Genomic DNA, 57,671 nt, shown 5'->3' with positions numbered 1-57,671 from the left:
CGTGAATTAGAGAAGCCAGGAAGAGATCCTCGACCAGAATTTAAAACGGTTCAATTTAAGGAAGGCGTCGAAGATATTTCCCATCTGCATGAAGGAATGATCCTAGAGGGCGTAGTCAGTAATGTGACTAATTTTGGTGCCTTTGTGGACATTGGTGTTCATCAAGATGGCCTGGTTCACATTTCTGCTATGACTAACCGCTTTATATCCGATCCGCATGCTGTAGTTAAAGCGGGTGATATAGTAACGGTAAAGGTTGTTGAGGTGGATAAAGAACGTAAGCGGATCGGTTTGAGCATGAAGCTCAATGAAGAGAAAAAGCCGCAGTCCTCTGGTAAAGAAGTTAAAATTAGTCCGATGAAGAAGCCTTCTGAACATAAAAAAGTCGAATTTCATAAAAAGAAAGTTGAAAAGAAAAAAGCAGAAGGGCCCCACAAGCAAGAACCAGTTCGCAAAACGGTGTTCAATACTGCCATGGCAGATGCTTTATCTAAACTCAAGAGAGGCGGAAATTAATAATGCGAGAGCCCAAAGGAGAATTAACTATCCAAACTTTGGCCATGCCATTAAATACCAATGCTAATGGGGATATTTTTGGCGGATGGATAGTTTCACAAATGGATTTGGCTGCAGGCGTTTTAGCAAAGCGAATTGCAAAGGGGCGAGTTGCAACTGTTGCTATCCACTCCATGACTTTTTTAAAACCTGTACATATCGGTGACGTGGTGAGTTGTCATGTTGAAATGCTTAAAATTGGTCATACTTCGATGACAATTGGTGTAGAAGTTTGGGCGTTGCCAGCCACACAAGCAGATAGGTATCAGGTAACAGAGGGCACTTTTATTTTTGTGGCCATTGATGAAGAGGGTAAATCACGACAGGTATTAGCATCAGCATGACTAAAACAGTTCTAAAATTGGAAGATGTTATCCATCAAATGGCTTTGTTAATTGATAAGAATGAAGAGCCTGATCTGCAATTGTATGCCTTTTTTTTTCAACACCCAGAGATTGGTTTTGCACTCATTGATTACCTGAACAAGCTGGATGAAGAAAAAATCAATGAAGGGGCTCCGCTCTATTCAGCAGGGATATTTGCTTTTGATATCTGTGTAGCCCAATTACAAGCGTCTACAGAAGCAAAAAACAAAGTGGCTGCTAAATCACTGACTCAGCTCATGAATTATTTAGCTGAAGTTATTGCTGCGCATCAACATTCCTTGAGTTTTTGGTTGCCTATATTAAACGCATTCTATGAAGTTCACGTGGAGCTTTCCCAAGAATTAAAGGATGCCTATTATGAATTAGCTACCGAAGATGATGAAGGATTAGATTCAGGCGAAGAAATCAATCACTTAGAGGCAATTAGAGACTTAATTCATGAATTATCTGATTTGTCATTGTTTGAGATTGCTGAGAATTTTTTTGCTCAAAGTTATGCAATGCCTCCAGAGTTCTTTGCTGACTTGATCGTCGACCTTTACAATATTGAAGAAGGTCAAGATATTGCCTTGCTAACTTTACTGCACCCTAAAGCAGAGGTTAGACATATGGCAATAGAAACAATCGACCATATCATTGATTCAATCCTACTATCCTCCATCTCCCTAACAAGATTGCAAACCATTAAGTATTGGTACCCTGCTTCGTATCATGATCGATTTGAACGCTGGATTAAGATTCAACGGAAAAAAGGAGTGATTTTTCAAGCGGAACCCGAGCGAATTAATTGCCGTATTAGAGCGACAGAGGTTGATGGAAGTGGCTCTCAAGGGGTCTTTATTCATGCAAAGAAAGGTCGTGCTAATCGTTTAGGGGGCCTGCTGTTAAATTTCGAGTCAGGTTTAAAAGACACTTGGGTTACTCCTGCGATACCGACCTCAGAAGTCAAGAGTTATTACAACAGAGCCTTTGAAGAAAGCGTCACCTTGCGAGAAGTCGACTTTGATTATTTTCAAATTATGGTTGAGCATTTTATCGCAATTTCCATTGAGAAAGGCGAAACTCCTAACTTGCAGTTTTTAGAGTTACAAGAATTATTAGGCCTTCGGTTAAGGGCTCAGAAATTAGATTTAGAACAGCTTTTTGATGAGTTAAGTATTCAAATTAGCCCATTTACCCAAGAAGTCATTGCTGATTCTCTCAAACGTTCCAAAGGATGGCTTAAAACAAAACAGTTTACAGAATCCTGGTACATCGAAAACCCTGTGATTGATAAAATCGTAAATCATAACAGCAGTTTTGTGGATGGTGTCAAGGTGTGTCGCATAGAAGAAGCGATGGAATCGGTATTTAAAGAAGAAATGGAGCTCAATCGAGAACGGTGGGAGTTTCATTTTTTATGGGTTGCTTTATGGGCTAAGTCTAAACATCGCCCTAATGAAAAAATCTGGAAAGACAGTTTTTTAATTGCGCACACAATCCATCAGGGCACACCTTTAAACGAGATTCCTGTCATGAAAGAAATTTGCTATCAGACCGTTATCAATAGTGTTGAGACGATGCAAGAAAGAAGAACTCATTTAAGTCAAGAATAAGAACATCATGCAATTTCCCAAGGTCTAATTTCCGTGTCATGACCATGGCATCTATTTAAAAACAGGCAAGCAACAGGACGTTTCTCATCATGAATTGCATTGAGTATATAAGACAGGACTTACGAAAAACCCCAATCTCGTTGTTAAAAGAACTTTTTAATTCGGTCATTTAGTCCATCTAAACTCCCTCATTAAAAAGTTCTTTTGCCTCGACCTTGGGGTTTTTCGTAAGTCCTGTAAGAGAAACAATCCATTCTAACTTATTGTTAAATAATGATAATTTGTGTTACATTAAAAAATCCATTAAACATGGACGGTGTATATAACTCTTTCTTAAATGTCATAATGGGGGATTAATGAAAAGAATATTGGGAGGTATTGGTCTTGCAGTAGCCAGCATTACACTATTTGCGCATGGGTCTATGGAGGTTCCTATTTCCCGAACCTATCAATGTTATAAGGAAGGCCCGGAAAGCCCTAAATCAGCAGCTTGTAAAGCAGCTGTCCAGGTAGGGGGAACCCAACCTCTGTACAACTGGCACGAAGTTAACCAGGCAGCAGCTAATGACCGACATCGTGAACTGATTGCAGACGGGCAATTATGCGCTGGGGGTAGAGATTTTTTTAAAGGTTTCAATCTAGCCCGCGCTGATTGGACAAGCACGGTGGTGCAGCCTGATTCTAATGGCCGTTTTCGGTTTGTTTATGTTGCTAGTGCTCCTCATAAAACCAAGTATTTTAAATTTTATGTTACTAAGGACGGATATGATTTCAATACCCCCTTAAAGTGGTCCGATTTGGAGACAAGCCCGTTTTGTACAATCACTAGCGTCACTTTAGCGAATGGTCGTTATCAAATGGACTGCCCATTGCCAGCGAATAGGACAGGCAAACGAATTTTTTACGTTATTTGGCAACGTGACGACAGTCCTGAGGCGTTCTATTCCTGTAGTGATGTATTTATAGATGGTACAGCACAAGCTCCAACTTGGTTTGAATTACAGAACTTTTACGGGACCGGCGATATTGCTACCAACACGAAGATCACTCTACGAGTTTTTAAGAATCAAGTAGAAGTTGAAAGCACCAGTGTCACCGTGAATGAAAGCAATCGTACAGCAGAACAATGGCCTCTGGCTTTGGGCACAGCGGTCAATAGCGGCTCCTCACTGGTTCGTATTGGTCAACTTGATCCGCAAAGTGGTCAGATCGTTTTGGCAGCCAATCAGGCCAATAAGGTATACCTCAGCGACAATGATACCAGCAGCTACCGTGTTCTCGTTGATTTTGTAGAGCCATCAGGTAATTCTGATCTGATTTACCCAGATGGTATTAGCACCTACAAAGCAGGAACCATAGTTCTGGGTCGTGTTGATCGCAAGTATTATCAGTGTAAGCCCTGGCCTTATTCTGGTTGGTGCTCACAAGCTCCAGCCTATTATGAACCTGGCGTAGGTTTGGCATGGCAAGAGGCTTGGGTTTTACTGGGTTAATGCGTAAATCAGGGAACCTTTGAGGTTCCCTAGCCCTCATTGGCAAAAGGGAGCCAGGGTTTCGCATCTAATCGACATATTTCGCTATAAAAATCAGTCAATTTATTCATTTAAGGGCATCCTCTGCTTAACTTCATTTTTATCAACCCCGATGATCCGACTTTTAAATCGAACAATTAGATTGAAATTTAGTCAATAAGTTTCTATTATTAGAAACGGAATCCTTAAAATATGTAGTCTGTTGGCTACTATTAGAGTTGTTTAAAAAATGCAAACTAAATTTGAGTCAATGCCGGCGGAACCTTCATTATCTTCAATGCAAATTACCAAGCTTGTGCTATCCAGTTATAAAGGGAAATTGCCCTTTAAGCTTCCTCCTTCCAAGAATCTAGAGACTGAAGAGGATAATCTTGCTTACTGGCTTAATTATAAGTCCTTCTTAAAATACAAAATAGAACAACTCGCGGGCCAATACAAAATGACTGGTGAAGATGGTTTCCCAGAAAACCTAAAATCCGAGGTTAAAAAATTTTTAGATGAATATATTGAGTTAAAAGAGAAAAAAAAGAAACTTCCAAAGTTGGTCCTCAACGATTTTGCAGTAACTAACTACATAGAGCTGAGAAGCAAAAAAGAAAAAATGAATTCTCATGCAGTAACTCCAGAATTGACAAGAGCGTTATTAGGGGGGCTCAACCGGATAAGGAAAGCAATTGGAATCCCTATTCCTCTAGAGGAAATCACAACAAAGGATTATGCTCCTCAAGGAACTATTTATAAGTTAGCAAAGAAAATAAGGGGCCTTAAGCCAGGGCAAAGAAAACAATTTGTTTACTATCATGGGAATATGAATCACGCAGTGGCATTCGATGTTGAAAATCGAGACGGCACCCTAAACATATTCTGTTTCGATTCATCCCAGGATGAAAAACAGCTTGAAGCAATCGATTTGCTCATCGACAATCTGGAAAAAAGCAAGGTAAAATTTGAAATAAAAGCCTGCCAAGCAAACATCCAGAAGGATGATAATAATTGCTCGGTTTTTAGTATTCTCGCCTTAAAAGAATTTGCTAAATATGACCATGTATTCGACTTTCTACCCGAAAAATATGAGGAGGATGAGAAGCTTAAAAAACAAACTAGAGCAAGCATAAGCTTAGGCTTGACTTCAAACAGAGACGTAACGCTTCGTAACATGGGAAAAGTTAGGTGGATTAAAGTCAAGGATATGTCCACACGAATTATTTCGATGGGGCAATCCTACGATGAAATGAAGAATAATTTAAGAGACTCAAAACAGTTCGATCTGGATGCCGAAAAATTTTGTGAAGTTCATAAAGATTACATGCAAATAGAAAAAGCATCTCAAAATGAAAAGAAACTTGTTAACAGAAAAAGAAGATTGATCGATGATCGCTCTAAAAAAGTATTAGCAGAGGATGAAAAAAGTCTCTTTGAAAAACATTTAGAAAGCATACCTGGACTCTCTTTTATCAAGGAAAACAAAGATATAAATCTGAATGAAATATTGCAAGATAAAAAGACGGTCAATGAAAAACTAGAACTACTTGAAGATCTTTTTTTGGCGATTATTGATATTTATAACATAAAAAGAGATGATGATTTTCAGGATAAATGTTTACCAAATCACGTTCTAAGGGCAATGCTAAACTTGAGAAATGAATTTTTGACTCTAGTTTGCAGTTCGGATGAAGACATTAAATCGAAATACCTATTTACTCCCATTAAAAGACCCATTTTGTCATTTCGACTTGATTCCAAGCTCAGTGAATCTCAATTTGAACGGGATAATATTCCAAGAGCGATGAGTGTTTTGTTGAGTAATCTATTAGATAGAAGCGAAAGAAGAAAATTCTTCAGAAAATTTCCCAGTGAAGATTTAAGATTAGGGCCTGTAATTTTTGGCAATCCAATTAAGGAATCAGAAGTTCGTGAGCAATTAGAAGAAATAGCTGATAAATTTGGGTATGATAAAAACGCAACAGACGATGCGTTTTCGCAAGCTGAGTTTATGCTAGAAAAGCTATCTGCATACCTATCCAGGGAAGAAACTTATAATCTGACAAGATATACAACGGGCACTCCAATATTGATTCGTAAAGAGTCAGAATTACAACTTAGCTCAAATTCGAGTAATCAAAATGTAATACAGAATCTTGCAAAAGATAAGAAGCTTCCCGCCTATGTCTATACGGATGAGGGAAATGTATACTATCTCGATAGATGGGATAATCGGGATTTAATATCAAAGATAACCATTAACCAATCCCAGCAAAAAAAAATTAGAGAGTTATTCGGTGATGAGATTTTTACTAACGACAATCGAGATAAGCCACGATACATAGGAAATAATGAAGCGATAAAGTTATTGAATCATAATTCTTTCAACGAAGCGGGCTCAAGAAAAGAAACCCTTAAAATGTTAGCGTTTATGTTAAATATTGAACTTGACTATCTGGGTGTTATGTATGAAAAAGATAAAAAACGAGCTATAACTTACTTTGACAATTATTATTTATACCTTTTTAGGGGTATGCCAAGTAAAACGTTTGAAGAGACAGTATTGAGTCAATTGAGCGACACAAAAAAGAAACTATTTTTCACACTGATTAAACATCGCGAAGATCTGATGAACAGTCTATCAAATTCTGAAACTATAGAGCCTAGTACAAGTAAACCCTCTTTCATAACGACATTTCTTTCTTTTTTTTCAATATCAAGTAAGGATTCCAATGAAGATGCTACGACAAACAATAGTCTCAAGGGCGGAGATGAAAATAGCGTTGTAACTTATTACGAAAAGGTACAATCCGAGGACGAGCGTAATGATAAATCATTTACGAATTTTTCGATGTTTACCTTAAATAGTCAATGGGTAGTGTATAAGAAATCTAATCTTAAAGGGGTTGATATAAACAGATCGGACTGGAAAATAAATTTATCCATTCACCAGGATGATATAGTCAAAGCATTGCCTATTATTGCAAAAATTGCTTTAGATAATAATCTAGGTTCATTTAAAGTAATGTGCAAAAAATACGCTGATGACTGTCAAAATAAAAAGACTATGAAAGGACGAGAAATTGTTATTTTTAACAGTGCAAATCCTGGTTTTGATGCACAAAAATTCATTCATATCTTATCTAAAATAGAAAAAGCTCTTAAAGAGGAAAAAGTAAGGAACTCCACTGATACCCCACCTCGTTCGAATAGAAAACTGGGTTATTATTCGAGCTACACGCATGATGCATGGACAAATGATGCCAGGGGTGGAATCAGCGCTGATATACCTTTTGAAGAAGCAGTAGAGGAAACAGGTCTTATAGAGAATGATCCTTTTATTGGGTATGGTTACGATGGCCTCAGCAAATCGATTAAAAGTATACAACCTGACCAGAATAATTTATCCAAATTATGAATTGCTGTAAACGAAAAGCAGCTATCCAGAGATGGGGATTGCTTATTCGCAAGATTGGTTAACGCCTGGGCTTTACTTTTCCAAACCACGATTATCAACCCAGTGCTTTCTTTGGATGAAATTGTTATGCAGTCAACCATTTGGAGAATCTGAAAAAGGGTTTGTAATTTAGAATCAGGCAGATTGCCTATGTTAGGTGGTTGGTTCAGACAGGGGACCATTTTGTAATTAGGTAAAATCAGAGTAAATTGCTTTATGGGATCTGCCCGGCCTCATTTTTTGTCCAGACCTATGTTTGAACAAAATAAAAACATACTATATAATTATAAATTAATGTGATTAGGTTTTTATATGGCAAGCAGTAAATCAGATAGGACAACCGATAAACCGTCCTTAGACGACTCACCCACATTTTCTGTACAAGAATTGGAAGTAGCTTTTGCAATAAAGAGAAAATCTCGGGAATTAAAAAAATCAGACTATCCATTTACTGGTTTTGTTTGTGATTATGAACGCCGCAACAAGCTTTATGATTTTATTTATAGTAGCTGCCGTTCATCAAAATTATTTGAAAACAATTTTAAGGTACAAATTGCTTATCTAGATACGGAAAAATCAGGTAGGCGCCATTGGTCTTTGATCGAACTACAATATTCAATTGTAAAAGACAATAATACTTTAAAAATTCTAGTGCTTGATAGCTTGGGCCCACAATTATCATACAATATGGCTCAAATACTAGTCAATGAGGCTGAACTGAATGATTCCCTTGATGAAATCGAAGGACTATCAATAAAAATCTACATTCCTGATGTTAAACTTCAACATTCTGGACTGGGATGTGCTACGTTTACTATGGATTGCGCCAGCATGTTATCTACACAAGATGAATATCAAAACATTTATGATTTTATGGATAAACAAGCTGATGGCAGTGACAGGGTAAAAATTGCAAAACTCGAAAATGATTTTCCGGTACATTGCGCCAGCTTGCCTCCACGTCTGCTGCGCGTTGCCCAGAGCCGAGCCGTCATCACAGATGATAAAATTTTAAACTCTACTTCATTGATTAATTCTAAAGAAGACACTTTCAAGGCATCTATTCTAAAAAATTGCAGCTTTTTTGATGGCCAACTCCCAATACCAGAAAACATAACACGCAATGAAAGAATCTTGAAAAAAGCAATGAAATGGAAAAATGCGATAGACATAGAAATGAAGACAAGCAGACCAGAAGAGTTTGAAAGCACTTGCGCAATAGACTCCCTGGAAGACTATGCATACAGTGATGGCCTATCCTCTGAAAGAAAACGAATGTAGTGTTCAAAGTATCGATCTAGCGCCAAACCCTTGAGGTTCCCTGTATTTATTAGTTCAACGTTTGTTCAAGCAATTTTTACCCCACTTCACGATGAAATTGAGTCATTACAGCAAGAAGCCCAAGAATGGAAAGAAAAGTACCACCATCTTCTGATGCTAACAACAACGATTTGGGAGCTCCTATGAATCAAATCAATCTTGAATTGCTAGATTCATGATTATGGAGTTACTGTGCAGATAGGAGACCATTTGCTAATCAAGTAAAATCAAAGTGATTTGCTTCATCATATCTGTCAAAAGAAATCTACAATAAACATTAAATAGTGCACTATAATTTAAAACATAGAATGCAGTAAATACATTCAGTAGGAGAACAATCCTATGACCTTGTCAGCTAAATCGTTTAAAGGGCCAATAAAACAATTGACTGGTCTTTCAGATCATCCAAAACACAAAGGCAACAATAAGAACGATAGTGTAAACATAGTTGCATTTGATAGAGAAAGTGAAGAATGGGGTATTTTTTCTAATTATGCTGAAACTCCTATCAAAATGAAGACCCCATATGGTGAAAGAACATTTCCTACTGTCGAACATTATTTTCAATATCAGAAAGATCCTGAAGACAAGGCCTACTTGGATAATATTCTGAGAGGAGATGCTCAGAACGCACGAAATGTTGGCCAAAATAAGAAATGGAAGAATTACTCAGACGCTGACAGAGCAATGGAGGAAGCAATTGATGCAAAGCTAAAAATACCAGGGGTAAGAGACGCCCTCCTTGCTACAGGTGATGCCTGCTTAATTGAGGATACGGGAAGCCGAAGTGATAAAAATCAAGACGGAAACTGGGGGTGGAAGAAAGGAGGACAAGTTGCTCCGCATAGCGGTGCTGGAAATAAACTAGGTATCCTGTTGATGGAAAAGCGTAACCTTTTAAATTCTTCGAGCAAGGTTGAAGATCCGAGAGATTTATCTGAACGAGCTAGAGGCATTATGACACATAATTATGCTCATACAGACCTTATAAGCCTCAGCAAAAGTTTGCCTGATAGCTCTCGCGCCTATTCTACTTACAATCATCGAAATAATAACTTAGCTCACTCAAATCAAGAATTAAGCCAGGTAATTTATCGAATGGCAAAAATGAACTTGTCTGGAGAATACTCAGGCATTCCTTTAGTCGAACGGGGTGCAATGAATGGGACACTTAAAATTGCATTTGACAGTCCCAAGGATGCCAATGAGTTCCAGGCCATACTTGCTAAAGAAGGATTTAAAACAACTTACTTCGGTGGAAATGATAAATACCCGATAGATTGTGGAAACGGAAAAAAGCTTGAGCATATTGTCCGATTTGAAAATGATGGTAAAGCGGAACAAATACCTCCTGCAGCTTTAGAATTTCTTAAAAGAAAATTTAATGGCGACGATGAAAAAATTTCTGACATCGTTCAGCAATTAGGTTTTGAGAGCGCCGAATTACGAAGTGAAATGCAGACAAAACCATAATTTTCAAACAATATTCGGCAAATTTAAGTTTCATTAAGCCTTTAAAACCACCTCCTCCATCCTAACCTCATATCTGAGCAAGACTGGTACTATTAACAATGAAGAGGTTGTTTTGATTATAATGACTATTTAGAGTGTAGTTTTTATAGTTAGGACTTCTAAATAACTCCCTTCAATTTCCCCTTCGCTCAAATGCGGTGCAACCGAACTAAAAGCTTCCTTAATAGTTTGTTAACCTTTGTTTGGTGCAATATGAAAACTATAAGGCTAAAATATATGCGGTGATATTATTATGTTGACAAAAATCAATTTACCTAAGGTTAATCCTACAAAAACTTCATCCAGCCTCGTTACCAGTAAAGTTAACTTGCCAAACCAAAAAAGCACTCATTTTACAAAAACATCATCCAACACTAAAACAACGAAGGTTAGCGTTGCACACCAAAAAAGTACTCCTCTTACAAAAATGAATTTATTTAAAGTGAATGTTACAAAACCTGATTCCAACTTCCAAACAAGTCAAGTGAACTTGTCAAACCAAAAAAGCACTCATTTTGCAAAAACATCATCCAACACTAAAACAACGAAGGTTAGCGTTGCACACCAAAAAAGTACTCCTCTTACAAAAAATACCTCTGGCTTAAAAACCAGTAAATCGAATTTTTCAACCAATAACAAGGGTTTTGGTATTAAAGAGAAGTTTTTCAAGATGACCGAACAACTGATGTTTGCCTCCAATCCCAAAATAGGCAAGCAGGTGTTGAAGTTAGAGACTCGCGGTATATTCATTAGGGTTGATGGCAGAGAACCTTTGATATTTCAACAAGATGGAGGTTTAAAGCCTAGAGCGAATAAAGAGCAGATACTTAATCTTACCTTTGATGACATCATAAATTATCAACGATTCAATCAAAATCCCTTTGGATGGGGGGCGTGCCGCTCATTTTTGGAGTTGGCTAAATTTATTGCAAACAACCAATCACACGCCGACTCCAGGTGGATTATTGCTTTTTATGGCTCAGGAACGTCTTTGCTTGATTTAAAGTTTCATACTGGGATTGAATCCGATGGGTATGATATGGAAGCGGAGCAACTTGTGTTTAATCATGTTCCATTTACTCATTTTTTAGTGGCTAGCTGTCCGAATTTTAGACCAAAATTCATGGATGATTTGTTAGTTCCCAATTTAATGCATGATTTTAACCCTTCATTACCAAAGACTGTAAGAAAGTCGGATTTGTGTTCTGATAAGCAATTGTTGTCTTGGTTATTAAAACACAATTGTGAAGAGGCATTTACTTCTGTTTGCGCTCATCTTTATCGAGATAAGTCAGAATTCACTCTAAAAATGATGTTAGAAGGGGGTACTTACCTTGTTGAGGCTGTTCAAAGTGCATTGCGTATTTCTGGGCAAACTATGAAAATCTAATCGTCGTGCCACTAATATGATGATTTTGTAGGTTCTGAAAATAAACGTCTAAACATCATTTTTTTCTTATCTAATTGAGTTGATAAATACACTAATTTGAGAATTGCCTATAATTAAAATGTAGAATATCTATTCTTTTGAGGTGCTTCATTAAAAGCATCATCACTGTATGAAGAATATTGGGAGGAACTTGTTGCCTGAGTAGGATTAGGGCGAACTTGTTTACTTAAATCAAAGCCTTCTTCAGTTAGCAAACGAAGCAAACTCTCATGACTATTCTCAGGAAGTGCATCTTTGAAAACGAATTGTGCCTCTTTAACGAATTGCTTGGCTTCTTTACGGTCACTAGGGGCTACTTGCCATTCATTATCTTTAAATCCAATTCGTATATGACGGTAGCTATTCATTTCTTTGTAAAAATAGGAAATAGTCAACAGCCCATCAATAGAGCTTTCTCTTAAGAGCCACTTTTGTCCGCTAGGTTTTTGCCTTGCTCCTCGAGCATCTAGTATGAGGTTTGCTTGTTTTTCATCAATGTTTTTTGAAAAAATAACGGAAGAGAATTCGCTTTTTGATTCCATGATAGGCTCCTGAGCAGTTTTCAGCAAATCATCATAACCTTCACAATTAATAGTTATTAAATCTTATCACCAAGTAAAAGCACTTATATTTCGTATCCATGAAACCAAATAATTAACTGTTTGTTTATAAAATCCGAACTTGACCTATAACTTTCCACATTTAACTTAAAAGCCATAAAAAAACCAAGATGATTGCATGTGAATTAATATGTTTTATTATAGGCCGCGCTCCAAGATTGTCAAATATTGACCTTATGTCGAGTTCCATCGATAGTTGCCCATCGATCATGCTCCTATTTTGGGTAACGTGAATTTTTTATAAAGCCAATTGCCTTGTAAGTGAATTTTACCAAAGCAACTAGGATACTCATTGTAATAATAGAACCAACAGTGCGCAATGTTTAATCAATTGGTTTGTTTTTAAATGAGGAGTAGAGTATGTGGGAATTTTTGAAGTCGATTAGTAAGGCAGAAAAAGGTAAGACGGGAGACAGTAAAAAGAACAAACAAATAATTTTAGTTAGAAATACCAACAACGGTGACTTAACCTCTAAAATTAGCCTAGACATCCTTGCAAAGGAATTCTTGCTGTTTCTTGATTTAAGGTCACTCTTGAATTTGCGACTCAGCTCGACAGAATTGTACAGGCTAGTCAACCAATTTCTCGGGAATAATCCCAAGGCAAAAGATTTAGGTGTTGTGGCTCTTCCTCAAGGAAGCCAATTGTTTGCCGTTGGCGATACAGTGGTGCATCGAAAGGGCGTTGAGAAAGTTACTTTTTTTAACGGAGACGATGCCTTTTATGGTCAAGAAGTAAAAGTATCCGATGCTGATATCAAGAAGTCATTTAACTCAAAAACCACCTTTTTTAGCAAAAAAGAAGATGCCCAAGGTTATATCAAAAAACAAACTAAAACCAATAATTATGATATGGTTATGCATAGACCGCATCTTGGATGTGTTACTTTAAAAGATGAAGTAACCCTTGCAAAACTGAAAAAAGAGCATGAAGTGTTCACTGAACAAATGTCAATTCAGGATGCTCAAGAGCAAAATGTAACAATTAATCCAAATTAATCCAAAATAAAAGTGTTACGCCGCCTTTTCCAGGTCGGCATAATCTATCATCAAACCTTCTTTATAACATGATGAGCGCCCCATTGAGGCGCTCGTTCACATTAGTTACAAACACCATTGATAACACAATTTTTGAGGTCAGTAGCAAACCTGAAATTATTACTCTGATCAAAAGTCACTTCCCAGTTAAATACTCCACCAATATTTCCATACGCACGTGGAGGAACATAGGTACTGCAACTTGTACTGCTAGCTGTTGCTGTTTTTAAGCACTGGATGGCGCGCTTGATGGTGCTTGTTGGGATAACAGGAGAACCATCACCGCTGCCATTGGCATTGGCCGCTAGATAACCGATGACTACTTGGGAGGGGTTTAAATAGCTGATATAAGGTTGGAAACCAGTATTGCCACCATTAGGAATTTGAGCAGGCCAGTTTTCCAGCAGATCTGTGGCCATAGCAACACTGAAATCTGGATTGCTCACCGGTGTTGGTCCGTAGCACACCCTATCAATACCGAACATGCAGCCGGTATTGTAAAGCTGGATACCCACCCAGGCTAACGAATTATGTGTCTGCATTATCAAAGAAGCATAGTTACCCCAAACTCCATCAAAACCAGAGGTGGCTGCCACATTCGCAGTCTGAGGTGCCATGGTAATCAACAAATTGGGGGTCTGATTATACATTGTATTAATAATACTGGCTAAGACGGCAATATCGCCTTGAGGATTGGTAAAAGTCCCACCACCATTTAAGCCATACTCGATGTCGATGTCGAAACCATCAAACTTGTATTCATCTATCAAGCTTCGCAGGGAACCCATGAAGGTTTGTTTAAAGGCATCAGGCGATGCCGCAGCAGCTAACGCCTGATGAAAATCAACAGTTGTATTTGGCAAACTGGTCAAAGCACCACCTAATGACAAGATGACTTTAATCCCTTTCTGATGCAACGACTGAATGTAAGGTTTAGTGACAGTATCAAACGCTGGAATAATTTGTCCGGGAGTGCTGGTGCTGAATACGCCGAAAGACACCATCATATGAGTATAACCCGCATCAGCCAGTGCTTGTGCTGTTGGAGGTGTTTTCCACCCGGGCAAATAGCCAATTATACGTCCACTACTGACCGGATTAGCAGTTAATGTCACTGTTTCAATCGCATTCGCTGTTGCAGTCAATGGTTGGGGCGAGAAACTTATTGTATATCCAGCCACCGATTGACCTGATACGGTGTAAATCACGCCATCAATCAGAGACACGGTTGCTGAACCGCTACCATTCACCAAATCGACAGTCTGTACAATAGGCGCAGTGCCATTATTCGGTGTGAAAGTAAGGCTTAGTGTTGTTAATGAAGCAGGAGCTCCTTGTACATTCACTGAGGTATAATCTTGAACAACCTGAACACATTGGTAAGTCAGATAGGTTGTTGGTGAATTCGTTTCACTGGCAATAACAGTTGCTGGCGTAAACTTAGGCTGGCAAGAGGTGTTATTGAAACTGATTTGAGCGGTTGAGAACTGATAGGATGCACCATCTTTCAGTTGGTTCACCGTGACTGAATTACCCCAATTCACGATTTGTGTTTGAGATGTCCCTGATTGTGTACGAGTCAGCAATACAGAAGGATTATCCATATAGCCGGTCAATTCAGCAGGAAGCGGCTGCAGATTGATAGTAATTTTTCCAGTCTGGGGAATCATTGCATAGCTGATGATGGCGTTGGCAGTCTGGTTGGCCATCACGTTAATGGTATGTGGGACTACTGTACCCTGGTAGATGTTGCCATCCGTAGCTGTGACTGTATCTGCAGCAAGTCCATAAGTGCCTGCGGCAAGTCCGTTGATTGATTTTGAACCATTCCAGGGTAATTGTACATCGCTGACTAGTTGTCCATTTAAGGTAACATGGACCAAGGCATAATTCTGAGTTACGTTGGTAGGCTTTGCAGTATTGTTCGTGAGTTGAATACTTCCGTTATTAACTGGCGTTCCTAAATAGACATTCAAAGTGTTTTCAATATGGCTGTCAGTAAAATCACCATATTTCAGGATAATTGAACTACCAGCTGGTAATTTACTGTTGGCACTGGGGAATGTTGGGAAATGCATAGTCAATGTAGCTAGATAGTTTCCAGCTGGTTGCGCCTGAGAACTGATGTTCAATGCGTTATCAGGATAAGACAATGGTCCAAAATCACCCCAAAAAGATGTATTGAGAGCTGTCGTAGTCTGAAAAGTGATGGTTGAATTTTGAAAATCAACGACTTGTCCACAGTTATTGGTTAATTTTAAATTGATGGATTTCCAATGTTGGTTGCCGGTGGAAGTAAACTGGGGGGTAATACATGCTACAGATTGAATGTTTGGTGAGGGTGGAGAGGCATAGATAGTCGCCGATGAAATGGTTGTTAGCGCTCCCAAACCCAATAATAAATATTTCATGCTCCTCTCCCAGTGATAATAAAAGGTTTAATCTAACATGAAATTTTCTTAATTAACAAATGGTTAAATTAAAAATCCCAATTGTCACAATTTTTTTGCGGTTGAGGAAGGCTCCATTTAGAGAGTGGTATGTTTTAAAATCTATAAATTTTTCTAAAGATGCAATACAAGCCCCCATGTATAATCAAGACAAAGATAAATTTTGGCGAAAAATAATAAACGAAGTTTCGAAAGGAGAATTTACTGAAGTGTTTAAAACAGAAAAGAACTCATAACCCCCGATAATCCTGAGCCGTATGCAATGATTTTTTTTGGTTTTAATGCAATACATTTTGTTTAAGTGAACTAGATATTCACAAGCGAGATTTAAAGGGCTTTAGCAAACGATCAATTGCTCCGTTTAATTCCAGTTGTTTCAGCGTTAGCCATCACTATAACGAATAAATTATTAGTGCATTCGAATGCTCAAGCCAATCACTAAGGTTTATAAAATAGTGGCACAATTTTGTTGACTTGCTCACCCTACAGAATAATTGACGTATCATTTAAACGTTGTATGCGTCTCGAAATCATGTAGTTGCCCATTGTTTACTTGAGCTACCAATTCTGATTTTTCTGGAGCAAATAATGAGAAATAATCTACTAGTTTTTGTTTATCCAGGGTGGTATCCGATCGAATTGCAGCATATGCCTGATACTCGTCTAACGCTAGTTTAGTTTTTTGTCCTCTTCCAGATGACTTATCAAATTTTCTATGCATGTCATTACAAACTGCGAGTAATTCATAAATAGTCTTTTTATCCTTTAATTGGCTTTCATCAATACGTTCTAAGTATTTTTTACCATAGTGAGCCAAATGACTTAGGCCAGAATTTTCCTCAATCTTTTTATAACCTCCATGGATCAGTGTGGCAAATCCTCGAGTCATTGGTTTAAGAAAGCAGTTTAGAGGAGTTGTAACAATTTCAATCACCCCTCTGATTACATTTAGAAGTCCATCGCTTAGGCTTTTTAAATTACCAGTGAATATACCAACTAGTGTTTTTCCCAAACCGATGAATAAGTTCGCAATACCAACTAAAGGTTGTTTGAAATCTTGTTTAATCTGGTGGTTACTTTTATAAGGCTTAATATAATCAACAAAAATTTTACCAATCTTTTTTGCGGTATGTTTTAAGGGAACATAACTTAATTCACCAAATTCAATTAAGTCATACTCACGATGAGGGAAGAGTCGTCCTTTTGAGTCAGATAATTCTGTTAAAGGATTTCTACTGAAATGATTAAAATAATCTCTAATCGCCGGAGATAAATCATCATCAAAGTCTATACTAGAGGCATTTTTAATTCGACGTACTACTTGCATGGCATTCATAAATGATCTTATTTGCCAAAAGCTATAATTTCCTACTTCTTTGACCTTTTTAGGAGCATAATCATATAAAAACCAGTTTTGATATTCATTAAGTAGTTTATCTGTTACTTCACTATTCTTGAAGGACGCCTTTATTGCAGGAGCCATTATAGACAAGAATCGAGCACTTGCCTCTAGACCAGCATTCAACCCTTTAAAATAAGATAAACCTAAAGCTGCATCTCCTTCCAACAACACATGTGCTTGACCATGTGTAGTAACCACTTGCTTAGCATGAGTAGCTGGAGCTTCATTAACACTGATACGAATGGATTCCTGATCAATTAATTGGTACTCACTCGATGTATCCAAGATTTTATTTCTAATGTAACTTGTAAGAAATGATTTAAGTTGCTTGGGTATTTCAGGTATATCAGATTGGGTTTGTTCTGGTTTTGATTCAGAAAAAGGTTTTATAGGATTTTTTGAGGTTGCTTTTTGCAACTTGAGAAAATCTTCTTTTGAAATCATCATTTGCATGGTGACTGGTGTTTTTCCATCTTCAAAATGACCTACATATTCATTGGCTATTAATCCTTTTCGGGCCATTTGTTGCAAAAATGGAAGTGTTTTTATATGGGAAGATTTTGCTTCACCTTTTATTTCATAGCGAAGCTGCAACACATAATCAAAATCATACTTGACTTGGTTATGTTCAGAAAAAAGGGCATTACTTACAACACTATGAGTACCGTCTGCACCTATAATTAATCGTACATTAGGAAATTCTTCAGTTAATTTTTGTTGAATGTTATTGTCCGTAACTTCTTGTTCTGTGTGAACTTCAATCCCAGAATCTTTAGCGAGTTTAGTAAAAATTTGTTGTAAGGCATTTGTACGGATATGAGGGTCACTTTTTAATTGCTCTAACAGTTCGACCAAAGTTGGGTCCTGTTCACTGTTTGTCGCTTTCATTATGGCCTCTAGCTGAGCAGCTTGCATGACCAAAGTATGACTTCTTTGATATTCAGAATATTTTTCAAGGATTACAATTTTCAGGTTAGGGTTAAGCCGTTTCATTCCCCACGCATTGATTAGACCGATTGGTCCCGCCCCAACTACTAAAATATCTGTATCTATTGCCATTTAAAACCCCAATAAATAGGTAAAAGATGATCAATATTATCATAAATAGAGCAAAAATGAAAGTTTCCTATCTCTTTTGTGAGTTTCAGCCCGAAATTCTATATAAATTCGACTTTTATAGCATTTGACTAAAACCTGCTCAATAAGGCCATTGGGCTGATAAGATTATTGCTAATATTTGTTGAGTAGTCAGGTAACTATACACTCACCAATTATGCAGAGCATGTATCGAGTGTAAGTCATACTTAATGAGTTTTTTGTATGTCCTGGTCTATAAAATTAAATCATTTAGTCTATTATATGTGTTAATAGATAATTTCAGCCATTTTACACCGAGTGCTGCCGCCACCTACCTTTTCTATCGTAGGAATATGTATTGGTAAGAGTTTAGAATATCTTTGGATAATCTCTAATTGCTCGGCCCGAAAGTGTTGATGAGCTCTCGATGACAGAATTAATTGGCTTTCTCCCCTTTCATCAATTAACTCCAAAACATTCCCGCACATTTGTTCAACTTGTTGCAAGGTAATATCGATGATTTCTTTGTCTGAGCGGTGGAAACTTTGTACTAGAGCTTCTCTTTGAATGTTGTCTATGATGGAGTCTAAGCAGATGATGACATAATGCTTAGTGATACTCATCATGACGTTCGTGTGATAAATCGGTTGATTGTTTTTATCGATGCTATCAAATAAAAAAGGTTCGTAGTCAATAATGTTTGCAACTTGCATCACTAATTCTGAATGAGTTCTAGGGGACAGGGCTGCGTATAAACAGCGATTTTCTCTATCCAGTACTAGACTTCCTGTGCCTTCCAACACTTGCGAGTTATTTTCTCTTAGATCAACTATTTCATCAACTTGAAAATTAGCTTTCGTTAGCACATCCAACAGCCCTTCGAGATTTACTTCCTTTTGTCTGTTTGGCGTGAGCATGGGGTAAATAATAAGAACGTTTTTTCCATTAGAGTTGATGTGAGTTGAAAACCAGTTGTTGGGAAAAACAGCATCTGGAAGAGAGTGGTCCTGATGCAATAAGAGTACTTCAATACCTGATGCTTTTAATTGCAAGACCATGCTATTAAATTCTTGCATAGCACTTTGCTTAATTTGATCGCTCATTAACAAAGACTGAAAGGAGTTGCTTTTAGCGGTTTCGTGATTGTATTGAAATCCTTCAGGTGGAACCATCAATACGGTAGAGCGTTTGTTTGACATGAGCGACATAACCCTCTTTGTTTGCGATGAAAGAGGATATAGTAATCCTAATTTTTATTGATTTGCAAATGCAGGACAGTTGTTTATAGGCTCTCTTAAGGTCGCAGCTCAGTTTGCTTTGTGTTGCAAAATGGGTGCAAAATGGGGACGGACCCCACTGGGGTCCGTCCCCCCTAATCCAGAAGGGTCATTCGTGAAAGCGGATAGTTCCTTATCCGCTTGCTGACACGCGCGGCTCGGTTCACTCCCCGATGTGACTAGGATTCGATTCAGACAGCAAAGAAAGAGCCGAGCCGCGCGCGTCAGCAAGCGGAGCGATGCTGGCCGTATAGAAGAACCTAATGACATCGCTTAAGGCAACGCCATTCGGCGAGGCACCCTACCTTTGGTATAAATACCCATTTTAAAAATGAGTCGATTCTTCGGCCATAAGGGAGCGGATAGGATATAAATGAGATTTTGAGGGTTGTTAAGAGATAAAAAGAGAACATTTAGGCAATAAAAAAGCCCTGTTTCTTAAGAGATAGTATTATCATTAAAAGAGTTAACAGGGCTTGATATATTATTTAGACTACTTCAACTTCTTCAGCTTGTGGGCCTTTTTGTCCGCTGCAAGCTTTAAACATTACAGTGGCACCTTCAGCTAGGGTTTTGAAACCATTGCCTTGGATAGCACTGTAGTGCACAAAATAATCTTTTCCGCCACTTTCAAGAAAACCGAAACCTTTGGACTCATTAAACCACTTTACTGTACCGCGAATTTTATCTGACATGTTAATTTCCTAAATTGTTACTCTGCCATTGTAGCATTATTTTAATAATTGTGCTGTTTTTTTAATGAATTTTTTTCATTTATTAAGAATTTATTAACAACTATACGCTACTTTGCTCTAAAAGTTCCCTTGCGTGGGACAATGTTTGCTCTGTAATCGTTAGTCCGCCTAGCATGCGAGCGATTTCATTCACTTTCTCATTTGGACTGAGAGCTGCTATTGTTGTGTAAGTTTGGCTTTGATCGCTTTTCTTCTCAACTTTAAAATGATGGTGCGCCGATGCAGCCACTTGAGCTTGATGGGTAACACAAAATAGTTGCAATCGATCACCTAGCTTACGTAACATTTGCCCTACTAATGCTGCTGTAGACCCGCCTATTCCAACATCCACTTCATCAAACAGCAGGGTAGGGGTTGAGCCTTTTTGAGCAGTGATCATCTGAATGGCTAAACTAATTCTTGAAAGCTCTCCACCTGATGCTATTTTACTGAGTGAGTCAGGCACCATTCCAGGATTGGTACATACTTTATATTCTACTTTGTCATAACCATGAACGTGCATTTTATCCAAAGGAGACAAATCAACCTGAATCCAACCTTTTGGCATCCCTAATTGTTGTATCGATTGAGTAATGTCTTGAGCTAATTTTTTTGCATGCAACTGCCTAGACTCTCTTAACTCTTGGGCAGCTTCATCATATTCTTTATTCAATTTAGCCATTTGTAATTGTAAATGAGCTAATTTACTCTCTAAATGTTGTAAGGTCTCTAACTCTTCTTGCAAAGACTGCTGATGATTTACAAGTTGACTACTGTCTAGGTGATATTTTCTAGCCAAATGATGTATGGCGCTCATTCTTTCTTCTACTTGATGTAAACGCTCTGGATCAAGCTGGATTCGATCTGCAAATTGTCTAAGTTCATCAATGGATTCTTCACATTGAATCAGAGCGGAGTTAATTAACTCATGACAGTTTTTAATCGACGGGTGATCTTGCGGTAGCTGTTGCAGGAGTTGAGTAATTTGGTTCAATCCAGAACAAATATTGCCCTGATCATCCCCATTTAGAAGGTTTGAAATGCGTTCGCCATATTCCAAATATTCTTTTGCATGATGCAGTAACTGGTGTTCTTGATGCAATTGCTCTGCTTCACCCTCTTGAAGATCAAGAGTACTTAATTCGTCAATTTGAAATTGCAGTAACTTGATTCGATCAGCTTGTTGCTCTTGGTTTTCTAACGTGTTTATCTCATTTTGAATTTGCTGGCATTGTTTATAGAGTGTTTTAACCTTATCTAAAAGTTGATCATGATTAGCAAATCGATCAAGTTGTTCTCTGTGAGTGGCATGCAACAGTAATGTTTGGTGTTGGTGTTGACCATGAATATGGACCAACTTTTCACTTAATTCTTTAATTTTTTGCAAAGGGAAAGGTTGGCCATTAATATAGGATTTTGATCGCCCTTCGGGATAAATAATACGCCTTAAATAAATTTCGCCCTCTTCACAAGGGATATCATGTTCAGCAAGCCAGAGAGCTGGTTCAGAGGAGTTCTCAAAATAAAATCCTGCGGTAATATCACACTTTTCAGCACCAGGACGAATGACCGAGCTGTCTGCTCTTCCACCTAAGGCAAGCATCAAGGCATCGATCATAATTGATTTCCCTGCCCCGGTTTCGCCGGTAAAGGCAGTCATCCCTTGTTTAAAATCAAGTTCTAGTTGTTTCACAATGGCGAAGTGTTCGATGCGCAATGTCGTGAGCATGATTTATCCCTGATGTTTTGTTTCCCAGCCAAGTTTACTCCGTAGAGTTTCATAATAATGGTAATCAAGGGGATGCAGCAATCTTAATTGGCTTCCATTCTTATGAATGGAAACCTTTTGTCCTGGCTTGACCATTTTGGACTCATGACCGTCACAGCTTACTCTTAAATCGGTATCATTAAACTCACTAATGTGTAACTCAATTTTCGATTCACCATCAATGACTAATGGGCGTGAACTAAGGCTATGAGAAAACATGGGGACTAAAACAATGGCATTTAGGTGTGGGTGCATGATTGGACCACCAGCAGACAGTGCATAAGCAGTGGATCCTGTTGGAGTTGAAAGTATCATACCATCTGAACGATAATGACTGACTAATTGGTGATTAATATAGACATCGAACTCAACAAGGTGAGTATCGCTTCCTTTGCCTAAGACCACGTCGTTCAGTGCGTCACTTTCAAAATACGTGTGATCACCATCAGAAATACGAGCATGTAACAAGAAGCGTTTCTCTTCTTCATATTCTCCATGCAAAACAGGGCCTAAATGAGTTTCAATATCCTGAGGTAAGATGTCTGTTAAAAACCCAAGACGCCCTCTGTTGATTCCTATAACAGGGACATTGACTTGTATGGCCATGCGTGAGGCTGAAAGTAAACTTCCATCACCGCCAATCACGATGATCAAATCACTTTTATCCCCCATCTTTTCTCTAGGTATGACTGGTATATCGATATCAAACCAGGCTGATGTTTCCTGATCTTGAACAATTTCAATGTTTAGTGTCTTCAAATAATCAAGCAATCGGTGCAAGCTTTCACTTACACCTAAGTTTGCTCGGTGTTGACGAGCATATAAAATGGCTCGTTTAAATTGTTGTTTTTTCATTTTTTCTTATTCTTCACTGGAGGCAGCTCGTGACGCTTTCTTTCTCTCATGCTCCTTTAATGCTTTTTTGCGTAAACGAATAGAAAGAGGTGTCACCTCAACTAATTCATCATCATCTATAAATTCTAACGCTTGTTCAAGTGAAAATTTAACTGGAGGAGTCAAAATAATATTTTCATCTGAACCGGATGCCCGAATATTCGTTAATTGCTTTTCTTTGGTGACATTCACGACCAAGTCATTGTCTCTGGCGTGAATACCTACAAGCATGCCTTCATAACAAACGGATTGGTGTTCTACAAATAATCTGCCACGTTCCTGGAGATTAAAGAGAGCAAAGGCTCTTGCTACACCGGCGCAATTGGCGATTAACACGCCATTGATTCGTTTTCCAAGACGGCCTTTGAAGAAGGGGCCATAATGTTCAAACACGTGATACATCAATCCTGTTCCAGAGGTGCAAGATAAAAACTCGGTGTGGAAGCCAATTAATCCCCGTGTTGGAATGATGTAGTCTAAACGCACTCGACCTTTTCCATCGGGCACCATGTTTTGGAGTTCCCCACGGCGTTCACCTAGTTTTTCCATGATAGTACCTTGATTGGATTCTTCAACATCGACAGTCAGACGTTCATAAGGTTCTTGTTGTTCACCATCTACTTCACGAATAATCACTTCAGGTTTGCTGATTGCGAGTTCGTATCCCTCGCGGCGCATGGTCTCGATGAGAATCGACAAATGCAATTCACCACGTCCAGATACTTTGAATTTATCGGGGTCATCGCAATCTTCTACTTTTAAGGCGACATTATGAAGTAGTTCTGTATTTAGGCGTTCACGAATTTTTCGTGAAGTGACAAATTTGCCTTCTTGGCCAGCTAATGGTGAGTCATTGACTTGGAATGTCATGCTGATGGTTGGCTCATCAACCATCAGAGCAGGTAGAGCTTCAACCTGATTCGGATCACAAATTGTGTCTGAGATATTCAAGTTTTCTATCCCTGTAATTGCAACAATATCCCCTGCTCCTGCTTCTTCTACCTCAACGCGTTCCAGTCCCTTAAATCCCAGCAATTGCAATAATCGACCACTACGCATGTTGCCATCTTTATCAATTATTTTAACCGGAGATTTGGCTTTTATTTGCCCTCTGGTAATACGACCGATGCCAATGGTTCCAACATAAGACGAATAATCCAGCGAACTGATTTGCATTTGGAAAGGTCCATTGGAGTCAACATCGGGGGGTGAAACCTTTTCCACTATCGTCTGCAACAATGGAACCATGTCTGTTGAGTCGTCTTCTAAATTGAGTTTGGCATAACCATTTAAAGCTGAAGCGTAGACTACTGGGAAATCCAGTTGAGTGTCATTTGCCCCTAAATTATCAAATAAATCAAATACTTGCTCCATAACCCAGTCAGGTCTTGCTCCTGGTCGGTCAATTTTATTGATGACGACAATCGGGTTTAAACCTCGTGCAAAGGCTTTTTGGGTGACAAAACGGGTCTGTGGCATAGGGCCATCAACGGCATCCACCAACAACAGGACGCTGTCGACCATGGATAGAATTCGTTCAACCTCCCCGCCGAAATCAGCATGTCCGGGGGTATCAACGATATTAATTTGGTAACCGTTCCAATACACGCAGGTGTTTTTTGCCAGAATGGTTATTCCACGCTCCTTTTCAAGGGCATTGGAGTCCATAACTCGTTCTACTTTAGGTGCTCTTTCATTAAGAGTACCTGTTTGTTGTAAGAGCTTATCTACTAGTGTTGTTTTGCCATGGTCAACGTGAGCAATGATGGCAATATTGCGAATTTTATCAATCATAAAAAACCTTTCATTGGGGATTTGGAGAATATAGCGGATGTTTGTTCAAAGATTTTAAATTATACACGAAATGCTCGATAAAGCCCAGTGCGCGATAAGTGTTATTAAGATCTTGAAGTAGCATTTGCCTTTCACTAGAATGGAGCTGATTTTATTAAAAGGATTTAATATGCTTCGATTTAAATGGATTCAGATAATCTGTTTGTGGCTGTTTATGCTACCTTCCTTCGCTTCAATACCCTTTTCAAATGAAAGTTGTGATTCTACTCCAGAAAAACCGTGTATCGTTCTTGACAGCAAAACCAAATTTTCACCCATTCTATGGTTTAGAGACGCTGAATTCATAGCTCATTCTTATCCAGGAAATATAGAAGGTATTCATCGTTTAAATGTTTCGGGGAGTGAAGAACCTAGTGAAAAAGGTTGGGCCTTTATCGCCAATTACATCAAGGAGCACGTGACAAATCCGGAAAGAAAGGTCATTGTTTTAGATCTGCGCCAAGAGAGTCATGGTTATTTGAATGGAAGAGCGATAACCTTAGTGAGCTCATACAATTGGATCAATTTAGAGAAGAACAATGAGCAAAGCTTAAAAGATCAATCAAATTGGTTAAATGGTTTAAAAGAAAAGAAAAAGGTGAATGGTATTTTGACGGTAAGCCAATACAGAGCAAAGGATTTCTCGCACGGGCGCTCTATGGCTGTTGGTGTTGTTCATGATGAGAATTACTACGTCAAGCGAATGGGGTTTGACTATCGTCGGCTCTACATAACCGATCATCGAGCTCCTTTAGATTCAGAGGTAGATGCCTTTATTTCCATCGTCAAAAGTAACCCAGAAGACACTTGGTATCATGTTCATTGCCGTGGAGGCAAGGGAAGAACAACCACCATTTTTGCTCTTTTTGATATGCTAAAAAATGCAGATAAAGTGAGTTTTGAAGACATAATAGCCAGACAAGCTTCTATATCTCCATTTTATAATCTCATGGTCATTGATAGAACCGTTCCAGAGCTTTCTCAGTACTATGCGGAGAGAGTTGAATTTTTAACCCATTTTTATGACTATGCTCGCGAGTCTCTACAAGGGTATAAAGGAACATGGTCAGAGTGGAAATCAATCCACAACTTAACGGCTAATAGTGAGGTTAATTAATCCAAATGGTTAAAATGACTGCTTGGATTTACAGATGAGTGATGATGTTGCTCATTATCAAGAATTCTAGAGGCGGCTTGATGGTAAAGTTGTTTGACTTCTTTTTTGAAATTGATTGATCTGCCAAATAAATTATAAATCGAATGTTGATTTTTAAGGAGTAGCTTATAGTCTTCGCCTTTTTTGAAGGCTATACGATGTCTATACAACTCATCTAGGCTGTCTATTTCCGCCAATTTTTGTTGTAAATTCTTCAAAATAGAGTGTTTAGAGGGATTTCGTTTTTCTTGTTTTATTAACTTGACTGAAAGCAGAGCGTTGTCAGATGGGCTTGAAACAGTTGAATCATCTACAAGAGATGTCATAGCTCCTCGAGATCGATGAGTACTCTCAGGAATTTGCTCCTTCGACGTGTTTGAAATCAATGGTTTGTGAGGGATTTGAGATGGAGCGTGGTTGAATTGTACAAAATGGATTGCGTACATGACGTAGAGATGAAAATTGTTAGGGATTTTTTGATAGAAATCACTTTCTTTGCCAGACCATGGTGTATGATCAGAGAGTTTTTTTAATAAATCCCAAAGTGCATTAATATCAAGATATTGATATAAAAATTCGATTAATCGGGCCGTTTCTAGCTTTCTGCCTTCAATGTGTTGCAATTGGATTGACAGTTGAAAAATAGCTTTCGCCCGTTCTTCATTTAAGCCCTCAATTGAAGGGTAACTGTTGTATTCTATAGCTTTTAAATGTTGTAGTTCTAAGGATCTTAACTCAGGTATTTCATAGCGGTATTTAAAGTAGTCATTGTCGCCCCTTTTAAATAAAAGGGACACATTGAAATCTGACAAGTACATATCACTCTTTTCTTCATCAAGCTTAGACGCATGAATTGCACAAATAAAAATGATGTCCAGTAAGTGTTTAAATTTTTCCTTACCTTTAAATAATTCATGGGCAGGATGGCTTAGGATAAATAGTTCTTGATTTAACTCAAATTTTGAAGCATCAGCACTAAGTCGGCGGTCCAGTTGTTCCGCACATAATAATGCAAAAGTACATTCTTGAGTTGGATTGCAGAGAATCAAAATAGCTTGAATAAATGCAAATAGATTAGAACTATCCATCAAATCAAGTTCTACGAGCGATGTTCTAGAATCAGGTGTTGTCGAGTTGGGCTGATTAACGGGGTATTTGTCCAACAACTTCTTTGAGGGGGAGGTATAAGCAGCAACCACATTGTGTATCAGTGTTTCCCATAAGGAATTTGGTGGGCGTATCTTATCAAAGACTTTTCTGGTCAAAGAATCCCATTGCCTAGCCATCCGCATATCCCATATAACGTTGAATATCAACTGTAACAGGACTTACGAAAAACCCCAATCGCTTTGTTAAAAGAAATTTTTAATTCGGTCATTTAGCCCAAACTCCCTCATTAAAAAGTTCTTTTGTCTCGACCTTGGGGTTTCTAGTAAGCATTTCAAGCATCAAGTGCTCCACATAAAATAGATAACTTCAAACAATCAACCCTTCATCCGCCCTTCGGAACCTTTCTCCACATTCCTGGGGCGAAGGGGAAATTGAAGGGAGTTATTTAGAAGTCCTGTGTAATAGAATTTTATGGATTAATCAAACTATTGGTATTTAATTTGCTAGACTAATAGTAAGAAGTAAAAAAGGGGATAGATTATGGAGCAATTAATTTTACATCCCACTGACATTAGCCAATGGCATGCTTTGGTTAATGAAGCGCAAGCCTCAACAAGGCTTGTTCTTAATGAAAATACTGAAAGCTACTTAGTATTTTTACTCATGCGCTTTTCTCAAGGTACAAAATTAATTGAATCGGTTGTGGCTTTGGACTTTCTCGAGTCCATGCACAAACCACGTCAATTACAGGTTGAATTATTACGTGATGTCGGTGACAAAAGTTTGTTGTTTTGTGGGCTATTTCCCGGAATGGCTAGAAGACGCCATGTGAGCTTAAGTTATTTTTCTGACATGGGTCAAGCTGCTTATTTGACAGTTGGGGAGATGCATGACAGAAAAATGGCAGATCTCTATTTTCAATTAAGTGCACAATTTGTTACTTTACAACAAATTTTGCAAGCCATGAGAGGGGAATATCATTTGTTTAGCGAAGTCAAAACAGGGGTTCTATCAAACCCAGATTTGACGATGCAATAATTTATCCCTTTTTATTGTGAAATAACATTGCAACATCAATCGAATCATAGGTGTACTTTTGATTGCAAAAATCGCAGTTGATCTCAAGGGCCCCCTTCTCTTGGAGAATCTCTTGGGCTTCTTGCTCACCAAGAACAGTGATAACTTGCTTAATCTTTTCAGGATTGCATCGGCATTGGAAACGAATAGGTCGACTGTTGAACATCCTGATTTCCGTTTCATTATAAAGTCTATACAGTAATGTATTGTTATCAATAGTGAGTAGTTCGTTTTCAGTGACCGTTTGGCCAAGTTGAACCGCATATTCCCAAAATTGTTCGCGATGCTGAGTATCTTGGCCAGGCATTAGTTGCAATATCATTCCTGCTGCAGAGGCTTCATTCACTGCCAGCCAAACACGAGTAGCAATTTGTTCTGACTGAGCAAAATAGGTCATTAGATTTTCGCTCATGGACGTAGACTGTATAGGAATCAAACTTTGATAAGCTTGGGTCTGATTATCTTGAGAAATGGTGATGACCATTTTCCCCTGTAGAAAAGCAGTTGCATAATCAATAATTTCAAGGTTTTCTTTAAATTTTGCAAAACCTCGTATATTGAGTTCATGGTCACATTGAACCAGTAATAATGAAAGCCGTTCATCCCCTTGAAACTGCAAGCTTAAGCTTCCCTGAAATTTAATGCTACTGGCCATCAACAAACAGGAAACAAGAGCTTCGCCCAATAAGTTTTTTACAATTGGCGGGTACTCTCGTTGGTTAATGATGGTTTGATAAGCGTTTTCAATATGAACAACTTCTCCGCGAATACTTGCTTGCTCAAATATAAAACGTTGTAGGGTATCTGCTTCTTTCATGGACTACTCAGACTACAAAAGTGACTATTCTATCACAAGTTAAGCAGATGAAAATTTTTTCTAAAATTTTCTGGCAAAATCGTCACTGTGAACTATCCTTTAAAAACCCCTCACAAAAAACCTAGGAGTCTTTATGAATAATAAAAGTCTATTGTCACCTCTTTTTAAGAAAATTGACAAATTATTGTTCGGAATTGAAGAAATCAATGAAATTGAAAAAGATCCTTCAGAATTTATTGATTGCGATAATGAAGAAGAATTTGATGTGCAACGTTCTGTAAATTAAATCTTGCCTATTCAAATCTTGCTAAGCGATAATGCTCATTTCTTGAGCGAGAATTAAGTATGTTAAATACCCAACAAAAGGCTGCAGTAAACTATATTGACGGCCCTTTGTTGGTTCTTGCTGGTGCTGGAAGCGGAAAAACTCGAGTCATCACCCAAAAAATTGCATATCTGATTGAAACCTGTGCTTATCAAGCCAGCTCCATTTGTGCAGTTACGTTTACCAACAAAGCTGCCAATGAAATGAAAGCACGAATTTCAGCCGTTGTACCAGCTCAGAAACGTCGAGGGCTAAAAGTAGCGACTTTTCATACTTTGGGTCTTAGCATCATAAAACGACATGTCGATTTATGTGGTTTGAAACCAGGATTCTCAATTTTTGACAGCGAAGATTGCTTGCAGCTGCTGCGAGGATTTTTACCTGTCAATAAAGCCACTGACAAAGAATTTGTTTACAAAGTACAACAGCAAATCTCTCGTTGGAAAAATGATTTGCTATCCCCTGAATCAGTCCTAAATCATTTGGATGGTCCACCAATTTGTGAAGAGGCTGTTGTGCTTTACCCTCGTTACCAACAAGCATTAAAGGCCTACAATGCAGTGGATTTTGATGATTTAATTCGTTTGCCAGTCGATTTGCTGAACTCCAATTTAGACGTTTTGAATTTCTGGCAAAATAAAATACGACATTTATTGGTTGATGAGTACCAGGATTCAAACACCAGTCAGTATGAACTTCTTAAACAGTTAGCTGGAATAAGAGCTCAATTTACCGTTGTTGGTGATGATGATCAGTCCATCTATGCATGGAGAGGAGCCAAACCGGAAAACTTAGCGCAGTTGCAAAAAGATTATCCACGGTTGAAAGTGATCAAATTGGAGCAAAACTATCGTTCCACCAGCCGCATCTTGCAGTCAGCAAACCATTTGATTGCTAACAATCAACATTTATTTGAGAAACGCCTATGGAGTGAGTTGGGCTATGGGGAAATGTTGAGGGTTATTCGCTGCAAAGATGAACAGGATGAAGCGGAGCAGGTTATTGCTGATCTGATCAGTCATAAGTTAAGAGCTAGAACCAACTACAATGACTATGCCATTTTGTACAGGGGCAACCATCAGTCCAGAGTTTTTGAAAAAGTATTAAGACATTATGGAATTCCCTACCAAATTAGCGGAGGGCAGTCCTGGTTTAGTAAATTAGAAGTGCGTGATGTATTTGCTTATTTAAAATTGCTTTGTAATGAAGCCGACGATGCCGCTTTTTTAAGAGCCATAACAACCCCTAAAAGGGGCATAGGTGATTCCACACTAGATTCATTGGGTCAGTATGTGCAGGATAAAGGAATAAGTCTTTATCATGGAGCAGATCATCTTGCGCTTTCAGAGCACGTGTCTGAAAATCCACGAATGGCATTGCAGAAATTTAAATCATGGTTAGAAGGCATTAAAAGCCGACTTCACACGGGAAACTTGCAGGAGCACTTAAGACAAATGGTTGATGAGTCAGGCTATGAAGGCCATATTTATGAGCAAACTGATTCACCTGCTAAAGCACAAAAGCGTATGGAAAATGTATGGGAGTTGTTGGATTGGGTGGTTCGTTTACATGAAAAAGAGCCAGAACAAACCTTAGCAGACGTTGTCAATAAATTGATTCTTATCGATATTCTGGAGCAGTCAGAGGATGCAACAATGGACTCCGTTCAGTTGATGACTTTGCATGCTTCAAAGGGCTTGGAATTTCCATACGTATATTTGGTGGGAATGGAAGAGGAGTTATTACCGCATCGAGTAAGCATTGATGAGGAACAAATCGAAGAAGAAAGGCGTTTAGCTTATGTAGGGATTACTCGGGCACAAAAAGGACTATGCTTTACTCTGGCCAAGCAACGAAGAAAAGGGGGTGAGATCCAAGATTGCATCCCGAGTCGTTTTCTCGATGAGTTGCCACAAGACAGTCTGGAGTGGTTTGGAAAAGGCACAGAGCGAAATGAAGAGCAATCTAAACAACTCGCAAAATCTCACTTGGCAGGATTAAAAAGCTTATTAAGTTGATTCATCCTGTTGTCAGCAGACCGAACGATTTGAATTTCCCTTATTTGTTGGCTAAAATTTAAACATAGTTCGCTTGGGCCCTTGAAAAGACATGAACAAAGGCTGAACTTATTTTTTCGCAATGGAATGATTGAATGCTCAGGATGGCAAATTGAGAGAATGATGCCTAAATGAGAACGATTGAGCTGTTGATTACCCGTGAAATAAAACACAATGGGCTTGCAGTATGTTTAAAACCTACTAATACGTTTGTTTTAACGCCTACGTTAACGCATGAAATTAGGACTCTACAAAACCGTATTGCTGAGCAATACCTTACCAATCCTTGGGATGGGGTTTTATACGTTGTGTGGTATTTGAGTGCCAATAATCAAAGAGCTTGGAGGGGGCTGGACTTTGAATTTATTGTAAAATGCTTGATAAAAAATCAGGAAAAGCACATTGAGCACTATTTGCAGGAGTTGTTCGATCTGCTCTATCTTAATTACATATCTCTGGGGTTGCCACTCCTTAATTGCTCAATTGTAAACCATAAACTCATGGGTATTTCACAAGAATTCTTTTTACTGAACCAAATCAATTTTTTTAAGCGACACAATCCCAACTCCACCAATTCAATCATTGAGCCTCTTGATTTTGATAAAACCTTTAAAAAGTATGCGTTCCCTCGATTTATTTATGAGCATTCTCGTGTGTATGGTTTCAATTCCTGCAATTTAAATGCGATGCGAGATACCTTGAAGCACATTCACCTCAACCCATTGGATGAGTCGCAATTAAAATCGATTAAAGAGATTTTTGATGGAATCAGAGATGAAACACAACATGGAATCTATGAGCTGGCGGTCAAAAAACTGAAGGTCATCAAGCGAATGGCGGATATTCAAGTTAAAAATCAAGTCATTTATACACCAAATCAGGAATCCTCAGCGGCTTAGAGGGGGTTCGATGGAGTAATTATGAAACGTATATTCATTAGGGCAGTCAAACCCAGCAAAATGAGTGAAGAACAAAAGACCGAGTACGTTGAATTTCACCAACACTATTTGTTACTGGATGAAAAGGCAATACTAGACTACGTCTCTCCAAGAGATGTTGTGTTGATGTATTATGACAAAGTATCCAAAAAACTTGTTGCAACGGTTGGTGTGCAAGTGATTCATTTCAAAAAAGAATCATTAATTTATTTTGGAAACGTCGTCGTTGACCCTGACTATAAACACGCGGGCTGCATATCACACGCTTCAGCTAAATACGTGTTGAGATTGTTTTTATTTCATCCCATGAAGCAAAAATATTGTTGCGGATTAGCATCAAGTTCTGGTGCACTGGAGTATTCGCTAAAGCACAGACCAGCTTGGCCAAACCCAGATGAGACAACGCCCCCAGAAATTACGCAATTGATCCTACGAACCTTAGATAAGCTAAATATGGATAGGTATCGTATTGAACATGGAAATGTGATTGTTAATAACCTATCGGACAAAATCAACGGGAAATTTCATTTGAGGGAACAACCCAAGAGCGCGGCCGATTCATTTTTTCATGCCATAAACCCTGGGGCAGAAAAAGGAGAGCAAATCTTTTTTTTAAATCCTTTTACCTTACGAAATGCGGTTGATTTAGCGGTTCATGGTTTGCATAGCCAATTAATAAAAAGCCCAAAGCTTTATCATAAAATTATTAAATATAAAACGGAGAAACCATTTTTTACCATTCTTCTATTAGCACTTGCAGTATTTAGGATTAAGTTCTAAGGTAAAAATAGGTGGCTGGCCTCTCTTATTTTAAATCACCTTTTAGGGACATTCTTGAGCCTTTTTAATCAGAACAATTATCGTTGTTTAAAATTAACGATTCAGTCGAAAGCCTCTGTGAGCGGATTTGACTTTGGTGTTTAGCATAGCCCAAACGACCTATAAATACAGTTCGCTCTGATAAGCCAACTGTTGAAAACAATCGGATTAACTTTTCTATTTTTTTTATAATTCGCTTGTTTTTAGTTATTTCCACATGATTCCTAATGTAGTAGGAAATTAGTATAGGGGTATAGCTTGGCTGCATGACTAAATTTAATTTAGTTAAATAAAGCCATATTCTTTGTATTTGCATTCCTGTTAAAATGAGTTCGTCATAGTTCATGAAATCAATAGGTTTTTTTGCATTGACAACTATAAATCCAGATGAATTTTGACCTGGAACATAGTCAAGCTCAATACTTGCTATGTAAGCACCTCCAAGAAAGTTATTAATAAAATATAAAGCATGCCAATTGTTTAAAAAGAGCTTCATGATTTGCGTGGTAAACCAACTTAATCCTACGGTTTTAATGGGGATGCCTGCAGAGGGATTATCATCGTATTTGATGACTTCAGAGTGAGTTCGGTGTGTTTGTTCTATAAGCAATCGGATTTGAGTGGCCAACATATTGATTTTGATCATTTGTCTCATTTGCGATTTCTCGGTAATAAATGAAATCTCATAATCATCAAACTGATTGGTTTTGATTTTATTGAGAGTAGCTTCTGACAGGCTCTTTCTTAAATATGAAAATCGATTTACTGATCTATGAATCAAGAAATCTTCCAAATTATCAGTATCTTCGGGTTCACCTTCGATCAGTTTGATATTTACTTTCAAGGGAACTACATGTTTTTCAGATTCCCAGACCGCGGAATATCTGAATTTTTTTGCAGCTAATAGGATCGATTCGATGAGACACCCAGCAGAAATAACGGTAGGTCTGCCATCAAAATCATAAAAATCATTTTCCAAGCTGTTTTTAATAATGACATTAAACTCTGTATCGGTTACTAATTCAAACCGCCAAGGTTGAGAGTTGTCACCACTTGGAGCCCATTTGGCTAAAGAGATAATTTTTTTTATCAGGGTACTGTTTTGAACATCATTTTGATGGGTGTTTTTAGTAGTTTGATTAAGAATGCGTTTGACGACCATTTTTTTAAGTTGTTGTATAGGACCCTGGATGCCAAAATACAAGCGTCCAATTTTGTGTTTGCCACGATAGGCGTCAAATTGATGGTAGTATGGCGCCGGAAGAACTTTCCCTCTATTAAGCAACACTTTTAAGGCTTCGACTACAGCTATCCCACTGGAAAGCATGCAAGCCATGATTGTAGAAGGGCCTTTTTGGTTGGCTAGGTCCACTTTAGATTTATCAACCAGGTATTTCAAATGATAGGCGTTCGGCGTAAGTCCAATAATAAAATTTACTATTTTGTCTATTCTAGGATTCTCTTTCCATTGGAAGTACTCTCTAAAGCTCATGCCATCTGGTGAAAAAATAATACAGCTGGCTCCCATTCCAATTGGCGCCGCTGTAATGGCTGTAATTTTCATTTTTTCCGCGGTGTTAAAAATCAATTCTCTTGTTTCTACAGCAAAAAAATCCATGCCATCGAGATATAGATCAGCTTCCTTCAGAAAATTATCGATGTTTGCTGCATTAATTTCGTCAAAGATCTCAATATTAACATTCGGATTTATCTCCTTTGCAAGCTTAAACAAAACGTCACTTTTACTCTTTCCAATAGAAGATATTGTTGCTCCTACTTGGCGGTTAAAGTTTACCAATTCGAATTGATCTGGATCAGAGATTTTAAAGTTTTGTATTCCTAACCTACAGCAGGTTAGCAGGTGAAATCCGCCGACACCACCTAATCCTGCTATTGCAACTGTTTTATCTCTAAGAGCTAATTGCTCTAGATCGTTTACCCATCCTAGATTTCGGGAAAAAGCTTCATTAAAATCGAAATATTCCATGAAGTTGTTATTCCTTATATACCGCTCCAATATGTTCTGAGCCTATAGGTTGAATGGAATTAATGAGCACTAGTACAATTATAGGCTATTGTATCATTTTTGTGACATTCATTTAGGCGATCCAGCCTGTTTAAAATGATAAAAAAATTTGGTCATTTCTTTAAGTATGATCCAATTCAATGTGCCCATTGAGTTAACACAAATCTTAATTACACAGTCTGAGGCCCAGAAAAAACACGCTCAGGCAATTCTTCAATGAATGTTTGCGTTTCTGTATTTTCATTCCCTAGGGAGAACATTCGATGCGCATTATAAACCTTATCATTTCTAGCTTCCTTAAACGTTTGTGACAGAGGTTTTGCACGACTGGGATTGAGGACGTCCTCTTTTAATTGATTCAGATGAGCTGACTTGGATGCAGCGGCTTCTTTGCCAATGAGTACTCCATCCAAGTGTTTTCTTTGGTATTTTTCGATGAGTGAGACCGTGTGTTCTACTTGCCACTCTTGAGATGGACGTTTTGATGTTGCTTTCAGCTCGACGTGATGCTCTATTGGATTGCCTCTTTGTTTATTCCAAGCATCCGTGTACGTTATTGCTTTGCTGCTAAAGCAGCAATCCCACAGAGCGGCTAATGCATACACTGGAGCGGCTATTGTTTTGATTGCCCACGTCGGAATATCCATGTTGTGGTTATGGCCAGACTCAGGGTCCAAGCGCTCTTTAAGAAGCTTATTAAAATCATCTTGGTGGTGCTGATGATCGTGTCCATGCTCATGTTGATGATCACTATGCTCCTCTTCATCGTGATTGTGATCATGGCCAAAAAAGTAGTGAGCGTCCTCAAAGCCTTCACTGATAATAGCAACTAAGGCTGCTAAAATTTGTGGCACCCCTGGCATGCGGTCAGCAGTGACAGCAATACTTAATAAGTGACCCAAAAAGAGTACGATACGTAATGGCGTTACCGTGAGCTTTAAAATAATTCTGAATGGGTTGAAAATTTGCGCCCAGTTTTCATCTTCACGCAGTTTACTGAACCAATTTCCAAGACGAGTCAATAAACCAGGTTGTTTTTGCTTTTCTGCGTGGTCACTGTTTGTTGCATCATCAACCATTTGTAACGACTCAGCTGAATTTTGAACATTAAAAAATATTGCTGAAACCCCTGTAATAATAGGATTTATAACACCCATGATGAAACTGGGCATATTTTTCATCCAATCAAACAAAGGGCGGGCATTCGTTGCTATCGTCCACCATGTTCCTGCTGTACAAATCGTTAATGCTAAAGCCAAGCTCACTAAAAGAACGGCCGTAGCACCCAGGAACAGATTACGCAGGGTAATGCCTTTTTTGAAATCATCGCGGAGCTTTTTGTACCACTTCATGACCGTATCGTTATTGATCATGTCAGTAATGGTATTGTAAGTGAGCATTCCATAAGCAGCACCAGCGACTACCGCCATGGGTAAAATAATAACAGGCCAAAAGGCGAAGGGAATTGCAGCAAAAAAAGGAATAACGGTAAATGCTTCTACAATCAGGTAAGTGGTACCCAATCCCATGAAAAGCCCTGCGGTAACACTAAAACCTCGAACTAAATTGAATTGCAAACGGCGTTTTTCAAGGCGTTCATTCCATTCTGCTTGTTCATGGGCAGCCAACCATCTTTGCAGTTCTTCAGCGTACGCAGTTTGTTTTTTTGTTGAGTTTTGTTTATCTAAAAACAGCTGCTGAGCAAACCATTTCTCCATGTCAGAAAGCGTTTTTTCAACTTGCTTTTTCTTTTTCTTACTCGACGCATCCAGTTCTTTGTGACCAAACTGAGCGAGCAATTTAAGTTGTGCTTGATAATCTTTAAAGAATTGCGGGCAGTTTTCTTCTTTAGTGTCTGGGAAATGACCTAGTAAATAGTCTTTGGCCAAATGATTTTCTAGATAATTAAACTTAAAAAGTTTATTAAGAGCTCCTTTGATGTTTTGTAAATAGATTTCTCCTTCATAACCTACAGAAAGTGCAAATGCACCAAAAGCAAGTGGTAGCAAGGGCATTAATGCATACATTCCACTAAAGCTTAAAAAACCAAGAATGAGGCTAGCGCCTACTGTTAAAAGGATCACAGAGATGTAATAAGGAAGCTTTTTGGGCTTAAAGGGTATATTTTTTACGTTCATTGTAGTATATTTGCTCATCAAAGGTATGCATCACTTTATACTAAATGAAAATGATTATCAATAGCATTTGCGTGAAAGTGGTTTAATACCGAAGTCCAGAAAAAGTTTGTTTGCAGGATAGCATACATAGGGTACTATCATCGTAATTTTAATTACTTAGGAGAGTATATGCGATTTAATCAATGGATGACCTGCATTAGTTCAGGTTTAATGCTAGCAAGTAATTCAATTTTTGCTGCCCCCCAAGCTATTCATGAACAATTGCAAGTACCGCAGTGCTTGGCTGCTAAAATCACTCTCCCTCATACCGTGTTGGCAGAAGATAAGCAATTTAAAGTGATTGATGTTTTATCGTCAGATGTTCAGGAATTGCATCTATTGGCAGATCAAGTTGATTGTGGTCACTTTATTAATATTTCTCAAAAAATTCATGCCAGTGAATTCACTAAGAAACAAGAAGAAGCAACACAGTTATTAAAAATCAAACAAATAAAATCGATATTACCTGCAAAGGCTTCTGCAGATGCTTATGAAATCAAACATCAAGATGAAGTCAATGCTGCTTTAAAAGAAGTTGTTGCAGACAATATTTGGCAAAACCTAACTCATCTAACCTCTTATCAAAATCGTTCTTCAACAAAAGAGACTGGAGTTGAAGCAGCCAACTGGCTTAAAGCAAAATTTGAATCCATGGCTACTGAATACGGTAGAACAGATACCAATGCCTTTTTTGTTAAAACAGGTTGGTATAAGCAACCTTCGTTAGTCACCGTCATTGGTAAAGACATTAAAGCGCCTGCGATTGTGATTGGTGCTCACATGGACACCCTGGACGGCCGTATGCCAGGTGCTGGTGATGATGGTAGTGGTACAGTGACCATCATGGAAGCTGCAAGAGTTTTATTGTCATCTAAAACCACTCTAAAACGTCCAGTGTATATCATTTGGTACGCCGCTGAGGAACGAGGTTTGGTGGGTTCACAATACGTAGTCACGCACTTTGTTGAGCAATCAATCCCGGTTAAGGCTGTGATTCAATTTGATATGACAGGTTATCGTGTTGATCCAAAAGATCCAACCATGTGGGTATTTAAAGATTACACCGACAAAAATTTAAGCAACTATGTTGCTAAACTGATTGATACTTATGTTCATGTTCCTGTGGATTATTCACGGTGTGGCTATGGTTGTAGTGATCATGCTTCTTGGACTGAAGAGGGTTTCGCCTCTGCATTCCCCTGTGAGAGCAACTTTGAAGACCACAACCCATACATCCATACTTCATCAGACACCATGTCTTTATTAAGTCTTGAGCACATGACTAATTTTACAAAATTAGCGATTGCTTTTGTTATTGAACTGGCTTCTGAATAAGTCTGATTTCTTATTCCTGTTGATTAACCCGGATGGCTACGAGGTAGGCATCCGGGTTTTTATCTGGGGTTTAGATTCTGAGCCCCATACAAACAATAGAATCTAGGCCAGGCTCGGTTTAAAAACGCCCAGGATAGTCAAATGCCACAGTCAGTTGGCATCACGACCAAGTCACGAATGCAAATACGTTGTGGAAGATTCCAACAAAACAGAATGATATCTGCAAGTTCTTCTGCCTGAATAAAGGTTGGATTACCAAGGCGCTCACAATATTCCTCAAAACTTATTCCCATGTTTTCATGGATATTTGTTTTTATTAAACCTGGAGCAATATTCATAATACGAACATTGTTTTTGGCCTCTGCCATTTGCAAGGATTCAGCCATTGAGCGAACTGCATGTTTTGCAGCATGGTACATAACCGCTTGAGGATAAGGCTTTCTGTCTCCGATGGAGCTAATATTAATGATAGTTCCTGATTTTCTAGCGGCCATCGCAGGCAAAACACACTTAATCCCATTAACAACCCCTTTAATCAAAACATCCATCTCGTAATGTGTTTTCTCAATGTCAATATCGCGAAACTCCCCAACAGTTAAGGATCCGGCATTATTAATGATGCATTCAGCTTCCCCGAAGCGCTCTTCTGCTTCTTTGATTGCAGACTGTAAAGCTGAAAAATCGGTCACATCCAGTTTCTTATAGATGTTTTTTTCATGATTTAATTCTGGAAAAGACTCCATATTCCGCGAAATGAGTAAACAGGGATAGTCTTGTTGTGAAAATTTAAAAGCCAACGCACGGCCAATGCCGTGACTTGCACCTGTAATAATAATGAGCGGCTTATTAGGCATTTTGAATATCCTTCGGAGGTAATTCTAGTAATATAATTTGAGGTGTTCTATGTGTGCAAGAGAAAATCGGTAAGATTAAACTTCCCCAAAATAATTCCATTCATGGGCCCTTTGCATCGTCATTCGATGTCACCGAAGATTGGATGGGCAGCCTACAATTGCACATTGTTTAACCTTGTAGTATAATTAGGCCTCATTTGCAACCTCAAGATGATGTCACCATGCACTCCTTTTGGACAACCAACATTCTTGGCTCGTTTTATACTCAGGCTCGATTCCCGAGTCATAAGATCATACCTAATACATACCTTCTCTAGACGTTGGCTTGAACCCAACACCCTATTGTTTTTTTTACTATTAATACAAAACGCTTTTTTATCCGACTGACGGCTTTTGGTCATGTCTTTTCGTAAGCCTGCCACAAAGTCTGCCCCTAAGATCATTGGCGTTTTGGAATAACCAGAAGGTATAACGAAATGGCTACAAATGAAGAAATCCAATCGATAAAAAATAACTTAATGCAGCGTATTGAAACGTGTCGGACTCAAGGAACGCACAGCCTTCACTTATCATTCCTCTACCTCCATCTACTAAGCATGGATGATTTGCTGGTAGCACTGCAGAGCATTCCATGTAACGTCAACTCCTTGTTTTTGTGCGGGAATGACCTTTATAAGTTCGGTGCAAAAAACATTCAAACCATACTGCAGAGCATACCAGAGAATGTAAAAAAGATTTATTTAGGCTACAACCAACTGAATATTCTCGGAGTTGAAGGCATAAAAACAGTACAGCAGAGCCTTCATCCGAGTGTTGCACTTGATTTGATGACTGGCAATGACCTTCATCAACTCCGTGATTTTAAGCAACTCGACGTTAACGTTCTAATGGGCCCCATACGAGGTGCTCGAATCAGGGATTCACAGTTGGCTGCCAAAGATCTAATATTCGAACTGAAGCATATTCCACTGGATATCACCACCCTGGATTTGAGCAACAGAAATCTTCATGAGTTCGACCTCGTTGACTTAGCAAAGGCCCTGGCAACAATGCCAAGCCATGTCACTTACGTTGATCTAAGCAACAATGGTCTTTTTATCAACAAAACTCCCAAAGAAATTGCTGACTTTAAGCAAAATTTAGACAAAAAAAGTCATCGCTTTCATTTAGCGGGTAATGATGAGTCTAACCAGAACTCTAAAAATCAATTTGGATTTTTCAACCATCAATCGAAATCAACAATTGAGGAGGTAAAAGAACTCCAATTATCTGAATCAACGTCAGTCAATCCGAAGTCACCTGACTCTCCGTCTCGAAACTAACGTTATGCGGCCGCGCGGAAAACTCGGTGTCGAGTCCGCACGGTCTTTACTTCATGCCCGAATTAAGCTGGCTTCGCTCGCCAATTGTTGTAGTTACTGAATGGTTCTGGATGTATGTCCTGAGAACGTAGTCCTACTGTGCAAGACAGTATTCAAAATAATTAAGCTGTTCTATTTTATGGACTTGCGGCATAAACTCGCTCAGAATTTCTCCATTCTAGATCTGAAAAATGGTTCGAAACAAAACCGGACGGATGAGAGGCCAATCAATCCCGATAAAAAAAACTCAAAACCCCGTCTTAAAAAAATCGCGATTAAACGGCCCCAATGCCTCAAGCGTATTGACAACAACTTTACCAAAAGGTTTCAAATTCTCATCACGATCCATCTGTACCCCGTCCTGATTAGTACAAATCAAAACCTTATTCACATAGCTGGTGCAATCGTTATCCCCAACCTTCATTTTTCTCAATACCTGGCCTACAGTTGGCTTGTGCGTTTCCAATAATTTCCTATGCAAAGCTAACATTTCTAGTAACTTAAAACCGCTTACTTGCCTCAATTCGGTTTGTACAGGTGGCTCATTGGGATCGGTAGCCCCCGGTGTGTACTCAACAATAAAATCCTTTTCTTTGATCTTAAATTGTAGATAAACGTGCTTACCAGCGAATCCATGAAGTATTGGTTGACCGATAAAACTCGCCAAAAATGCGTTGATTCGATAGTAGGTATCGTGTTCTAAAAAATCCTCAAACGCTTCATCGCTAGCAAATAGTTCCCTTACTTCTTTTTTAACGTCATCCAAATAAGTTGAAAAAGGCTTTGGCGAGGAACCAAAAATGGAATACTCCAAATTTGTATAGGTCAGAGCTTCTTGAATACCATCAATACCAAAGGCAAGTTTTCTTGAATATCCGTCTTTTAATAGTTTATTAGGTAATCGGTATCCCATAATACTGCCCAACGATGTTCCGATGAAAAACCCGGACCATAATCCAGACAGAGGATGACCACGATATATGCCATAGATTAATCCTACCAGTGAGCCAATAATGATCCCAAAGACCCCTGTAATAATTCCAGTAATTACACCAATGAATCGAATTAAAGCGGTGGAACAAGCAGCCAGTATGGTATGTGTATTGGCTTTCTCTTTAAGCTGTTGCAATTGTTGATTAATTATCGACAATAATTCTAAAGTACTTTCAGAAGACACTTGTGGTTGATTTATCAACTGATGTAATGCATTTAAATGTTCTAAGAGCGGTAATAGCGCATTCAGAATGTCTTCAGTATTTTCTAAACCTTCATTGCGGATGGATTTCAAAAGAATGAACAAATAGTACTTTACTTCATTGGGAGGTAAAGATTTGTAGTGTTGTATTGCTTTTTTTTCAAGGGTTAATACAGAAGCAGATGGCACTTAATGCACTAAGTAAACAAACGATAGCTGTATTTTACTTTTTTTCACCATCTGACTCAAGAAGAGTCAACGGGCTTGAGTCACTTCCTGAGTCCTGTAAATGTGCTTATCATGCGCTGTTGGATTTAAGCGATTGCTTTAGCTTGAGATATGCCATTCGTGACATTCCCTCTACCGCGAAGGGCCATCAGTATTCAAATTCCTTTCGCGGGAGAGGGGGCTGAGAGAGGTAAATTTAGAAATCTGTGTTTTATATACACAAAAAACATTAGGGACATTGCCTAGTAATTCTTCCCTTTTTGACTCTCGACGTACTGGTTTTTTATGCCTATAGTATTGGGGACAATATCACTGGATAAAAAGGACAGCATTCTATATGGCTCACTTTAAAATTGGCGATGAGATATGGATTATTAGCTTTGAAACCGAAGATGATTTCTATCTTTTATCCCGACAAGTAATAACGGAGTTGTTGGACGATGGGGTTGAATGTGAAGACGAATTCAATGCTTTTCACGTTTCCTATGAAGACATTTATAGTTCAAAATCAGCTGCTCTGGATGCAATGATTGAGCGTCTACAGCGGTTGCGTGATGTGCAAAAAAACTAATATGTTGCTGTTCGTTAATGTTTGATCGGTAAGTGTGTGCTGGGCAAAAAAAACGAATCGATGATGAAGTGAATAAAATAACACTAGTTATGCTTTGTTTAATTCAAATTGATTGTCGCGTGATTTGATTGTATAATTGGCCATCAGGTGTGGTTCGTTTAGGTAATACATATGCCGATCATTCTTAAAGTATCAGAAGATAACGCGATTCAATTTTCCCCAAGCCAAGCAACATACTATGAGTTAAATCCACGATTCAATAATGCATTTCCTGTCCCTAAGACGGCTTATACCACTTCCGAAACAGATCCTAATGAAGAAGTGCTTTTAAAATCTAAAGGCATTCACCATTGCCATACAGTCATTGTAAGAGACAAAAAATACAACAATTATTTTATCCTTCATGTCTCTCCTCAAGCTCTGCGTAGACCGTATGATTCTGTCACAAAAATTGCTGGTACTGCGACAAGCCTTTTTGGATATGGTATGTTTTCTATGGATTTTGATACATCAATGACCAACTCAAAAAAGCCGGCCTATATCGATTTAGATCCCTATTATTATGACAATGCTGCGATAGGAACTCATATAGACTCCGAATTGGAAGTGATTGTCGTTGTCAATGATGAGCATTGGAGTAAGGAGTTAGCTGAAATGGAAATTTTAGCGACGTTTAAGGCGCGAGTACCTGGAAACGTAGTAAAATCTAATATTATTGTAAATAAAGCACTAGAGCATGCTTACTATTATAGCGTTCAATTTGATCCAAAATCAGAAAATGTAACGATTCATTCTAATAATGGGATATACAGTGAATCTTATGACCATGCTTTTGAAAACAATGTAAACCGATATGCTCATGATGTGCTGCCACTAGAAAAGCAAATGGCGCTGAGGAATGCATTAAGCGATTTAATAAGTCAAGCTCAGGTTGAACTGGAAACTATTTTTGCAAGGTTAAAACCTTATGATGCACTTGAACAGTTGGTTTTAAATCCAAGCAAAGAGCTCCAACTGACGCCCAGCAAAAAAGTTAAACTAGAAACACTGATTAATGCGATTGAAGCCCTAATCATGGAAAGTAAAAATCCTGTCTTAAATCTTGGTAGTCCCAATTTATATAAATGTTACAAAAAATTGGGCTTACTGTATTTATTGACTGAGAGTTATGAGAAAAGTGCATTTTATTTGAGTAAAGCAGCTGATTATGCCGTAAATATGAAAAAAGCTGAATTTCATGATGATCTGAAATTTTATTCAATTCTTGCTGGTGCGGTCTATGAGCGTGATGGATGTCCTGAAAAAGCGTATTACTATTATAACGAAGCGAGTGCATTTTATTCCGGTGTATTGGATGAATTTGATGAGAATTTAAGTCGAGCCCGCATTGCGTCACAAATTCCAGGCAAAGAAATTGAGGCACTAAATGCTTTATTTAAGGCCAAATCAGTGCTTCCCTCTCTAATGAAACGAGCCGAAGAGCTACCTTCTCCACAAAAAGATGAAATACTTCAAGCATTGGATTTAAGACATACTGCATGCGGCCATTTGCTGGATTCTCTAAAAGAATGTCTCATTGAACATCGTCATGAGAGTGCTGAATTTCAGCAGGAATATGACAAACTTTTTGGCTTAGCCGCTTCTTTAACCCGATAAATTGATCAGGTCTTAGATTCTTTCGGATTAGGCGGACAACAATACTCGGCCGTTACTTTGTTCTCATTGTCGATGGCCTGCAAAATCACCGGAAATTGCCATAAAGTGTGTAAATGCTTAAGCACTTCCTGGGTTGAATTCCCAAGGGGAATTCTGTTTTGTTGGCAATATCTTAAGGTTAACGATCGGTCGCCTTGCATATCCACCGAGTACACTTGAATATCTGGCTCTAAATAACCCAAATTATATTGCCTTGATAAGGCCTCACGAATTTTTTGATAACCAGGCTCGTCATGAATTGCATTCACCATTAACTCAGGGTTTCTGTCATCATCAACAATATGGAATAACTTGAGATCGCGAATGAGTTTAGGAGACAGGTACTGGGCAATAAAACTCTCGTCTTTGTAATTTCTCATGGCAGTATCAAGGGTTGTGAGCCAATCGGTGTTCACCAAATAAGGGAACCAGCGTTTGTCTTCCTCTGTAGGACTCTCACAAATCCGCTTGATGTCTTGCATCATATGATAGCCCAAGGTATATGGGTTAATGCCATTAAAGTAAGGGCTGTTATAGGGCGGTTGCATGATCACATTCGTGTGACTTTGCAGAATTTCCAGCATAAATTCGTCAGTGACTAAACCTTCATCGTACATCGTGTGTAGAAGAGTATAGTGCCAGAAACAAGCCCATCCTTCATTCATCACTTTAGTTTGGCCTTGGGGATAAAAGTATTGGGCAACCTTTCTAACAATCCGTACAATCTCCCTTTGCCAAGGTTCTAATAATGGGGCGTTTTTCTCAATGAAATAGAGAATATTTTCCTGGGGCTCTTCTGGAAATCGTTTTTTCTGTCCAAGTGGATCGGCATGCTTGCTATGAGGAATGGTTCGCCATAATTCGTTGATTTGAGATTGCAAATAGATTTCGCGATTTTGCTGCCTTATTTTTTCTTCTTGAATGGATAATGGAGTTGGATGCTTATAGCGATCTACGCCATAATTCATGAGAGAATGGCAGGCATCAAGTATTGATTCGACGGCTTCAATGCCATGACGCTCCTCGCAATCACTGATGTATTTTTTCGCAAAGACTAAATAATCAATAATGGCATCGGCAGATGTCCACATTTTGAATAGATAATTGTTTTTAAAAAATGAATTATGTCCATAACAGGCATGAGCAATAACCAGGGCTTGCATGGCCATGGTATTTTCTTCCATCAGATAAGAGATACAGGGGTTAGAGTTGATGACTAGCTCATAGGCTAAGCCCATTTGTCCACGTTTATAGCTTTTTTCAACACTGACAAAATGCTTACCAAAGGACCAATGATGATAGCCAATCGGCATGCCAACGGATGAATACGCATCCATCATTTGTTCAGCAGTAATGACTTCGATTTGGTTTGGGTAAGTATCTAATTTGTAATCCTTGGCAATGCGACCTATCTCACGATCGTAGTCTTGAATTAATTCGAAGGTCCATTCGACGCCAGTGGATAACGGCTTTTTTTTCATGTCGTTTTCCTTTTAAATAATTCGCGAAATACAGGGTAAATATCAGCGACATTATCAATATTTTCCATCGCAAAATTCGGGTATCTTTCTTTAATCTGTTGATAGACTTCCCATAAACTTTGATGGTGGCGTGGCATGATTTCGATGTATGCAAAATATTGCAGCAAAGGCATAATTTTTTCCTGAAGCAACTCTTGGCAATAGGGCGAGTCAGCATTCCAGTTATCACCATCTGAGGCTTGAGCAACATAGATATTCCATGCTTGGCAAGGATAACGGGCTTCTATAATGGTGTTTAATAATTCCAAAGCACTAGAAACAACGGTGCCTCCTGTTTCTCTGGAATAGAAGAACTCTTCTTCATTCACTTCTTTTGCAGAAGTATGATGACGAATAAACACTAATTCAATTTTTTCGTAATTTTTTGTGAGAAACATGTAGAGTAAAATAAAAAATCGTTTGGCAATGTCTTTCTTTGCCTCATCCATAGATCCTGAAACGTCCATGATGCAAAACATAACTGCTTGTGTTGATGGAGATGGTATCCGGACTCGGTGATTGTATCTGAGGTCAATAGTATCTATAAAAGGAACTGTTTTTATTTTTCGCTTAAAAAATTCAATGTCCCTTTCCAATTTTAGGACGGCCATTTTGTCAGGGTTCGCTTGTTGTTTGAGTCGTTCAAGCTCCTCCTCGGCTTCTTTTAATTGTCTTTTATAGGGTGATGCTAAAGCAACGCGTCGACCAGTTGCTTGTTTCATAGAGCGAAGCACGTTGATGTTATTAGGTATTCCGCTGGTTGTTACTCCTGCTCGTACTGTTTTAAAAGTACTAATGCGCGCTAACTCCTTTTTAACCAGGTCGGGAAGTTCTAAGTCTTCAAAATACAACTCTAAAAATTCTTCGCGAGATAGCTCAAAGACGAAATTATCTTCGCCTTCACCGGTATCGCTCGCATTACTGCCATCGCCACCCGCACCTCCATTGTTAGGTCTTTTGATACGATCACCAGTAATGAAATTATCATTTCCTGGTAAAACCCGTTCAATATGACCGCCTTGTCCTTTATGGAAATGAGGTTCTGAAATGTCCTTTGCGGGGATAGTAATTTGCTCGCCTTGATCAATTTCAGTGATACTGCGTTTGCCAACGGCTTCAGATACAGCCCTTTTGATCTGGTTTTTATAGCGCCGTAAAAAGCGTTGGCGGTTAACCGTGCTTTTTTTACCGGCATTTTGTCGTCTATCAATCAATTGCGACATATTGCTACGCTCCACACCTTATTAGAGTAAGGTCGTTTTATGGTTATTATTGTGATTTACGAACTCTCAAATACCATTCACAAAGTAACCGAACTTGTTTACGGGTGTAGCCTTTATCCACCATTCGAGAAATAAATTCCTCATGCTTTTTCTTGTCTTCTTCTGAAGCTTTTGCGTTAAAAGAAATAACGGGCAATAAGTCTTCGGTATTGGTAAACATTTTTTTCTCAATCACTGACTTTAGCTTTTCATAACTATTCCAAACAGGGTTTTTGCCACGGTTATTAGCTCTTGCCCTAAGTACAAAGTTAACCACTTCATTACGGAAATCTTTTGGATTAGAAATACCAGCTGGTTTTTCTATTTTTTCGAGCTCCATATTGAGTAGGGCTCTATCAAATATTTCACCAGTATCGGGATCACGGTAATCTTGATCCTGAATCCAGAAATCAGCGTAAGTAATGTATCGGTCGAAAATATTTTGTCCATACTCTGAATAAGATTCTAGATAGGCTGTTTGAATTTCTTTACCAATAAAGTCTACGTATTTAGTCGCCAAATATTCTTTAATAAAATTCAGGTAGGCTTCATGCAATTCTTGTGGAAATTGTTCTTGTTCAATTTGTCTTTCAAGCACATACATTAAATGCACAGGGTTTGCAGCAACTTCGGTATGATCAAAGTTAAATACCTTAGACAAAATTTTAAACGCAAACCGAGTAGATATCCCGCTCATGCCTTCATCAACTCCGGCAAAGTCACGATATTCTTGATAGGATTTTGCTTTGGGATCAGTGTCTTTTAAACTTTCTCCGTTATAAACCCTCATTTTCGAGTAAATGCTGGAGTTTTGTGGCTCTTTTAAGCGAGTTAACACGGAGAACTGAGCCAACATATCTAAAGTTCCTGGGGCGCAGGGGGCTTTGGCTAAAGAGCTGTTATCCACTAGTTTTTGATAAATTTTAACTTCTTCCGAAACTCGGAGGCAATAAGGTACTTTTACAATGTTAATTCGGTCTATAAAGGCTTCATTGTTTTTATTGTTTCTGAACGTTTGCCATTCAGACTCGTTAGAGTGCGCCAAAATAATGCCTTCAAAAGGAATAGCAGACAAACCTTCCGTCGCGTTGTAATTTCCTTCTTGAGTCGCAGTCAGTAATGGATGCAATACTTTGATCGGGGCTTTAAACATTTCCACAAACTCTAAAAGCCCGCGGTTGGCTCTGCAAAGTCCACCTGAGTAACTGTATGCATCTGGATCATCTTGTGAAAACTCTTCCAGTTTACGAATATCTACCTTTCCAACCAAAGAAGAGATGTCTTGGTTATTTTCATCACCAGGCTCAGTTTTGGCAACGGCAATCTGTTTTAGTCTGGATGGTTTGACTTTAACGACTCGGAATTTGCTGATGTCGCCATTGAATTCTTGTAGCCTTTTGACTGCCCAAGGGGACATTAAATACCTCAAATATCGGGGTGGAATTCCAAAGCGTTCAAACAAGATCTCACCATCTTCGGATGGGTTAAATAAAGACAAGGGTGATTCAAATACAGGGGATCCTTTAATGGCATAGAAAGGGATTTTTTCCATTAAGTCCTTTAACTTTTCAGCAATGGAAGATTTCCCACCACCTACAGGGCCCAAGAGATACAGTACCTGTTTTGTTTCTTCTAGGCCTTGTGCAGCATGCTTTAAAAATCCTACGATTTGTTCGATGGGTTCTTCCATCCCGTAAAATTCATTAAATACAGGGTAGTGATGAATAATTTTGTTTGAAAAAATACGGGATAAAATTGGATCATGTCGTGTATCGATTATTTCAGGCTCCCCTATAGCCATCAATAAACGCTCCGCGGGGTTAGCATAAGCATTAGGATCTGTTTTGCATAACTCAAGGTATTCATCCAAACTCATGTCTTCTTCTTTGTTTTCCACAAAGCGTTTGGTGTAATTTGCTAAAAAATCTTGTGTATTCATGAGTCATCCCCTTTTACTTAACCCTTAGAAGGATATAATGTGGTTATTTTTTTGCAATCTAAAAATAGATAGACAAAATATAACTTCTTTTTTTCTTAGTATAGTAGACTAACTAGTTAAATTTATACATAAATCATCAAACTTATTTGTTTTTTTAATAGGACAGCAACGATTATGCCAGACACCACGATCTACTTGAAAAATTATCAACCACCTTCCTTTGTTATAGACAGCGTTAATTTGAACTTTGACCTCTATGATGATCATGCACTAGTGACTAGTACTATGAAGATGAAGAGGCAGCATGACGGGGAGCTCAGACTATTTGGAGAAGACTTAGAGTTAGTCAGCCTCAAAATGAATGGCTTGCCGCTTGAGCCTTCTCAATACAACGTGACAAACGAGGAATTAATTATACCGAAGTGTCTCGATGACATGATCTTGACTATTGTGACTAGGATAAAACCTCAAGAAAACACTCAACTTTCTGGCCTTTATCGTTCAAATCATTTGTTTTGTACTCAATGTGAGGCTGAAGGATTTCGTCGGATTACTTATTACTTAGACAGACCCGATGTCTTATCCATTTTCACAACCAAAATCTCGGCAAATAAAGAACAATATCCAGTGTTATTGTCTAATGGGAATTTAGTTGATTTAGGTGAAGAAGAGAATGGGCGTCATTGGGTTGTGTGGGAAGACCCGTTTAAAAAGCCATCCTATCTATTTGCCTTGGTTGCAGGCAATTTGGCTTTAGTCCGTGACGAGTTTGAAACTTGTTCAGGCCGTACAGTTGATTTACGCATCTACGTTGAACCAGGAAATGAAGATAAATGTTCTCATGCAATGGAGTCATTGAAAAAAGCCATGAAGTGGGATGAAGACGTTTATGGCAGGGAATATGATTTAGACATCTACATGATCGTTGCTGTCAGTGATTTTAATATGGGAGCCATGGAAAACAAAGGATTAAATATTTTTAATTCTAAATACATACTTGCTCGACCAGACACCGCAACGGATCAAGATTTTGCAGATGTGGAAGGGGTTGTTGGGCATGAATATTTTCATAACTGGACGGGTAATCGGGTCACTTGTCGTGACTGGTTTCAATTAAGTTTGAAGGAAGGGTTGACCGTATTTCGCGATCAAGAGTTTTCTCGTGACATGAACTCACGAGATGTCAATCGTATTACCGATGTTAAAGCCTTGCGGAGTTCTCAATTTCCTGAGGATGCGGGCAGTATGGCTCATCCCGTGAGGCCTGAATCCTATCAAGAGATCAATAACTTCTACACGGCCACCATATACAATAAGGGTGCTGAAGTGATTCGTATGCAGCATACTTTACTTGGCAAAGAAGGTTTTCGACGCGGGATGGATCTTTACTTCAAGCGACACGATGGGCAAGCGGTCACTATTGATGATTTTGTTTCAGCCATGGAGGATGCTAATGGTGTTCATTTTAGTCAGTTTAAGCACTGGTACAGCCAGGCTGGAACCCCGTTGGTTGAAGTGAAACAAGAGTATTCTGAAGGACGGCTAGAGCTTGTCATGCGACAATCGTGCAGGCCAACTCCTGAATGCCAGGAGAAAAAACCTTTTCATATTCCAATTCAAATTGCTTTGTTTAATTCACATGGCGAGTTGATCCCAATGGAGCAAGAGCTGTTGGAATTGAAAGAGAGTGAACAAAAATTTGTATTTTCGGGCTTGACTGAAAAACCAGTGGTCTCTTTGCTGAGAGAGTTTTCTGCGCCAGTGAATTTACAGGATGATTTGACCTTGGAAGAGCGTCTCTTTTTGTTGCAGTACGAAAGTGATGGTTATGCTAAGTGGGATGCTGCTCAGCGTTTAGTGTTGAATTCTATTCATGAGTGTTTGAAATTACCAGAGTCCCAATGGTCTGTTCCTGATTCTTTAATGTCCGCTTTTCAGCATGTATTGCTCGATGACACTCTCGATATGGATTTAAGAGCAGAATTATTAATTCCCCCTGGGTTTGAAGAAGTTATCGCCTCATTAACTTTGGTGGATGTCAGTAAAGTAGAAGCTGCACGTGATTTCTTTAGAAAAAGGTTAGGTTTGGGATTGTATACTCAAGCTGTTGCCATGTATCAAAGGCTTTGGAAAGAAGAAGATCACGGTATGTATGCTCAAGCTTATGGAAGAAGAAAATTACGTAACGTGTGCTTAGGCCTCATCATGAAAGCTAAAGAAGAGGAAAATTTAGCGTTATGCAAAGAGCAGTTTACTGCCTCACGAACGATGACCGATCAAATGGCCAGCTATATCCTTTTGGTGAATGCGTCTAATCAGGCCTCTAGAAAAGAAGCAGTGGAAAGCTTCTACAAACAATGGTCGACAGATGATTTGGTTTTAGACAAATGGTTTGCTATCCAAGCCTCTTCAGAAGCTCCTGATACTCTTGATCAAGTCAAGTCGCTCATGAAGCACCCTGCGTTCTCGATAAAAAATCCCAATAAAGTTAGAGCGGTAGTGGGTGCATTTTGTCTTGCAAACCCTCGTAATTTCCATGCTGTTGATGGTAGTGGATATGCATTTTTAAGTGATTTCTTAATGGAATTAGATCAAATAAACCCCCAAATTGCCGCTCGCTTAGCCACTCCATTCACAAGATGGCAGAGTTATGACGAACCGCGACAACAATTGATCAGGCAGCAATTGGAGCGGCTTAATAAGCTAAAATTATCTCGTGATTTGCATGAAGTGGTGGAGAAGAGTTTGCAAGTTTGACATCACTATTTTTATCCGCTCCCTCACGGTAGCAGCTCGGTTTAGCACTACACAATCCGGCCGCGACAGTGAGGGAGCGGATTTCAGGTTAAAAAGGGGAAATTTGTGCAGTCTCATTTTGCAGTAATTGGTAATCCTATTGCCCATAGTTTGTCTCCAATCATTCATCAACTCTTTGCTGAACAAACAGGCATTCAACTTGTGTATGAAAAAATTCCAGGTGAAGACGCCATTTTTGAACAACAAGTGACTGATTTTTTTGCTCAAGGTGGTAAGGGTTTAAATGTGACTTTACCCTACAAACAAAGGGCATTTGCTCTAGCAGAGTATCAGACGCCTCGATGCGCTCTGGCTAAAGCAGCTAATACACTTTGGCATTCGGAAAACAAACTTTGTGCGGATAATACTGATGGTATTGGTTTATTAAGAGATCTTGAGCGATATTTGGATTTAAAGAATATAAACGTGTTGATTCTTGGGGCAGGTGGAGCCGCAAGAGGTATAGTACCCGCTTTATTAAGTTTAAACACGTTACAACTAACCATTGCTAACCGAACTTTAGAAAAGGCACTGATGATTCAGAAGGAGTTTCCAGAAATTAATTGCTTAAGCGTTGATCATCTGACTGATTCCTTTGATTTGATTATTAATGCGACTTCAGCAAGCCTACAAGGGGGAAATCTAGGCATTCCTGAAATACTTCTAAAATCAAAACCATTTGCTTACGATCTAGCCTATAACAAACAGCAACCCACTCCCTTTGTGGCATTTTGCCTTGGTCTAGGCTGTTCTGCAGTAGATGGTCTGGGGATGTTAGTAGAACAAGCCGCAGAAGCTTTTTATATCTGGAATGGCAGTATGCCATCGACAAAGGAAGTCCTAGAGCAATTACGCCGATAATTGCTTATTACCAGCATATCTTTTATGCCGTAAAACCGAATCGGGTCAGGACTTACGCAAAACTCTGATCTCTTTGTTAAAAAATGGTTTGACCTCCGAGTTTTGCGTAAGCATTTCAAGCACCAAGGTTCCACATAAACGAGATAACTTCGAACAATCAAGCCCTCATCCGCCCTTTGGGCACCTTCTCCCCATTCCTGGGGCGAAGAGGATATTGAAGGGAGTTATTTAGAAGTCTAGAGGGTTTTCATTGAACTGGATTCTCATCATTGACGTCATGCATTTTATGCAAAAAAAGCACTGATTTCCTTTGCATTTGCTATAGTGTCTTGGAAACCAAGATTAAGTAATTCACGCGTAAATTCTTTTTCAAACAATAAAAAGCTGAGCAGATCACCGGAATGACTTTTAGCGCCTAGAATATTGAGTAAAAACCTCAATAAGGCAGGCATACTGGTGTAATGCATTTGAGCCATTGATGCCACACTCTGACTTGGCCTTAAATGAAGGGTAGAAATTGGTCTCCACGGTGATCTCCTTTTTTTCCAAATAGACAACAGGGTGGCAATTTCATTCATCTTATTGACCATTTCAATGTCTCTATCAAGATTATCTAGAAAAAGGCCGCTCATCATGTTACCCAACACCTGAGCAAAGGCGATTTCTCCATTTCGTAAAGCTTCTTTGTCATGAAATTCGGGGAGCTCTCTAGTACCTAAAACGAGAATTTTATCGACTTGAAACCGTATGCAGCCTCGTAGTGGGGAAACTAACCCAACGCTGCCATCCCCATAATGGAAATTGTCTAATTTCATCGGTGGGAAGAAAAGAGGAAGTGCACTTGATGCTAATATATGTTCAGCACTGATTATTGCCCTTTGGCTCGCATGCCTGGGATAGATCCAGTCTTCAAAATCAGGATCTTTATGCGCATAGAATGATGTTGTCTGATAGGTTTCATAACAGGCACTCAGAACTTCGAAAGTATCCAGGTGGCCGTTTTCTATATTTTGTTCGATCTTCGTAAAGTCTATGGTTTCCTCTATGAACTGTTTTAGAGGAGATGTATCCAGCAGGTGCCCCGATTGTCGTTGCTTGATGATGAGCGTGCTGAGATTTCTCATTACAGATTTGCTCAACTCGTAATTGCTGGCTTTATAGATCTGCTGACAATGAATTTCGCTCCAAATGGATTCCAATTTATTGACAGCAGCAGGAAAATCTTCTGCGTTTTCAGCAAGTACAACGGCATTAATACTGCCAACACTGACCCCACTTACGGAGTCGAAAGGGAGTGTTTTTGTTTGCAAAATGTGATCAATTGCTTTCAGTACACCGGCCTGATAAGCACCACGAGCACCACCACCAGCTAAATATATGGCTTTTTTAACCATCATGACTTTTTTTAATTATTATACAACAAATATAGTTGAATTTTAGGGGAGTAATCAAGAAGCAGCCTACAACTGTCGTTCATTTTTCCTTAATTATTTTCTGATATAGTGTATATAGATCGTTTAAATTTGGATCAGGATGATGGCCTTGGGTGCAGATGACATCAACGAACAGATTGATATTGATAAGTTAAGAGCTATTCTGCGCAAAATACAAGCTCCTATTCATCTTTCGTTTCTCCGTCAACCCACCCAAAAGGTCAAAAAAAATATTCCCTTTATTTCCCAGTTTTTGCTTGGGGCAGATAATCCTGGTGCTGTTGTCATTGATATTGGTCAAAAAGTTTCCAAACTTCCCAGTGTAACTGTGTCCTCATCAGTCACGACTGGGTTTATGTTTGGCGATATTGCCATGTCAATTGTCGATTTCATTAAAGTTCCTTTGGTGTACTTGTCGGCTTATCTATTGGGCGAGAAAGTACCTATTAATTTGAATAATAATGCACGATGGTTGTATTCTGCGATTTTGCTTGGAATGACAATTCTTGCTTATGCGGTACCAGTTACTGCAACGCCATTAGGGTTCATCGGAGCAAGTTTGGGTCTTACAGTTGCTGTATACTTATTAGGTCAAGCCATTTGGAATCGTTATAAATTAACCAAAGAAAAAAATAAACTTGTCGAACAAATTAAAGGGGAAATGGTAGTAATTGATGCGCTTCAGGATCGTGCAAAAGCACTAGAGGAATCACTGAACAGCCAAGAGCAGCCTGCCCTAGCCTACCAAATAACCCAGCTGCAAGCAGAATTTCTTGCACAGAAACAAAAAGTAGATGATTTAAAAAATAAAAAACTGGATATTGAAGATAAAATCAATAATCAGAACACCATGAAAGTCATTGATAGGAGCCTGACGGTAACTCTCGCATCCTTAACTATGATTGGTTTAGCCGTGTCGCTTTATTTCCCGGGTGTTGGAGCAGGCTTGTTATTGGGTGTTGCAGTAGCAGGAGGTGCTTATGTAATAGGTCGAATCGCCTTCTCTGTAGGTGCTTGGGCTTATAACAAATATTCAATTTATAAGGAAAGGAAGAGACGACAAGAAGGAAAAGACATCGTAAATGAGTCGACATTGAGCTCCATGATCGAGTTAGTAGAGTTTCCTACTCAATCCAATAATGCTACACCTAGTCGGGCTTCGGATGAACCACCTGCTCAAAGTGGACATTTTTTCCTATCAAAAATACCCCCAACTAAAAATCCAAAGCCTAGTCAAGACAACGAAGACGATTCGTTTAGCGATGAGCAAGGCGTCAACGAAAAACCTAAAGAACCATAGCCACGGTTAGTTCGTAATTTCTGTAGTCTTGTTTAAGAAAAGATGATCTTGAAATAAATGGTTTTTTGTTTTAATTTTAAAACTTTTCCCACAAAAGGATATAAATTCATGATGAATTTATTTCGTGAGCAACCTCGTGCCTTTCATATGATTTTCATGTTGGAGTTATGGGAGCGTTTTGGTTTCTATACGGTTCAAGGAATTCTTACTCTTTTCTTTATTCGCCATCTAGGTTACACCGATATTCAGTCTTATTACACGTTCGGTGCTTTTTCTGCGTTGGTTTATGGAATGGTAGTGATTGGAGGCTATCTAGGGGATAGAGTCCTCGGAACTAAAAGAACAATTGTGCTTGGATTAATCGTTCTTTCAGCAGGTTATTTTTCCTTGGCTTTAGTCGGAAAAGCCCATATTTTTCTAGCTTTAGGCTTAATTTGTGTCGGTAATGGTTTATTTAAAGCGAATCCATCCAATCTGCTATCGAAATGTTATGAAGAGAATGATCCGAGATTGCATGGGGGATTTACCCTTTATTACATGGCGATTAATTTAGGAAGCATGGTTGCTTTGGTACTTGGCCCCGCTGTATCGACTACCTATGGTTATTCATATGCCTATACGATAAGTGCGGTGGGCTTATGCTTAGGTTTGGTCAATTATTGGTTTCAACGTAAGCATGTTGCTAATGTAAACACAGAGGCAGATCTGCGTAAAATAGGTTTTATACAATGGTCTATTGTTTTATTCAGCATTTTTCTCTTTACGGAAATTGCGGCGTACTTGCTACAACACGTGATGTTAGCAAAAAATTTACTCTGGACCATAACCATCTTGGTGGTTGGCGTGTATATGTTAATGATGCGAAAACAAGGAAAAGTGTCCTTTATGCGCATGTTGGTTGCATTGGCTTTAATGATTGAAGCGGTCATCTTTTTCACCTTGTATCAACAAATGCCCACCTCTCTTAATTTATTTGCAGTCCATAATGTGATTCCAACGTTTTTGGGAATAAGTATTGACCCACAAAGCTTCCAGGCATTGAATCCTATTTGGATAGTTATTATGAGCCCGGTATTGGCTTACTTTTATAGAAAACTAAACCAAACTGGAGTTATGTTTACAATCCCTTATAAATTTGCTTTGGGAATGACAATGTGCGCAATCAGCTTTTTGTTGTTGTATTTCGCTCGTTATTTCTATACGGGGAATGGTTTGGTGTCTTCATGGTGGATGATATCTAGCTATTTATTCCAAAGCATTGGTGAGTTGCTTGTTTCCGCTTTAGGGGTAGCTATGGTTGCTGAGCTAGTACCCGCTGCTAATGCTGGGTTTGTTATGGGCATGTGGTTTTTAACGTCAGCCGTAGCCGGGTTTATCGGTGCAAGTGTAGCCTCCTTCACCGCACTTCCCGAACATATTAAGCCAGGCGTTGAATCATTAGTTATCTACACGGATGTATTTGCTTGTATTGGCTTAGTGACATTAGCGATTTCAGTCATCATGTGGATCTTGTCTCCACGATTAACTCGCTTTATATCGATTGAAGCCACTAAAAAGGAAAGCGACATAGAGTCTGCACAGTATTCCACCACTTATATTCCCAGCCATTGACCCCTTCCTCTTGCTGCTAAGACCAGAGCTTCATTCAAGGAATGGGCAAGGAAGGCAACATTGAATGGGGTCGGACCCTGAGGGATCGACATATTTTTTAAAAAGGGCATTTATACCAAAGGTCAGGTGCCTCGCCTAATGGCGTTGCCTTAAGCGGTGTTATTAGGTTCATCTATCTGGCCCTCATCGGACCTCTTGCTGATGCGCGCGGCTCGGTTTCTTCTTTGCTGTCTGAATCAAATCCTAGCCACAGCAGGGAGTGAATCGGTCCGCTTGCTGACGCGCGCGGCTCGGTTTCTTCTTTGCTGTCTAAATCAAATCCTAGCCACAGCAGGGAGTGAATCGGA

At 38.8% G+C, this 57,671-nt stretch carries 41 protein-coding genes (1 of these 41 only partly in view); 23 read left to right on the top strand and 18 right to left on the bottom strand.

What is annotated here, in order from left to right:
* From Lwal_RS10250 to Lwal_RS10215, 8 genes are all read left to right on the top strand, one after another.
* Positions 1-516 carry the end of a Tex family protein gene (locus Lwal_RS10250; protein ID WP_058480705.1) on the top strand. Its footprint begins 1,854 nt before the window's first position, so only the last 516 of its 2,370 coding nucleotides appear in the window; its start codon lies off the left edge, out of view; it ends in the stop codon at positions 514-516.
* A gap of 2 nt (positions 517-518) precedes the next feature.
* Entirely contained in the window at positions 519-899 is a 381-nt protein-coding gene (locus tag Lwal_RS10245; protein WP_058480704.1) for an acyl-CoA thioesterase, read from the top strand.
* Positions 896-2,536 carry a hypothetical protein gene (locus Lwal_RS10240; RefSeq protein WP_058480703.1) on the top strand — a complete coding sequence of 547 codons (1,641 nt, stop codon included), beginning with the start codon at positions 896-898 and terminating at the stop codon, positions 2,534-2,536. Before Lwal_RS10245 ends, Lwal_RS10240 begins: the two co-directional genes overlap by 4 nt.
* Positions 2,537-2,892: 356 nt before the next feature.
* Complete coding sequence (locus Lwal_RS10235; protein WP_058480702.1) at positions 2,893-4,029, top strand: lytic polysaccharide monooxygenase; 1,137 nt, start codon at positions 2,893-2,895, stop codon at positions 4,027-4,029.
* Positions 4,030-4,297: 268 nt separating this feature from the next.
* The gene (locus tag Lwal_RS10230; protein ID WP_058480701.1) at positions 4,298-7,468 is read left to right on the top strand and encodes a YopJ family acetyltransferase; all 3,171 of its coding nucleotides are present in this window, start codon (positions 4,298-4,300) and stop codon (positions 7,466-7,468) included.
* A 351-nt stretch (positions 7,469-7,819) separates the two neighbouring features.
* Entirely contained in the window at positions 7,820-8,788 is a 969-nt protein-coding gene (locus Lwal_RS10225; RefSeq protein ID WP_058480700.1) for a hypothetical protein, read from the top strand.
* Between the two features lie 381 nt (positions 8,789-9,169).
* Positions 9,170-10,300, top strand: a complete 1,131-nt coding sequence (locus tag Lwal_RS10220) for an NADAR family protein (RefSeq protein WP_058480699.1) — start codon at positions 9,170-9,172, stop codon at positions 10,298-10,300.
* Positions 10,301-10,592: 292 nt separating this feature from the next.
* Positions 10,593-11,729: a hypothetical protein gene (locus Lwal_RS10215; protein WP_058480698.1), complete on the top strand. Its 1,137-nt coding sequence runs from the start codon at positions 10,593-10,595 to the stop codon at positions 11,727-11,729.
* A gap of 113 nt (positions 11,730-11,842) precedes the next feature.
* Here Lwal_RS10215 and Lwal_RS10210 read toward each other — a convergent pair whose 3' ends face one another.
* Entirely contained in the window at positions 11,843-12,310 is a 468-nt protein-coding gene (locus Lwal_RS10210; protein ID WP_058480697.1) for a hypothetical protein, read from the bottom strand.
* A 438-nt stretch (positions 12,311-12,748) separates the two neighbouring features.
* On the opposite strand from Lwal_RS10210, the gene Lwal_RS10205 reads away from it, so the two are divergent.
* Entirely contained in the window at positions 12,749-13,387 is a 639-nt protein-coding gene (locus Lwal_RS10205) for a hypothetical protein (protein ID WP_058480696.1), read from the top strand.
* A 101-nt stretch (positions 13,388-13,488) separates the two neighbouring features.
* On the opposite strand, the gene Lwal_RS10200 is transcribed toward Lwal_RS10205, so the two are convergent.
* From Lwal_RS10200 to typA, 7 genes are all read right to left on the bottom strand, one after another.
* Positions 13,489-15,837 (bottom strand): glycosyl hydrolase family 18 protein, encoded by a 2,349-nt coding sequence (locus tag Lwal_RS10200; RefSeq protein ID WP_058480695.1) that lies wholly within the window; start codon positions 15,835-15,837, stop codon positions 13,489-13,491.
* A 541-nt stretch (positions 15,838-16,378) separates the two neighbouring features.
* Positions 16,379-18,337 carry an FAD-dependent oxidoreductase gene (locus tag Lwal_RS10190; protein WP_231950984.1) on the bottom strand — a complete coding sequence of 653 codons (1,959 nt, stop codon included), beginning with the start codon at positions 18,335-18,337 and terminating at the stop codon, positions 16,379-16,381.
* A 305-nt stretch (positions 18,338-18,642) separates the two neighbouring features.
* Complete coding sequence (locus tag Lwal_RS10185) at positions 18,643-19,554, bottom strand: arginine deiminase-related protein (RefSeq protein WP_095197665.1); 912 nt, start codon at positions 19,552-19,554, stop codon at positions 18,643-18,645.
* A gap of 566 nt (positions 19,555-20,120) precedes the next feature.
* Positions 20,121-20,327 (bottom strand): cold-shock protein, encoded by a 207-nt coding sequence (locus tag Lwal_RS10180; protein ID WP_058480693.1) that lies wholly within the window; start codon positions 20,325-20,327, stop codon positions 20,121-20,123.
* Positions 20,328-20,427: 100 nt separating this feature from the next.
* Complete coding sequence (gene recN, locus Lwal_RS10175; RefSeq protein ID WP_058480692.1) at positions 20,428-22,095, bottom strand: DNA repair protein RecN; 1,668 nt, start codon at positions 22,093-22,095, stop codon at positions 20,428-20,430.
* Positions 22,096-22,098: 3 nt separating this feature from the next.
* Positions 22,099-22,989 carry an NAD(+) kinase gene (locus Lwal_RS10170; RefSeq protein WP_058480691.1) on the bottom strand — a complete coding sequence of 297 codons (891 nt, stop codon included), beginning with the start codon at positions 22,987-22,989 and terminating at the stop codon, positions 22,099-22,101.
* A 6-nt stretch (positions 22,990-22,995) separates the two neighbouring features.
* Positions 22,996-24,822 (bottom strand): translational GTPase TypA, encoded by a 1,827-nt coding sequence (gene typA, locus Lwal_RS10165; RefSeq protein WP_058480690.1) that lies wholly within the window; start codon positions 24,820-24,822, stop codon positions 22,996-22,998.
* 169 nt (positions 24,823-24,991) lie between these two features.
* Between typA and Lwal_RS10160 the strand changes: the two genes are divergently transcribed.
* Positions 24,992-25,978 (top strand): phosphatase domain-containing protein, encoded by a 987-nt coding sequence (locus Lwal_RS10160; RefSeq protein ID WP_058480995.1) that lies wholly within the window; start codon positions 24,992-24,994, stop codon positions 25,976-25,978.
* On the opposite strand, the gene Lwal_RS10155 is transcribed toward Lwal_RS10160, so the two are convergent.
* Positions 25,975-27,303, bottom strand: a complete 1,329-nt coding sequence (locus Lwal_RS10155) for a hypothetical protein (protein ID WP_058480689.1) — start codon at positions 27,301-27,303, stop codon at positions 25,975-25,977. The genes Lwal_RS10160 and Lwal_RS10155 overlap by 4 nt on opposite strands.
* 364 nt (positions 27,304-27,667) lie before the next feature.
* Here Lwal_RS10155 and Lwal_RS10150 point away from each other — a divergent pair, with 364 nt between their 5' ends.
* Positions 27,668-28,165 (top strand): hypothetical protein, encoded by a 498-nt coding sequence (locus tag Lwal_RS10150; protein ID WP_058480688.1) that lies wholly within the window; start codon positions 27,668-27,670, stop codon positions 28,163-28,165.
* Between the two features lies 1 nt (position 28,166).
* Here Lwal_RS10150 and hslO read toward each other — a convergent pair whose 3' ends face one another.
* Entirely contained in the window at positions 28,167-29,021 is an 855-nt protein-coding gene (hslO, locus tag Lwal_RS10145) for an Hsp33 family molecular chaperone HslO (RefSeq protein ID WP_058480687.1), read from the bottom strand.
* Between the two features lie 133 nt (positions 29,022-29,154).
* Here hslO and Lwal_RS17650 point away from each other — a divergent pair, with 133 nt between their 5' ends.
* From Lwal_RS17650 to Lwal_RS10130, 4 genes are all read left to right on the top strand, one after another.
* Positions 29,155-29,307, top strand: coding sequence for a hypothetical protein (locus Lwal_RS17650; protein WP_165481850.1), 153 nt, complete (start codon positions 29,155-29,157; stop codon positions 29,305-29,307).
* 59 nt (positions 29,308-29,366) lie between these two features.
* Positions 29,367-31,364, top strand: coding sequence for a UvrD-helicase domain-containing protein (locus Lwal_RS10140; protein WP_058480686.1), 1,998 nt, complete (start codon positions 29,367-29,369; stop codon positions 31,362-31,364).
* Positions 31,365-31,534: 170 nt separating this feature from the next.
* Entirely contained in the window at positions 31,535-32,302 is a 768-nt protein-coding gene (locus tag Lwal_RS10135) for a hypothetical protein (RefSeq protein WP_058480685.1), read from the top strand.
* Positions 32,303-32,323: 21 nt separating this feature from the next.
* On the top strand, positions 32,324-33,121 hold the full coding sequence (locus tag Lwal_RS10130) for a hypothetical protein (RefSeq protein ID WP_058480684.1): 798 nt from the start codon (positions 32,324-32,326) through the stop codon (positions 33,119-33,121).
* Positions 33,122-33,185: 64 nt separating this feature from the next.
* Here Lwal_RS10130 and Lwal_RS17565 read toward each other — a convergent pair whose 3' ends face one another.
* Both Lwal_RS17565 and Lwal_RS10120 read right to left on the bottom strand, forming a co-directional pair.
* Entirely contained in the window at positions 33,186-35,147 is a 1,962-nt protein-coding gene (locus Lwal_RS17565; RefSeq protein WP_065235668.1) for a ThiF family adenylyltransferase, read from the bottom strand.
* A 209-nt stretch (positions 35,148-35,356) separates the two neighbouring features.
* Positions 35,357-37,342, bottom strand: coding sequence for a hypothetical protein (locus tag Lwal_RS10120; RefSeq protein WP_095197618.1), 1,986 nt, complete (start codon positions 37,340-37,342; stop codon positions 35,357-35,359).
* A 150-nt stretch (positions 37,343-37,492) separates the two neighbouring features.
* On the opposite strand from Lwal_RS10120, the gene lapA reads away from it, so the two are divergent.
* Positions 37,493-38,698 carry an aminopeptidase LapA gene (gene lapA / locus Lwal_RS10115; protein ID WP_058480682.1) on the top strand — a complete coding sequence of 402 codons (1,206 nt, stop codon included), beginning with the start codon at positions 37,493-37,495 and terminating at the stop codon, positions 38,696-38,698.
* A 137-nt stretch (positions 38,699-38,835) separates the two neighbouring features.
* Here lapA and Lwal_RS10110 read toward each other — a convergent pair whose 3' ends face one another.
* Positions 38,836-39,552: an SDR family oxidoreductase gene (locus tag Lwal_RS10110; protein WP_058480681.1), complete on the bottom strand. Its 717-nt coding sequence runs from the start codon at positions 39,550-39,552 to the stop codon at positions 38,836-38,838.
* Positions 39,553-40,028: 476 nt separating this feature from the next.
* Here Lwal_RS10110 and Lwal_RS10100 point away from each other — a divergent pair, with 476 nt between their 5' ends.
* Positions 40,029-40,874, top strand: a complete 846-nt coding sequence (locus Lwal_RS10100; RefSeq protein WP_058480679.1) for a leucine-rich repeat domain-containing protein — start codon at positions 40,029-40,031, stop codon at positions 40,872-40,874.
* Between the two features lie 286 nt (positions 40,875-41,160).
* On the opposite strand, the gene Lwal_RS10095 is transcribed toward Lwal_RS10100, so the two are convergent.
* Positions 41,161-42,297, bottom strand: a complete 1,137-nt coding sequence (locus Lwal_RS10095; RefSeq protein ID WP_058480678.1) for a hypothetical protein — start codon at positions 42,295-42,297, stop codon at positions 41,161-41,163.
* A 376-nt stretch (positions 42,298-42,673) separates the two neighbouring features.
* Here Lwal_RS10095 and Lwal_RS10090 point away from each other — a divergent pair, with 376 nt between their 5' ends.
* Together Lwal_RS10090 and Lwal_RS10085 are read left to right on the top strand one after the other, a co-directional pair.
* Positions 42,674-42,907, top strand: coding sequence for a hypothetical protein (locus tag Lwal_RS10090; protein ID WP_058480677.1), 234 nt, complete (start codon positions 42,674-42,676; stop codon positions 42,905-42,907).
* A gap of 171 nt (positions 42,908-43,078) precedes the next feature.
* Positions 43,079-44,563, top strand: a complete 1,485-nt coding sequence (locus Lwal_RS10085) for a hypothetical protein (protein ID WP_058480676.1) — start codon at positions 43,079-43,081, stop codon at positions 44,561-44,563.
* 5 nt (positions 44,564-44,568) lie between these two features.
* On the opposite strand, the gene Lwal_RS10080 is transcribed toward Lwal_RS10085, so the two are convergent.
* The 3 genes from Lwal_RS10080 to Lwal_RS10070 are packed head-to-tail and all read right to left on the bottom strand — an operon-like array spanning position 44,569 to position 49,323.
* Positions 44,569-46,083, bottom strand: coding sequence for a SpoVR family protein (locus Lwal_RS10080; RefSeq protein WP_058480675.1), 1,515 nt, complete (start codon positions 46,081-46,083; stop codon positions 44,569-44,571).
* A complete protein-coding gene (locus Lwal_RS10075) occupies positions 46,080-47,345 on the bottom strand; it encodes a YeaH/YhbH family protein (RefSeq protein WP_058480674.1) in 1,266 nt (421 codons plus the stop codon). The genes Lwal_RS10080 and Lwal_RS10075 overlap by 4 nt, the downstream gene beginning before the upstream one ends.
* A 46-nt stretch (positions 47,346-47,391) precedes the next feature.
* Positions 47,392-49,323 (bottom strand): PrkA family serine protein kinase, encoded by a 1,932-nt coding sequence (locus Lwal_RS10070; protein WP_058480673.1) that lies wholly within the window; start codon positions 49,321-49,323, stop codon positions 47,392-47,394.
* Between the two features lie 174 nt (positions 49,324-49,497).
* On the opposite strand from Lwal_RS10070, the gene pepN reads away from it, so the two are divergent.
* Together pepN and aroE are read left to right on the top strand one after the other, a co-directional pair.
* The gene (gene pepN / locus Lwal_RS10065) at positions 49,498-52,080 is read left to right on the top strand and encodes an aminopeptidase N (RefSeq protein WP_058480672.1); all 2,583 of its coding nucleotides are present in this window, start codon (positions 49,498-49,500) and stop codon (positions 52,078-52,080) included.
* A 105-nt stretch (positions 52,081-52,185) separates the two neighbouring features.
* Positions 52,186-52,980, top strand: a complete 795-nt coding sequence (gene aroE, locus Lwal_RS10060; RefSeq protein WP_058480671.1) for a shikimate dehydrogenase — start codon at positions 52,186-52,188, stop codon at positions 52,978-52,980.
* Between the two features lie 284 nt (positions 52,981-53,264).
* On the opposite strand, the gene Lwal_RS10055 is transcribed toward aroE, so the two are convergent.
* A complete protein-coding gene (locus Lwal_RS10055; protein WP_095197617.1) occupies positions 53,265-54,377 on the bottom strand; it encodes a patatin-like phospholipase family protein in 1,113 nt (370 codons plus the stop codon).
* A gap of 136 nt (positions 54,378-54,513) precedes the next feature.
* Here Lwal_RS10055 and Lwal_RS10050 point away from each other — a divergent pair, with 136 nt between their 5' ends.
* Both Lwal_RS10050 and Lwal_RS10045 read left to right on the top strand, forming a co-directional pair.
* The gene (locus tag Lwal_RS10050) at positions 54,514-55,713 is read left to right on the top strand and encodes a hypothetical protein (RefSeq protein ID WP_133141258.1); all 1,200 of its coding nucleotides are present in this window, start codon (positions 54,514-54,516) and stop codon (positions 55,711-55,713) included.
* Between the two features lie 108 nt (positions 55,714-55,821).
* Positions 55,822-57,324 carry an oligopeptide:H+ symporter gene (locus tag Lwal_RS10045; protein ID WP_058480668.1) on the top strand — a complete coding sequence of 501 codons (1,503 nt, stop codon included), beginning with the start codon at positions 55,822-55,824 and terminating at the stop codon, positions 57,322-57,324.
* The last annotated feature ends 347 nt before the right edge of the window (positions 57,325-57,671 follow it).

The sequence above is a fragment of the Legionella waltersii genome, assembly GCF_001468085.1.
GTDB lineage: Bacteria > Pseudomonadota > Gammaproteobacteria > Legionellales > Legionellaceae > Legionella > Legionella waltersii.
Note: the sequence above shows the minus strand (reverse complement) of the source record. Positions and strands in the feature narration are given on the sequence as shown.

Coding starts and splice junctions, on each gene's coding strand:
- Lwal_RS10245 (WP_058480704.1), top strand. CDS start 519: ATGCGAGAGCCCAAAGGAGAATTAACTATCCAAACTTTGGCCATGCCA.
- Lwal_RS10240 (WP_058480703.1), top strand. CDS start 896: ATGACTAAAACAGTTCTAAAATTGGAAGATGTTATCCATCAAATGGCT.
- Lwal_RS10235 (WP_058480702.1), top strand. CDS start 2,893: ATGAAAAGAATATTGGGAGGTATTGGTCTTGCAGTAGCCAGCATTACA.
- Lwal_RS10230 (WP_058480701.1), top strand. CDS start 4,298: ATGCAAACTAAATTTGAGTCAATGCCGGCGGAACCTTCATTATCTTCA.
- Lwal_RS10225 (WP_058480700.1), top strand. CDS start 7,820: ATGGCAAGCAGTAAATCAGATAGGACAACCGATAAACCGTCCTTAGAC.
- Lwal_RS10220 (WP_058480699.1), top strand. CDS start 9,170: ATGACCTTGTCAGCTAAATCGTTTAAAGGGCCAATAAAACAATTGACT.
- Lwal_RS10215 (WP_058480698.1), top strand. CDS start 10,593: ATGTTGACAAAAATCAATTTACCTAAGGTTAATCCTACAAAAACTTCA.
- Lwal_RS10210 (WP_058480697.1), bottom strand. CDS start 12,310: ATGGAATCAAAAAGCGAATTCTCTTCCGTTATTTTTTCAAAAAACATT.
- Lwal_RS10205 (WP_058480696.1), top strand. CDS start 12,749: ATGTGGGAATTTTTGAAGTCGATTAGTAAGGCAGAAAAAGGTAAGACG.
- Lwal_RS10200 (WP_058480695.1), bottom strand. CDS start 15,837: ATGAAATATTTATTATTGGGTTTGGGAGCGCTAACAACCATTTCATCG.
- Lwal_RS10190 (WP_231950984.1), bottom strand. CDS start 18,337: ATGGCAATAGATACAGATATTTTAGTAGTTGGGGCGGGACCAATCGGT.
- Lwal_RS10185 (WP_095197665.1), bottom strand. CDS start 19,554: ATGTCAAACAAACGCTCTACCGTATTGATGGTTCCACCTGAAGGATTT.
- Lwal_RS10180 (WP_058480693.1), bottom strand. CDS start 20,327: ATGTCAGATAAAATTCGCGGTACAGTAAAGTGGTTTAATGAGTCCAAA.
- recN (WP_058480692.1), bottom strand. CDS start 22,095: ATGCTCACGACATTGCGCATCGAACACTTCGCCATTGTGAAACAACTA.
- Lwal_RS10170 (WP_058480691.1), bottom strand. CDS start 22,989: ATGAAAAAACAACAATTTAAACGAGCCATTTTATATGCTCGTCAACAC.
- typA (WP_058480690.1), bottom strand. CDS start 24,822: ATGATTGATAAAATTCGCAATATTGCCATCATTGCTCACGTTGACCAT.
- Lwal_RS10160 (WP_058480995.1), top strand. CDS start 24,992: ATGCTTCGATTTAAATGGATTCAGATAATCTGTTTGTGGCTGTTTATG.
- Lwal_RS10155 (WP_058480689.1), bottom strand. CDS start 27,303: ATGGCTAGGCAATGGGATTCTTTGACCAGAAAAGTCTTTGATAAGATA.
- Lwal_RS10150 (WP_058480688.1), top strand. CDS start 27,668: ATGGAGCAATTAATTTTACATCCCACTGACATTAGCCAATGGCATGCT.
- hslO (WP_058480687.1), bottom strand. CDS start 29,021: ATGAAAGAAGCAGATACCCTACAACGTTTTATATTTGAGCAAGCAAGT.
- Lwal_RS17650 (WP_165481850.1), top strand. CDS start 29,155: ATGAATAATAAAAGTCTATTGTCACCTCTTTTTAAGAAAATTGACAAA.
- Lwal_RS10140 (WP_058480686.1), top strand. CDS start 29,367: ATGTTAAATACCCAACAAAAGGCTGCAGTAAACTATATTGACGGCCCT.
- Lwal_RS10135 (WP_058480685.1), top strand. CDS start 31,535: ATGAGAACGATTGAGCTGTTGATTACCCGTGAAATAAAACACAATGGG.
- Lwal_RS10130 (WP_058480684.1), top strand. CDS start 32,324: ATGAAACGTATATTCATTAGGGCAGTCAAACCCAGCAAAATGAGTGAA.
- Lwal_RS17565 (WP_065235668.1), bottom strand. CDS start 35,147: ATGGAATATTTCGATTTTAATGAAGCTTTTTCCCGAAATCTAGGATGG.
- Lwal_RS10120 (WP_095197618.1), bottom strand. CDS start 37,342: ATGAGCAAATATACTACAATGAACGTAAAAAATATACCCTTTAAGCCC.
- lapA (WP_058480682.1), top strand. CDS start 37,493: ATGCGATTTAATCAATGGATGACCTGCATTAGTTCAGGTTTAATGCTA.
- Lwal_RS10110 (WP_058480681.1), bottom strand. CDS start 39,552: ATGCCTAATAAGCCGCTCATTATTATTACAGGTGCAAGTCACGGCATT.
- Lwal_RS10100 (WP_058480679.1), top strand. CDS start 40,029: ATGGCTACAAATGAAGAAATCCAATCGATAAAAAATAACTTAATGCAG.
- Lwal_RS10090 (WP_058480677.1), top strand. CDS start 42,674: ATGGCTCACTTTAAAATTGGCGATGAGATATGGATTATTAGCTTTGAA.
- Lwal_RS10085 (WP_058480676.1), top strand. CDS start 43,079: ATGCCGATCATTCTTAAAGTATCAGAAGATAACGCGATTCAATTTTCC.
- Lwal_RS10080 (WP_058480675.1), bottom strand. CDS start 46,083: ATGAAAAAAAAGCCGTTATCCACTGGCGTCGAATGGACCTTCGAATTA.
- Lwal_RS10075 (WP_058480674.1), bottom strand. CDS start 47,345: ATGTCGCAATTGATTGATAGACGACAAAATGCCGGTAAAAAAAGCACG.
- Lwal_RS10070 (WP_058480673.1), bottom strand. CDS start 49,323: ATGAATACACAAGATTTTTTAGCAAATTACACCAAACGCTTTGTGGAA.
- pepN (WP_058480672.1), top strand. CDS start 49,498: ATGCCAGACACCACGATCTACTTGAAAAATTATCAACCACCTTCCTTT.
- Lwal_RS10055 (WP_095197617.1), bottom strand. CDS start 54,377: ATGATGGTTAAAAAAGCCATATATTTAGCTGGTGGTGGTGCTCGTGGT.
- Lwal_RS10050 (WP_133141258.1), top strand. CDS start 54,514: ATGATGGCCTTGGGTGCAGATGACATCAACGAACAGATTGATATTGAT.
- Lwal_RS10045 (WP_058480668.1), top strand. CDS start 55,822: ATGATGAATTTATTTCGTGAGCAACCTCGTGCCTTTCATATGATTTTC.